This window comes from Polaromonas sp. (assembly GCF_029945925.1).
Classification (GTDB): domain Bacteria; phylum Pseudomonadota; class Gammaproteobacteria; order Burkholderiales; family Burkholderiaceae_C; genus Polaromonas.
Genome location: NZ_JAQSDN010000006.1, coordinates 1 through 57,671 on the forward strand (window position 1 = coordinate 1; position 57,671 = coordinate 57,671).

The 57,671-nt window shown below is 61.7% G+C and carries 39 protein-coding genes and 1 tRNA gene (1 of these 40 running past the window's edge); 3 read left to right on the forward strand and 37 right to left on the reverse strand.

Translation table 11 applies throughout. The features are described 5' to 3' along the window. Window positions 1–299: 299 nt before the first annotated feature. The 19 genes from PSV40_RS01630 to PSV40_RS01720 form a co-directional block, all read right to left on the reverse strand. Window positions 300–11,726 (reverse strand): putative Ig domain-containing protein, encoded by an 11,427-nt coding sequence (locus tag PSV40_RS01630; protein ID WP_300533429.1) that lies wholly within the window; start codon window positions 11,724–11,726, stop codon window positions 300–302. A gap of 12 nt (window positions 11,727–11,738) precedes the next feature. Further along, a complete protein-coding gene (locus PSV40_RS01635) occupies window positions 11,739–12,602 on the reverse strand; it encodes a hypothetical protein (RefSeq protein ID WP_300533431.1) in 864 nt (287 codons plus the stop codon). A 107-nt stretch (window positions 12,603–12,709) separates the two neighbouring features. Then, the gene (locus tag PSV40_RS01640) at window positions 12,710–14,656 is read right to left on the reverse strand and encodes a hypothetical protein (protein WP_300533433.1); all 1,947 of its coding nucleotides are present in this window, start codon (window positions 14,654–14,656) and stop codon (window positions 12,710–12,712) included. Then, a complete protein-coding gene (locus tag PSV40_RS01645; RefSeq protein WP_300533435.1) occupies window positions 14,653–15,279 on the reverse strand; it encodes a hypothetical protein in 627 nt (208 codons plus the stop codon). Before PSV40_RS01645 ends, PSV40_RS01640 begins: the two co-directional genes overlap by 4 nt. Window positions 15,280–15,510: 231 nt before the next feature. Then, window positions 15,511–16,728 (reverse strand): hypothetical protein, encoded by a 1,218-nt coding sequence (locus PSV40_RS01650; protein ID WP_300533437.1) that lies wholly within the window; start codon window positions 16,726–16,728, stop codon window positions 15,511–15,513. Next, entirely contained in the window at window positions 16,725–18,092 is a 1,368-nt protein-coding gene (locus PSV40_RS01655; RefSeq protein WP_300533439.1) for an HlyD family type I secretion periplasmic adaptor subunit, read from the reverse strand. Before PSV40_RS01655 ends, PSV40_RS01650 begins: the two co-directional genes overlap by 4 nt. 55 nt (window positions 18,093–18,147) lie before the next feature. Continuing rightward, entirely contained in the window at window positions 18,148–20,019 is a 1,872-nt protein-coding gene (locus PSV40_RS01660) for a peptidase domain-containing ABC transporter (protein ID WP_366914932.1), read from the reverse strand. 1,252 nt (window positions 20,020–21,271) lie between these two features. After that, complete coding sequence (locus PSV40_RS01665) at window positions 21,272–24,169, reverse strand: DUF927 domain-containing protein (protein ID WP_366914933.1); 2,898 nt, start codon at window positions 24,167–24,169, stop codon at window positions 21,272–21,274. Then, entirely contained in the window at window positions 24,166–24,867 is a 702-nt protein-coding gene (locus PSV40_RS01670; RefSeq protein ID WP_300533442.1) for a hypothetical protein, read from the reverse strand. The genes PSV40_RS01665 and PSV40_RS01670 overlap by 4 nt, the downstream gene beginning before the upstream one ends. Window positions 24,868–24,903: 36 nt before the next feature. Continuing rightward, complete coding sequence (locus PSV40_RS01675; RefSeq protein WP_300533444.1) at window positions 24,904–25,188, reverse strand: hypothetical protein; 285 nt, start codon at window positions 25,186–25,188, stop codon at window positions 24,904–24,906. Beyond that, window positions 25,188–25,406 carry an AlpA family transcriptional regulator gene (locus PSV40_RS01680; protein WP_300533446.1) on the reverse strand — a complete coding sequence of 73 codons (219 nt, stop codon included), beginning with the start codon at window positions 25,404–25,406 and terminating at the stop codon, window positions 25,188–25,190. The genes PSV40_RS01675 and PSV40_RS01680 overlap by 1 nt, the downstream gene beginning before the upstream one ends. Window positions 25,407–25,467: 61 nt before the next feature. Continuing rightward, on the reverse strand, window positions 25,468–26,049 hold the full coding sequence (locus PSV40_RS01685) for a hypothetical protein (protein ID WP_300533448.1): 582 nt from the start codon (window positions 26,047–26,049) through the stop codon (window positions 25,468–25,470). A gap of 253 nt (window positions 26,050–26,302) precedes the next feature. After that, window positions 26,303–26,593, reverse strand: a complete 291-nt coding sequence (locus PSV40_RS01690) for a hypothetical protein (RefSeq protein ID WP_300533449.1) — start codon at window positions 26,591–26,593, stop codon at window positions 26,303–26,305. Window positions 26,594–27,473: 880 nt separating this feature from the next. Continuing rightward, on the reverse strand, window positions 27,474–28,697 hold the full coding sequence (locus PSV40_RS01695) for an integrase arm-type DNA-binding domain-containing protein (RefSeq protein WP_300533451.1): 1,224 nt from the start codon (window positions 28,695–28,697) through the stop codon (window positions 27,474–27,476). A gap of 185 nt (window positions 28,698–28,882) precedes the next feature. Beyond that, window positions 28,883–28,970, reverse strand: a tRNA-Ser gene (locus PSV40_RS01700). A gap of 118 nt (window positions 28,971–29,088) precedes the next feature. Beyond that, entirely contained in the window at window positions 29,089–30,441 is a 1,353-nt protein-coding gene (serS, locus tag PSV40_RS01705) for a serine--tRNA ligase (protein WP_300533453.1), read from the reverse strand. Between the two features lie 48 nt (window positions 30,442–30,489). Continuing rightward, window positions 30,490–31,431 (reverse strand): threonine/serine dehydratase, encoded by a 942-nt coding sequence (locus tag PSV40_RS01710; RefSeq protein WP_300533454.1) that lies wholly within the window; start codon window positions 31,429–31,431, stop codon window positions 30,490–30,492. A 25-nt stretch (window positions 31,432–31,456) separates the two neighbouring features. Further along, window positions 31,457–32,449 (reverse strand): 4-hydroxy-3-methylbut-2-enyl diphosphate reductase, encoded by a 993-nt coding sequence (gene ispH, locus PSV40_RS01715; protein WP_300533456.1) that lies wholly within the window; start codon window positions 32,447–32,449, stop codon window positions 31,457–31,459. Further along, a complete protein-coding gene (locus PSV40_RS01720) occupies window positions 32,446–32,928 on the reverse strand; it encodes an FKBP-type peptidyl-prolyl cis-trans isomerase (protein ID WP_300533458.1) in 483 nt (160 codons plus the stop codon). Before PSV40_RS01720 ends, ispH begins: the two co-directional genes overlap by 4 nt. A 157-nt stretch (window positions 32,929–33,085) precedes the next feature. On the opposite strand from PSV40_RS01720, the gene radC reads away from it, so the two are divergent. Together radC and PSV40_RS01730 are read left to right on the forward strand one after the other, a co-directional pair. Next, a complete protein-coding gene (radC, locus tag PSV40_RS01725) occupies window positions 33,086–33,760 on the forward strand; it encodes a DNA repair protein RadC (RefSeq protein ID WP_300533460.1) in 675 nt (224 codons plus the stop codon). Then, window positions 33,760–34,431 (forward strand): Smr/MutS family protein, encoded by a 672-nt coding sequence (locus PSV40_RS01730; protein ID WP_300533461.1) that lies wholly within the window; start codon window positions 33,760–33,762, stop codon window positions 34,429–34,431. Before radC ends, PSV40_RS01730 begins: the two co-directional genes overlap by 1 nt. Before the next feature lie 165 nt (window positions 34,432–34,596). Here PSV40_RS01730 and PSV40_RS01735 read toward each other — a convergent pair whose 3' ends face one another. The 18 genes from PSV40_RS01735 to apbC all read right to left on the reverse strand — a co-directional run bounded on the left by PSV40_RS01735 (window position 34,597) and on the right by apbC (window position 56,991). Beyond that, window positions 34,597–35,460: a hypothetical protein gene (locus tag PSV40_RS01735; protein ID WP_300533462.1), complete on the reverse strand. Its 864-nt coding sequence runs from the start codon at window positions 35,458–35,460 to the stop codon at window positions 34,597–34,599. Window positions 35,461–35,921: 461 nt separating this feature from the next. Beyond that, on the reverse strand, window positions 35,922–36,338 hold the full coding sequence (locus tag PSV40_RS01740; protein WP_300533464.1) for a group II truncated hemoglobin: 417 nt from the start codon (window positions 36,336–36,338) through the stop codon (window positions 35,922–35,924). Between the two features lie 160 nt (window positions 36,339–36,498). Then, window positions 36,499–39,042 carry an FtsX-like permease family protein gene (locus PSV40_RS01745; RefSeq protein WP_300533466.1) on the reverse strand — a complete coding sequence of 848 codons (2,544 nt, stop codon included), beginning with the start codon at window positions 39,040–39,042 and terminating at the stop codon, window positions 36,499–36,501. 117 nt (window positions 39,043–39,159) lie between these two features. After that, the gene (locus tag PSV40_RS01750; protein ID WP_300533468.1) at window positions 39,160–40,212 is read right to left on the reverse strand and encodes a formate dehydrogenase accessory sulfurtransferase FdhD; all 1,053 of its coding nucleotides are present in this window, start codon (window positions 40,210–40,212) and stop codon (window positions 39,160–39,162) included. A gap of 68 nt (window positions 40,213–40,280) precedes the next feature. Beyond that, window positions 40,281–40,670 (reverse strand): hypothetical protein, encoded by a 390-nt coding sequence (locus tag PSV40_RS01755; protein ID WP_300533470.1) that lies wholly within the window; start codon window positions 40,668–40,670, stop codon window positions 40,281–40,283. A gap of 25 nt (window positions 40,671–40,695) precedes the next feature. Then, window positions 40,696–41,808 carry a formate dehydrogenase subunit gamma gene (locus PSV40_RS01760; protein WP_300533521.1) on the reverse strand — a complete coding sequence of 371 codons (1,113 nt, stop codon included), beginning with the start codon at window positions 41,806–41,808 and terminating at the stop codon, window positions 40,696–40,698. A gap of 72 nt (window positions 41,809–41,880) precedes the next feature. Beyond that, window positions 41,881–42,102, reverse strand: coding sequence for a hypothetical protein (locus tag PSV40_RS01765; RefSeq protein WP_300533471.1), 222 nt, complete (start codon window positions 42,100–42,102; stop codon window positions 41,881–41,883). Beyond that, window positions 42,099–42,722 (reverse strand): formate dehydrogenase FDH3 subunit beta, encoded by a 624-nt coding sequence (fdh3B, locus tag PSV40_RS01770; RefSeq protein WP_300533473.1) that lies wholly within the window; start codon window positions 42,720–42,722, stop codon window positions 42,099–42,101. The genes PSV40_RS01765 and fdh3B overlap by 4 nt, the downstream gene beginning before the upstream one ends. A gap of 9 nt (window positions 42,723–42,731) precedes the next feature. Next, the gene (locus PSV40_RS01775) at window positions 42,732–45,707 is read right to left on the reverse strand and encodes a formate dehydrogenase subunit alpha (RefSeq protein WP_300533474.1); all 2,976 of its coding nucleotides are present in this window, start codon (window positions 45,705–45,707) and stop codon (window positions 42,732–42,734) included. 32 nt (window positions 45,708–45,739) lie between these two features. Next, the gene (locus PSV40_RS01780; RefSeq protein ID WP_300533475.1) at window positions 45,740–45,946 is read right to left on the reverse strand and encodes a formate dehydrogenase; all 207 of its coding nucleotides are present in this window, start codon (window positions 45,944–45,946) and stop codon (window positions 45,740–45,742) included. A 237-nt stretch (window positions 45,947–46,183) separates the two neighbouring features. Continuing rightward, window positions 46,184–46,804, reverse strand: coding sequence for a molecular chaperone TorD family protein (locus PSV40_RS01785; protein WP_300533477.1), 621 nt, complete (start codon window positions 46,802–46,804; stop codon window positions 46,184–46,186). A 5-nt stretch (window positions 46,805–46,809) separates the two neighbouring features. Next, on the reverse strand, window positions 46,810–48,897 hold the full coding sequence (locus PSV40_RS01790; protein ID WP_300533479.1) for a 4Fe-4S binding protein: 2,088 nt from the start codon (window positions 48,895–48,897) through the stop codon (window positions 46,810–46,812). Further along, the gene (locus tag PSV40_RS01795; RefSeq protein WP_300533481.1) at window positions 48,827–49,528 is read right to left on the reverse strand and encodes a DUF3306 domain-containing protein; all 702 of its coding nucleotides are present in this window, start codon (window positions 49,526–49,528) and stop codon (window positions 48,827–48,829) included. The genes PSV40_RS01790 and PSV40_RS01795 overlap by 71 nt, the downstream gene beginning before the upstream one ends. Beyond that, window positions 49,521–50,108, reverse strand: coding sequence for a DUF3305 domain-containing protein (locus PSV40_RS01800; protein WP_300533483.1), 588 nt, complete (start codon window positions 50,106–50,108; stop codon window positions 49,521–49,523). Before PSV40_RS01800 ends, PSV40_RS01795 begins: the two co-directional genes overlap by 8 nt. A gap of 69 nt (window positions 50,109–50,177) precedes the next feature. Continuing rightward, window positions 50,178–53,054: a formate dehydrogenase subunit alpha gene (gene fdhF / locus PSV40_RS01805; RefSeq protein ID WP_300533485.1), complete on the reverse strand. Its 2,877-nt coding sequence runs from the start codon at window positions 53,052–53,054 to the stop codon at window positions 50,178–50,180. A 1-nt stretch (window position 53,055) separates the two neighbouring features. Next, a complete protein-coding gene (locus PSV40_RS01810; RefSeq protein ID WP_300533486.1) occupies window positions 53,056–54,861 on the reverse strand; it encodes an NADH-ubiquinone oxidoreductase-F iron-sulfur binding region domain-containing protein in 1,806 nt (601 codons plus the stop codon). Window positions 54,862–54,902: 41 nt separating this feature from the next. Then, the gene (locus PSV40_RS01815; RefSeq protein WP_300533488.1) at window positions 54,903–55,874 is read right to left on the reverse strand and encodes a LysR substrate-binding domain-containing protein; all 972 of its coding nucleotides are present in this window, start codon (window positions 55,872–55,874) and stop codon (window positions 54,903–54,905) included. Between the two features lie 25 nt (window positions 55,875–55,899). Then, window positions 55,900–56,991, reverse strand: a complete 1,092-nt coding sequence (apbC, locus tag PSV40_RS01820) for an iron-sulfur cluster carrier protein ApbC (protein WP_300533490.1) — start codon at window positions 56,989–56,991, stop codon at window positions 55,900–55,902. 312 nt (window positions 56,992–57,303) lie between these two features. Here apbC and PSV40_RS01825 point away from each other — a divergent pair, with 312 nt between their 5' ends. Further along, a protein-coding gene (locus tag PSV40_RS01825; protein ID WP_300533492.1) for a nitroreductase family protein crosses the window boundary here: on the forward strand, window positions 57,304–57,671 show its 5' portion. It continues 238 nt past the right edge of the window; only the first 368 of its 606 coding nucleotides appear in the window; its start codon is at window positions 57,304–57,306; its stop codon lies off the right edge, out of view.

Here is a 57,671-nt window from a genome sequence, read left to right on the forward strand (position 1 = left end):
ACCGTCAACGCAGCAAGGTGCTCTTTGGCCAGGGCTTATTCAGCGTAGCCCTAAGGCGAATGGCACTTACTTAAGTCGCGAATACCGGCAAACCTGTCGGCCGGGCCTGAACCGGGATGACAGGCGGGGACGTGGATGACGCCTGAAGTTGTCATTGCGGGCTTGACCCGCAATCCATGCCTCGCGGGCCTGCGCAGTGGAACATGCGGCATGGATCCCGGCTCAAGGCCGGGATGACAGCCTTTTTGGCTTATGTAAGTGCCATACGTCCTAAGGCCTTGTTGAGTTTCGCTTGGTACTTACTGCATTTGCGCGAGGTCAAACTGCTGAATCTCCTGAGGCCTGGCCACCTGCCCGAGCTGCCCAGCCGTGCCGTTGACACCGCCCAGCAACGCAATGCCCAACCCAAGATCACGCGTAGCCCGGCTGTCCATCGAGATGTCAGCCGTGAAACGCCCGTCTGGGTTCTTGGCCAGTTGCATGTCCAGAAGCGCATCCTGCAGGTTCCACAGCAGCGGCAAGACCCGGCGCTCGGCAAACTCGCTGCGGCTCAGCCCACCCTGCTCGTCCACGCTGTAGGTGAGGTTCTGCAAGCCCTGCTCGAAGCGCTCTTTGGCCGCGGCAATCGACTCGGCCACGCTTTGCGGCGCAGTGGCGGCATCGCTGGTCTGGGTTTGCACCGGTTCCGGTGCATCAAACAGGGCGGTCGGGTTGCCAGCCAGCACCTCCGGTGGCAGCATCTGGGCGCTGGAGGCGCCTTCCTGAAGGGTGGTGCGGCTGAGCACGGCAGCATGGTTCCAGCTGGTGCCGTCGGCAAAGCGTATCTTCTCCAGGGCGTTGGCGCCTTTGCCGGCGTTCTCGAAGTAATTGGCCACGGTCAGCTGGTCGGTGGTGCCGTTGATGCTCAGGACCAGGTCGTTGCCTTGCCGGGCCACGCCCAGATCGGCTTCAGCAATATCGGCCCCCAGCTGCACGGTGTCGCCCGAGGGTTTGCCGGCGTCGAAGTTGACGATGATGTCCTGGCCGCTGCCGCGGCCCCAGACGTAGGTGTCATTGCCCAGCCCGCCGAACAGGACGTTGTTGCCGGCATTGCCTTCGAGGCGGTTGTTCAGCGCATTGCCGACGGCATTGATGTTGGCGCTGCCTGTCAGGGTCAGGCGTTCGACGTTGTCGGCCAGGACGTAGGAGACGCTGGCGTAGACGGTGTCGGTGCCTTCGCCTGCGTTTTCCACCACCAGGTCATCGGGCGAGTCCACCCAGTATTTGTCGTTGCCCAAGCCACCGAACAGGATGTCGGCGCCAGCGCCGCCATCGAGTTCGTCGTTGCCGGCGCCGCCCCAGAGCTTGTTGGAGGCGGCGTTGCCGGTCAATTTGTTGTTCAGCTCGTTGCCCATGCCGGCTTCGGCCGTTCCGGTCAGCGTGAGGTGCTCGACGTTGTCGCCCAGGCTGTAGCTGATGGAAGACTGCACAGTGTCTGTACCTTCCGCGGCGTTCTCCATCACGGTGTCGGCCTGGCTGTCGACGATGTACAGATCGTTGCCTTTGCCGCCCATCATCACATCAGCACCGGCGCCGCCATCCAGAATATTGGCGGCGTTGTTGCCGGTCAATACGTTGGACAGCTCGTTACCGGTCAGGCTGGTCGCCGAGCCGAGCAGGATGCCGTCCTCCACGTTGGCGGCCAGTGTCACGGACAGGCGGCTGATCAGGGTGTCGCGTCCGCCACCTTCGTCTTCCACAATGATGTCGAGGTCGTCTTCGAACAGGTAGGTGTCGTTGCCGGCACCGCCTATCAGGGTGTCCAGCCCTTGTTTGCCGTTGAGGGTGTCGTTGCCGGCGCCGCCTGTGAGGGTGTTGTCGGCGGCATTTCCCTGGAGAAGGTTGTTCAGGTCGTTGCCGGTGCCGTCTATCGTTGCCGTGCCGGTCAGGATGAGGTTCTCGACGTTGGCGCTCAAGGTGTAGGTCACCGAGGCTTCTACCGTGTCCGTGCCTTCATCCGCCCACTCGGTCACCCTATCATTTTCATTGTCTACTTCGTACAGGTCGTCGCCTTCTCCGCCCAGCATGATGTCTGCGCCCAGGCCACCTGTCAGGTGGTCATCACCCCCCATTCCGAAGAGCAGGTCATCGCCGGCTCCGCCTTTGAGCTTGTTGGCCTGATCGTTGCCACGAATCATGTTGCCCAGGCCGTTGCCCGTGCCATCTATGGCCTCACTGCCTTCCAGCATCAGGTCTTCCACATTGGCGCCCAGCTTGAAACTGACCGAAGCCCGCACGGTGTCATGGCCCTCATTGGCTTTTTCAATCGCCTTGTCCAGAACGTCGTCAACGTAGTAGACATCGTCTCCCTTGCCTCCGCTCATGCGGTCCGCGCCGGCCCCGCCGTCGATCACGTCATTGCCCGTGGTTCCGGCCAGTATGTCGTCCGCGTCGGTTCCGGCAATGATGTCCGCAATGTCCAGATTGAAAACAGCCGACACCGTCGCGCCAGCCGCGTCTACGGCCGCTATCTCAATAGTCAAAGGACCGCCCTCGGTATCGGGTGGAATACCTGAGAAAGTCTGCGTGGCGGCATTGAATGCAAGCCAGCCTGGAAGTTCGGTGCCGCCTGAGAGATGAGCGCTTAAAGTTAATACATCACCTGCATCTGAATCTGTGAACGTGCCTGCCGGCAGCGTGTAAGCAAACGCCTTTGTTTGGACTGCGTGCTGGTTGTTGGGTAAAAGCGAAACCACCGGGGCTTGATTAATGCCGGGGTGCACATCAAGGGAAAAAACTTGTACCGCTCGTGCTCCGGCCAGATCAGTGGCAACAAGCTGCAGTGTCAACAGCCCTGCATTCATGTTCCCTGGGGTGCCTTCAAGCTTGCCAGTCACATAATTAAATTTCAACCACGCGGGCAGCGCGGCCCCTCCCTCGCCCTCTACCCGATAAGACAGCCGGTCACCCACATCCCGATCCTCAAAAACTCCGGACGGCAAGACCCAGCTAAAGTGCTGCCCGGCAGTCGCCTCAAGATCGCCTACCTCGTTCACTACCTCCGGTGCGTCGTTGCTATCCGCTATTGTTAACGTGAAAGTTTGCTGCGCCAGCAGCGTGGAGGTTTGATAGGCTTTGACCTCAACCGTCAGTTCACCCACATCCTCATCGAGCGGGGTTCCACTGAAAGTGCCGGTCAGCATGTCAAACTGAAGCCAGGACGGGAGATCCTCACCGGAACCGGCCAACTTGGCGGCATACCTCGCCGTTTTATTGCCTGTCAGGATAAATGCATCGCTGGGAATGGCGAACGACAGCGCTTGGTCTTGCACGGCCCGGATCTCGGGTATCGCCGTGCCGTTGACAATGGCGTTGGTCACCACGACACGCGGTGGTGCCAGTTCAAGCATTTGCTGCATCGACATCGTCGAGCCATCGGCAAACTCAAAAACTTCAATGCCTTGTCCGGCGTCTGCGCCTACATCCGGCATGACTACCTTGATACCGCCGGGTCCACCCCAAGACAGCAGCAAGACATCTTTCGTACCTTCCTCAAGCTCCACCGAACTCCAGCTAAGCTGGAGATCGGCCACCGCAATGCCGTTCCCAAAGCGCACTGTGTCCGCCACGGACTGAAGATAATCAGGGAGGTGATACGCGCCTGGCGCATTCAATGTAGACCGACCCATCGGCAAATTCCAACCTTGGGCCTGCCAACTGTCACTGCGTTCATCTGCGGACGGCCGGGCAAGGTCAATGCGCATCAACTCATTTACGTTTTCAGTTGTTGCCTCTACTTCTCCCGTCAAGCTGTCATGCCCTCCCCGCACCCTAAGCGGATTGATCATGATGCTGGTCAAATCTTGGACGAGTTGCGCGTCGAGCTTCCCGTACCAGCTCGACTGAAATGACACTTGAATCAAGGCACGAGCGGAATCGTAAATCGTATCCCATCCATCGTCCTCGACCGCTACCACATAGGTATCTGCGCCGGCGCCACCGTCCAGGTAGTCGCTTCCTTGGCCGCCGCTGAGCTCGTCATCACCACGCCCGAGCTGAATGATGTCGTCACCTGCACCACCATCGACCCAGTTGGACGAACTGGTGCTGCCGAAGTAATCGTTCCGGACGTGGTCCGCTTTCAGCACGGCATCATTTCCACCCCCCGCTGTTACCAATTTAGAGGCTGTCCCCTCCAGCGTAATCGTATTCGCCTGATCCCCGCCTCTGACATCTTCAATCGTGCTCGAACCTGTCATCACGTATCGGTAGAGTCTCTGTTCATACGTGCCAGTTATCGTGGTAGTCGTGGTGTGGGGTATCTGCGTAACTCTTGTAGTAAATGGCTCCACAAATATCAACTGTCCGTTCGACCCAACATGTATTGACCAACCTGCAGGCGCCCCGAAACTCACCCCGGAAGCAATAGGCACCGCAATGGTTCTGCCACCCGTCGTAACGGACGACGTAGTGAACGTGGTTTGGCTCACTTGATAGCTATAGTCGTGCTGAACTGAACGCAAATAACTTGACTCCCTCGAAATTTCAGAACTGTCCTCAAACGCAGTTATCTCCGCCTCGTCTGATTGCGTCAGCTTGCGCACACGATTAAACGAATAGACGTACTCGTTTCCAGAGCTGTCCGTCATTTGCTGGGTTCCGGTATCCGAGAAGATCCGTCCTTCCAGGGAAAATGGCGAAACCAGCCCGGCATAAAAATTCTCGCGCCGCTGCTCGGGCGTATGGTCCAGCAGCCCTGCAACCGCCAATGCACGCAAATCCATTTCCAGGCCAGACGCGGTTTTCAGAATCCAGCTCCCCGTGCCGACATAAAAATCAGGTATGTAAAAACTGGTATTCAAAGCCGAATTGGTCAACAGCAAGTTTCTTCCAACCCGTGCGTAGGAGAGGCTGTTGTTGTCGCCTTGAACCAGGCGGATGACACTGTCTTCTCCAGCAACCTCCATCACGGTATCGCGGCCTCCGTTCAGGCCCATGACATAGGTGTCGCGCCCTTCGCCACCGTTCAGAATGTCACTGCCTTCGTCGCCATCCAGCACGTCGTCACCGGCACCGCCCATCAGTTCATCATCGCCCTCACCACCATCGAGTCCGTCGTCACCCTTGCCACCAAACAGCCGATCGTTGCCGCCCCCGCCCAGCAGAAAATCGTTGCCGGCGTACCCGTATATCTCGTCATCTTCTGAGGTGTGAGGGTTCTCCGTCAGAGAATGTGCTAGGGCCTCCGAATAGACTTCGGCTTGGCTCAGCGTTGTTCCGTCGGAAAACTTGAATGCGGCTCCGGAAAGGATGACCCCCTCTTTGATCAGCACGGCATCGGCGGCGCCATAGGCCAGCCGGACATAATTGTCCCCGTCCACCACCACGCGGCTGGCGCTCAGGTCTGCAAGTGTGATGCCCTGTCCAAACCGGAGAGTGCTGTTGCCCTCGGTGTCGATCAGCCTGTCCACACCATCGCCCAAGGCGAAATGAAATGTGTCCGCGCCGGCACCACCATTCAACACATCATCTCCGGCACCACCTGCCAATTCATCGTCGCCATCGCCGCCTATCAGCTCGTCATTGCCATCATGACCACGCAGCACATCATTGCCGCGGTTGCCCAGCAGCAAGTCGGCGCCGGAACTGCCATCGACCACATTGTCAAGATCATCGCCAGCAATAGCCTGCCCGTCAGCCGACGCAACACGATTGATCAAGTCCGCATAAGACCATTGGGTGCCATCGGCAAATGAATAACTGGCCACCGACCCTTCCAGCGCCCGCCGCACCAGCACCGAGTTATTGGCATCAATACGAATCAGCAGATCGGTGCTCTCGTCCAGGCGTTCGACCGCCAGTTGACCCGGTGTTATATTCGCCAAAAACCGCACCGAGTTGACACCGGTGTAGTCAAATATCTGGTCATTGCCCCCGTTGGCTTCAATGACATAGCTGTCGTCCCCGTCCCCCCCGAACAGGATATCGTCGCCCAGCCCTCCGGCCAGCACGTCCCGCCCGTCTCCGCCGAAAAGCAAGTCATCACCTGCTCCGCCAGACAACTGATCGTCGCCGGCGTCCCCATCCAACACGTCGCCCTGATCGCTGCCAACAATCATGTCCGCGTTGTAGCTGCCCGCGACGCCAAGCGCATCGAGCCCCGCGATCAACGAATCCAGGCTGCGTGTCTCGCCGCTGGCAAGCTGGATGCTGAATTTTCCGGCACGCAGCAACGCATCAGTTATCGTGAAAAAGGCACCATCATTCAAAGACAACGTAAGGTCATTGGAGCCTTCCACAGGCTGCAGCAAGGCCACGCTTTGCCAGTCGGAAACATCGGTCAGCCGTATCAAACTGACACCTTCGTTGTCATCGATCTGGCTGTTGCTGCCGGCATTGGCACCGCCGATGACATAAGTGTCCCTGCCCTCGCCGCCTCTTAGTTGCTTGGTGCCCGTACCTGCATAAATGGTGTCGTCACCGGCCCCCGCATCAACCGTGTCATCCCCTGCCAACGCATAGATCTGGTCGCTCGCATCCGTGCCGAAGATCTGGTCATTCTGGTCGGTGCCCGTAACCAGCACCCCACGTGTCACCAGATCCTTGAAGCTCAAGGTCTGGCTATTGGCGAGGGCAAAGTGGTCAATAAAGTTGGAGTTGTTCAGCCAGTTGCCAATACCCAGGTTCATCCGCTCGTCGATACCCGCACGCAACCGCACACTCGTCTTTTGCTCTGTCCACTGCTCCCCATATTCGTTGGACATCTGGACGAAGTTGACCTCCAGCTTGAGATCGTCCAGGTTGAAAGCGCCCTCCAGGGCAATCACCGCCTGCTGCCCATAACCAGAGACCGTATCCACGCCATCGCCCTGGAAGTATTCCAGCGTCTGGTTGACGCCGTCCAACCTGATGGTGTCGTCGCCCAGCCCACCGCTAACGATACTGCCGGAGCCATACGCAACAAGTGTGTCTGCCAGCTTGCCTCCGTATACGGCCGCGCCGTCCTGTCCGGAATAACTTTCAACCACGGCATTGAGCGTCGTTGCCGCCAACCGGCGCACCGTGGTTTGGGTGCCATCTGCCAACTCGACGATGAAGGAGCCTGCGGCAGACACGTTCTGCAGGTAAACCCCCGCTTCACCCCAGCGAAGCCCCAAGCCCTGACCACCCGCCTCCACCGTCAGATCGGCCAGCGCAGCGCCAATCTGAAGCACGTTCTGGCCTTCGCCATCGTCAATGCCGGTATCCATCGTCGTCACACCCGTCTCCACATCTGTCCGGGTGGTCGCATCGGCAGTCCTGAGAATGTAACGGTCGTTGCCGGCGCCACCAAGGAGCAGGTTGTTTCCCGAGCCACCGTCGAGAACATCATCGCCCTCACCACCATCCAGATAGTCGTCACCGGCACCGCCGATCAGGGTGTCGTTGCCCCCATCGCCATAAAGCGTATCGTCACCTTCCCCGCCATCCAGGTAGTCGTCGCCATGAAACGCCAGAGCCAGGCCCGCCCCGTCGCCCCTCAGCCAATCGTTGCCATCGCCCCCAAATAACTCGTCGTCACCGCCACCTCCCGTCAATTCGTCGTCACCTGAGCCGCCGTCCAGATAGTCCCGGCCATGCACTGCCGAATCGATCACATAGCCGCTCAATTCGACGGTGACATCGTCGCCAAAAAGCGCGTCGTGCCCATCGCCGCCGAGCAAGATGTCGTCTCCACCACCGCCTATCAGGATATCGTTGCCTTCTTCCCCATCGAGGTAGTCATCGCCATGAAACTCGGCATGCAGGCTATCCTGCATGCGGTCCCCTTCCAGCACATCGTCTCCGGCCCCGCCGTACAAGGTATCGGCTCCACCCTCTCCCGCCAGTTCGTCGTCGCCGTCCTCTCCATCCAGGTAGTCATCGCCATGATGAATTCCGGGTAGCCAACCGATTGCAGTTGCCCGTACGCCGGAAGTGTCACCGCGCATCACGTCGTTGCCCGAGCCGCCAAACATCGCGTCATTGCCACCCCCGCCGACCATCTGGTCATTTCCGGCCCCGCCATCCATGAAGTCAGAACCATGCAGGGCAGGATCGACGCTTTGATAAGCATCGATAGTGCCGACACCGTCGCCGTAGAGCATGTCGTCACCCTCTTCGCCCTCGATGATGTCGTCACCCCCATGACCCCACAGTCGGTCGGCGCCCGCTCCTCCGCGGATACGATCATTGCCGAGCCCTGCAATCACCAGGTCGTCGCCGTCCCCGGCGTCAATCACGTCAGGTGCGTCATCCATCACCAGGCTGCCGCCACCGCCAATAAAGTGTGTGTTCGCGTCCTGGTAATAGGTGGCCCACGTGGGCCCGGCTGCGCGAAGCGTGGTGTAGGGTGGCAGCGTGTACTGCTCGTCGGGTTTGTTGCGCTGCAATGCACTGAGCCCGGTGGCGCTCAGAATCGTGTCATTGCCCGCACCGCCTTTGATGTTGTCTGAGCCGGCGCCGCCTCCAATCAGATCATCGCCAATGCCGCCGTCGATCTCGTCGTTGCCGTCGCCGCCATCAAGCGCGTCGTTGCCGCCAAGGCCAAATATTCTGTCGTTGCCGGTGCTGCCTGTGATCACGTCGTGAAAATTGGCCTGCGCCACCCCGCCGATGAGCGTGCCGTCAATGGCCCAGCTGGTGGCGCTCCATTTGTAGGTGTTGAAGGCGCTGTCGTCTGCCGTGATCTGAGGATCGATCTCCAGCCCCCGAAGCAGGGCGCGCTGGTCACCGTTATAGGTTTTGCCCGCTTGACCGGCATCTGCCAGGTTGATGCCCCAGGTATTGGAGGTGATGCTCTCGCTTTCCTGGCCGCTCCGGTAAGTCACGCCGAGCTGCGTGCTGGCGTTTTCTGCAAGCTCGCCTTCTTGCACCAGGGAGAAGCTGACCTGGGTCTGGCCTTCGGCCAGGGTGATCACTGCGCCGTGGGCATCGACCTTGCTGTCGCCCAAGACGGCCTTGAATTTGTCGGCCAACCCGGACAGCGCCAGGGTGAAGGTGTCGCCGGCTTTGGCCTCGGTGCTCAGAAAGATGGTGTAGAGGCCGCCGCCGCCTTCATTGATCGCGCTGGTACCGTTGACCGCGGCAGGGTCGAAGCTGGCGTCGGTGAAAGGGTTGACGCCGGTGCCCTGCCTGATGATGACCTTGGCGGTGTTGTCCAGCTTGATGCCGAGGTAACCGGTCTCGGTTTGCGCTGCCGCCAGATTGAAGTTGTTGATGGTGATGGTGTTGCCGGCACTCCTGATCACCAGCTCTTTTCCGGTGGTGGAGCTGGTGCTGTCGTACACGCTTATCTCGACCTTGCCGCCTGTGTCTAGCTCGGCCACCCACAGATTGCGTTTACCGCCGGCTTTGGCTTTGCCAAGGGTGGCGCCATCGATCTGGATGGAGCCGCTGTTGTCTCCGTCGAGAAGGGTGTCTTTGCCCCAGGCGCTGGTAAATACGTAGGTGTCGTTACCAGTGCCGCCCACAAGAATGTCATTGCCTTCGCCGCCATCCAGGGTGTCGTCGCCACTGCCGCCTTCAAGGTAGTCGTTGCCACCCAAGCCGTTCAGGGTGTCGTTGCCTGCCATGCCGTACAGGCGATCATCGCGCTGGCCTCCTTGAATGTCTATCTCGTTTTGATCGCTGCCAAACACAACATACTGCGTGCTGTCAGTCGCACCACCGCGCTGAATCTTGATATTGGCAGCTCGATCTGTCCAAACAATGTCAGGCGATGTCAGATCGTAAAGTGTTGCATCGCTGTCACCTTCCACAACCCCGCAGATACTGGTGTCGTAGCGGGCATTCTTGCTGTTGTAATAAGTGACACGCGTGAGAAATTCAGCGCGTGACTTGAGGTATGCATCGCTGATATGGGCCTTGCCCAGAGCACGCAGTTCGGGCGACATACTCTTGTCTTCGACCCAATGGCCGTACAACTCTTGCTGTGCGTTTTGTAATTCGCCTGGCACTTCTCCATTAAATTTCAGGGCAAATGGTGCTAGATAGACAAGGCTTAGCAAAGCCCCAAAATCCTCTCTTGCCGATGACCAACTCGCTGGTGCGGCAACCAGTCGCGCGGTTCCTGCAGCTGCCACGAAGCCGGAATCTTTCTGGATTTTGTCCAAGGCCTCATAAAACTGCGTCCGGCCCGCGTATTCACCGCTGCCATTTACATCGGCCCAGGTGCCGCCCTCGGGGCCCCCCTTGATGGGCACGTACCCTGGAATTTTGAGCATGGCACCCAACGCATTGAGAACGTTCTCAAGGACATTGCCTTCAGCCTTGCCCTGCCCGGAGCCCGTCGATAGATCTCCGTCTTCCTTCCGGAGATTCGATGCATTCTGAAAAATGCCCTTTAACGCTGATGCCGATATTTCGCGCTGGTCTGGGGCCACCAGCTGCAACAGCGTATTCTGTACATTCAGGGAATCAACCAGCAGGACCAGGCTATGGGTATCTCCAAAATCCTTGGTGGCATAGCCGTTGACTAGAAGCGCGATGTTTCCGTAGTCAAGCGATGCTTCCACTGCCGCACCACCAATTCCACCTCTGTATAGCGGCTGGTCCTCAATGAAGATCCGGACATCCTTGCCGATGTGCCATTGGCTGTTAGACACCGCCGAAGGGCTGGTGTCACCCATCACATCGAATTGGTTGCCTATCGGTGAAGTGCCGTAGCTACCCAGGTAAGCTTTGCTGCCATAGGCTTGCGTCACGCCGTTGAGAAGCCAGGCCGTCTGTGATTTCTGCGCGAGCAATTTGACTGCCATGCGGTAGTCAAGGTTTTGCGCCTCGATATTTTCATCGAGGACGCGAACGGGACGATTGGTGGCATCTGCGCCGCTTCCGCCGGCAACTAAAGTTCCCACGCGTTCGGCTTCAACTACAAGCGTTCGAATTTCGCGCAATACACTGGAGATAAAGCCCTTTTCCTGCACCAGCGTAGGCAGCATCGGTTCATCTGGATTGTTGGGCAAGGTGTAGCTGTTGAGCAGGACTTCAGCTTGATCCAGGAGCTCATATTTTCCGGTCACGGTGGCTAGATTCCATGCATCCCGCGACAAGGTGTCTCTCAAGTTTTGATAAATGGTCTTCAGCTGCGGATCGGTGAAGCGGGCATCGATCTGAGCGGGATCAGCGCGCAGGTCTTTGAATTCCTGAAGCAAGCCGCTCAAACTGTCGGTTCCGAACTTGACCTTGCCAATCCCGGCGCCGTTAAAGGTGATGACTTGCTGCGCCGCCCCCGGGTGCAGGAGGTTGAACACGGTGGCCAAATGCCCGCCCAGGCTGTAGCCGGTGACGCTGAAGGCTTGGTTGTCTGGCAATTTTCCACTGGATCGAAGCTCGGCATACCAGGTTTCCATGTCACTGAGCTGGCCCCACGCAAAGCCGGTGTCTTTGATCTCAAAGCTGTTGGTGGCCTGGTTGTCTCGCGCTGCGTCGTCTATGAACTCTGTGGAGCGGAAGGACATGACGAGTTCATTGGTGTCCTTGTTCTTGAATAACGTACCGCTGAAGCCTGTCGTAGTGTTGGCTCTTTGGTCTAGCACTTCCCAATGTGTTCCAAATTCGGTGGCCTGGAGGGCTGTGAACTTGCTGGAGTGAAAATTGCCGTCGGTCAGCGCCTTGTTTAACTCAGTTCCGGTTTTCGGAGTGCCATTTTCATTTACGAGAAAGGCTTCCGCTGCCATTTGCAAGTCGGCATATTTCAATAGTTCGGCAGTGGTAGGTGCAGTCATTTTTTGCTCCCTCTATTTGGATGGTTTTAGTACTTTTTCCACGAAATCGAGTGTTTGCCACGATTGATTTGAAGCCCCTTTGGTTTGAACAACGGGATTTTTAAAGCGATGAAAATCGGGACACGCGTTGTCCGCCGCAAATAGCCAGGGAGAACGCCCCCCAACCTGACTACCTTGTGCCCAATCCATCATGTAGCCGATGCGCTCTGCAATGACCTCGTTGGTTTGCAGATCAATCACTTTAAGTGAGCTGCCTGCAATCCAGTACTCGCGCTCTTCGTGGGTGGAAATGTCGTCGTAAGTCACTCCATAACGAGGCGCAGCTCCAGGGGCCGGGATTCTGTCGAGAACAAATTCGTAGATATTCAAGTCGTAGTTGGGATTCCGTCGGAGCTCCATTTGGACATTCAGTGCAGTAGCATCCTTTTTACGCACGGCTTTTACAGCTCCCGTATATCGATACCGCTGACCATTCCTGGAGTCTTGAACCTCCACGTAGGAGTAGCCAATTCGAAGAGGCCATTCTGGCCTCGGATTCGGTGACCGCATCTTGGCGAAGCTATCCCGAACAAAGGTTTTGACATAGCCTTCACCGTCCAGGTCGCGGCCATATGGATCGTCAAGCTTGAACTGGTCGCCGTAATTAGTCCCTTTGGGCCGAAGTTTGAGGAGGTAGACTCCCTCCACGTTCTCCACCGTCCTGTGAATCTTTTCGCCTGCCGTCTTGCAACGCTCTGCAAACATGGCTTGCGCTTTGGCCTGCCGTTCGCTGGTTTGCGCGACACCGGGGCCACTGGTACTCGCGCAGGCGCTGAGTATCAGAACTATGCTGAGCAGCGGCGCAAGCAGTTGGTGAAGTTTGGTATGCGTTTTCATACGGATTGACTCCTTAGGGTTATTTTGGGAAGCCCTGCACTCAGAATGCTTACGAAATACTTTTCTTCATCTGCGGATCGGTGAAGCGGGCATTGATTTGAGCGGGATCAGCGCGCAGGTTTTTGAATTCCTGAAGCAAGCCGCTCAAACTGTCGGTGCCGAACTTGACCTTTGCCAATCCCGGCGCCGTTAAAGGTGATGACTTGCTGCGCCGCACCCGGGTGCAGGAGGTTGAACACGGTGGCCAAATGCCCGCTCAGGCTGTAGCCGGTCTCGGTTTGCGCTGCCGCCAGATTGAAGTTGTTGATGGTGATGGTGTTGCCGGCACTCCTGATCACCAGCTCTTTTCCGGTGGTGGAGCTGGTGCTGTCGTACACGCTTATCTCGACCTTGCCGCCTGTGTCTAGCTCGGCCACCCACAGATTGCGTTTACCGCCGGCTTTGGCTTTGCCAAGGGTGGCGCCATCGATCTGGATGGAGCCGCTGTTGTCTCCGTCGAGAAGGGTGTCTTTGCCCCAGGCGCTGGTAAATACGTAGGTGTCGTTGCCAGTGCCTCCGTAGAGCTTGTCGTTGCCAGCGCCTCCATTGAGTGTGTCACCTCCCCCGCCAGCAAAGATGACATCGTTTTTGTCGCCGCCCGTGAAATTGTCTGCCCCGTCCTGGCCCAGGAAAATCTGGGTCTTGGTGGCATCTCGTGCCGTGGTAGCAACGCCCGCGCTACTCGCAGCCACATTCCACTGGTATGCGGTACCAAAGCTTGGGTAGTAAACCTCGCCATGCGCGTCGACTATGGAAGGGCGCCATTGGTTGACATAGGCTAGCGCCTTGTTTTGCGCACCTGTGAGGTGATCGCCGTTGGTCTTTGTATAGCCTTGGGCTGTGGTGTACTGCAACAGCCCAGGCTGGGCCGCATTGTTGACAAAAAACTCCTGGCCTGCGTAGTCGTTGCCCTGCCAGTAGTACCACTCGATGCCTTGGGCAATGATGGCGTCTTGCGCGGCTTTGTTCAGGCCTGCGATGTTTGTGCCTAGCTTTTGCAGGTCGTTGGCAAAGTGAGTGAGCATGCCATTAGCAGCAAGCAGCACTTGGCTTCCTGAATCATCTCGCACACCCACTTCATTGCGGACGAGTTTTGTCAAGATGACTTGCTTGTTACCCAACACGTCACCACCATACAAATTTTTATCCATCAGGCGCTCGAGCGCTGTGGGTAGCTTGCCAGCCTCGGTTTTAAATTTGTCGCTCAAAAGTGCAGCTGCATGCAAGTCGATACTGTGTTTGTCTCCCGGGGAAAGCTTGGTAGTGCTGTCTTTAAAGAGAGATACCCGCCCTGGAGATTCGATCCAGTCCACGATACCCGGAGCGAAGCGAGTTAAGCCATCTTCAAGCACCTCGCCTTTAATAGCCCACGCTTTCACGTTGGCCTCACGTGTGCTGAATTCAGTAAGCGGGTTATACCCAGAAAATGCCGCGTCGATACCGGAGTTCAACAAAAGCCTTGCCTTGACGAGCGTCATTACACCGGTGAGAATTTTGGTACCCAGGATCTGAGTGCTATCCACCGAACGCTGGAACGGGGCTGGCGCAAATACATAGGCGGGGCGGTCATACCATACCGCCATCATGGAGGCCAGGCCTCCCCCCAGGCTGTGACCGGTGAAGCTGATGCTGTCACTCAGCGTGGCATCAGCCTTGACACGCTGATACAGGTCAGCGGCAAGATACGCTTGCCGGCCATACCAACCCAGCGCCGACGGAATGTTGCCGCTGATGAAGTCGTTATAGAAGCCGGGGCGGTCGAACCCGAATTCTGTTCCGGCGTAAGAGATGACAACCTCACCGGTGGAGATATTTTGGTAGACACGAGCACTGAAGCCATCGGTGAGAGTGCTGCTGTTTGAACCGGAGCCCGCCATGTCGTACTGAGTCAGGACTTTCCAGCCGGGGGGGACGGGAGCGCGGTTAGATTCGTCGCGAGTTGGTGTAAATCGATCTTGTCTTACATCCCAGTATGACCCTGCAGCCATAAGGACCATGTTGGCTTCGATTGTCATTTTGCCTCTCCCTGCTGTGTCAATGGTTTGACAGGACGCCGCAAAACCTCGTCATCTCCCGCGCCAGCTGGATTTGCCTTCCAATGCGCGCGTTTCACAGCAAGCGTCAAAGTGCTGTTATTGAACTTCGCGATTCCTTCAGAGTCGGGGCTCGGCGGCATTATGTTGCGCGTCAGAAAATCTGCTGGGAGCTGATCCCAACCTTTAGCTCTTTCTATGTCACCGTTTGGTTTCAGGATGAGAAAGGCTGCGCTCCAATCAACCAATTTGACTGGTGGGGATCCCGTTGTATTGAGTAGATAGATGTACCATTGCCCGTCTTTTTCATGAAGAAAGTCAATGTCATATCGCTGAAATTTCTTAGTGAATCGCCCAATAGTCCCCCCTGCATCGAAGCTGATTTCGGTATCGCGCTGAACACCACGCCAGCGTTCAAATTTGCTAAACCGCTCATATGTCCGCTTGACATGCACCACAATCACCCGCCCATCGTGCAACTGCACTTCTTCATCCCAGGAGATATCAAAGAAACGCGGATAAAGACCAAAGTTCAACATGTATGTCGCCACAATTGCTATGACCGCTAAAACCCCCAAGAGGGTGTATTTAATTCCACGCTTCATACGCTGCTCCAAAAATAACAAGAAGAATCTATCCGGGGAGATCTTGGTTGCCGGCCATACCAACCCAGCGCCGACGGAATGTTGCCGCTGATGAAGTCGTTATAGAAGCCGGGGCGGTCGAACCCGAATTCTGTTCCGACGTAAGAGATGACAACCTCAGCCTATCGCAGTTGTTGGCGTTCCGCACCCTCCGTTTGGATGAACTGCCATGGGTCCACCCCATCGCCTTGTTCATACGATCTCCCTGACAAGCCCAAACAGAGTGTCTTCTGCACTGATCGGATTAGGCGCGAGAGGTGTGTGCCTGGGCCGTGTTGCAAACACGGTTTGCACATGCTGGTCTATGGTCCCATGCGTGTCCGGCAGGTACAGCCCACCCCATTGCAGCGCCACCAGATTTCTGGCCATGGCCACCTGCTCTGCCTGCATGGGCAGCACCACCGGCCAGCAGCCAGCCTGCAGAGCCTGGCCCACACCGTGCAAACCGCCGTTGCTCAAATAAATGTCAGCCTGCTGCAAAGCCTGGGGCAAGTCGATGAGCTGGTTGACGACGGTGACGCTGCCTAGCTGCTCAATCTGCGGGCTACTGCTTTGGGGCACCACCAGGTACGCGGTGATGTTGGCCGCGCGTAGCTGGGCAATCAGCGTTTGAAGGCCGGGTGTCTCCGGCTTGAGGTAGCCAAGCACGCGCGCTGACTGCTCTTCATTTATCTGTGGTGGCTCTTTGGCGAGCCACGGCGGCTGAAGCGCTGCCGATGCGGCCGTTTCTTCGTCTGCCTTGTGCGCCCCCAGAAACCCTGCGTAGACCACACCAGGCCGCTGGCCATAGTGGTCAAGCTGCGCAGGACTGAGGACCACCCGCTGGACGGGCCAACCGGCCATGCTGCTCAAGGAGGCCATGCGCTCGTCTCGGCCACAAGACTGAAACGCCTGATTGAATGCACTGGTTAGCGCGCTTGCTGCCTGGTCCATAACGCTGCGGTCTCCCCCCTTGACGCCCGGAAAATGCTGGAGACCCGGCAACAAAGGTGCCACGCAGAACCCGCTGCCCACCTCCAGGCTGGGAATACCGGCCACCCGGGCGGCAGCCAGCAGTGCGGGCGCGTAATCGGCCAGCACGATGTCTGGCTTCAAACATTTCAAGACGCTAAGCCACGCCTTGACTGCACCTGTCAATTGTGCGGCGTCACCATAACCCAATGACAGCAACAACTCGGGCCAGCTTTTGGGTGAGGCCTGGTTTGTAGAAGAAGCGCTGCGAAAAACGGGGGCTTGCCAGATGCCTATTTCTGGGCGCTTGCCCATCCATTGTTCAAGTTGCTCAACATTGGGCGCAGCCATGTGCACGCCAAACCCCTGCTGCAAGGCCTGTCCCACAAAGCCAGTCCACGGCGCAATATGGCCCGAACCTTCATCAGCCTCGGTGGCCAGGAGCAGGGTTGCCTTCACCGCTCCCTCCCCGCCTCAGCCGACACCTTTTGCACCGGACTCAGCAAATACTCCATGATGGTTCTACGCCCTTGGTGAATTTCTGCGGCCACCTGCATGCCAGCCTCCAGGCCCTTGCGCTGGCTGGCGTCGCCGTTGAGGGACTCCAGATATTGCGTGTCGAGCTTGACCAGCGCTTTGTAGCCCTGCGGCGCTGATTGGCCGGCGTTGTTGTTATTGCTGGCTTGCGAATCAGGCGCCAGGGTCTGGATGCTGCCTTCGAGCAGGCCATACTTCTGAAACGGATAAGCGGCGACCTTGACGCGCACGTGCTGGCCTGTCTGCACAAACCCTACGTCTTCATTTTTCACCTGCACCTCGGCCAGCAGTTGCTCGCCCCGTGGCACCAGGGTGAGCAGCACCATGCCGGGCTGCACCACGGCGCCCTTGCTGGTGGTGGCCACGTCTTTGACGATGCCGGCTTGCGGTGCCTTCAGTTCGAGCAGGCCGGTTTTGTAGCCCATCTTCTGGGTGTCTTGCTCCAGCTTGGCCAGCTGGCCCATGGCTTCGGTGCGCTCTATCAACAGCTGGCTGCGAAAGGTACTTGAAAGGCCGGCGATTTTTTTGTCCTGCGCGGTGATGGTGGAGAGCAGACCCTGCACCGTGGCTGCCTGGGCTTTGAGGTCTTGTGACTTTTCAATGGCTTCGCGCTCTTTGTCGTTGCCGGCGATGGGGCTCAAAAAGCCTTCTGCCACCAGCTTGCTATGCGCTTTGGCACTTTGTTCATAGCTGGGCAAAGTGTTCTTGAGTTTTGTGAGCGTTTCTTGAGCAGAGCGCAATTCGTTTTGCGCACGCTCGCGGGTTGCCACCTCTTGCGCCAGTGAATCGGTAAAGGCTTGCCGGTGGGCGTTGGCCTGGGCCTGCACCTGGGCAATCATCACGGGGTCGTCACCGTCCTTGATGGCGAGCGGAATGCCGGCCAGCTCTGCATCTACCCTGCGCAACGTCAGACGTTTAAGGCTTAGCTCGCTGGCCAGGCTGCGGCTGTCGGCGCCGGTCATGGTGGGGTCCAGCCGGATCAACACCTGGCCGGCTTGCACCTGGTCGCCCTCGCGCACCAGAATTTCTGCCACCACACCGGCTTCGGCCGGTTGCACAATTTTTGTGTAGCTGACAGGTACCAGCTTGCCGTCGGCCACGGCCACCACATCTACCTTGGCGAAAATGGCCCAGGCCAGCAAGATGGTGAAAAGCCCGCCGACGAGATACAAGATCAGCCGCGGCAGCTTGGGCATGGGGCTTTCCTGAATGGCCAGCAGCCCAGGGGAAAACTCGGCGGCGTCAGGCAACAGACGCTTGGCCAGGGTTTGGGCCAGGCTGCTCATTCGGAAACCTCCGCACTACGCGCTGCGGTATTCGCCTTGGGAACGGCCCGGCGGCTCATGCGACCGCCTTTTGTTGAACAACTTTTTTGAGATGTCCGCCGCCAATCACAAAAATCTCGTCCACCTGAAGGGTCTTGGGCAGTGCGTGCGTCACAAACAACATGCTGACCTTGCCGCGCAAGGCGTTGACGGTGGTGGCAAAAGCATTGGCGGTTTGCGCATCCAGCGCGCTGGTGGCTTCATCAAAGATCAGCACCTTGGGCTTTTTGAGCAGTGCGCGGGCAATGGCCAGGCGCTGCTTTTGCCCGCCTGACAGGCCGGCACCACGCTCGCCGATTTCGGTTTGATAGCCCTGGGGCAGGGTCTGGATGGCGTCATGGATTTCAGCCATCTGGCAGGCCTGCACCACTTGCTCAAAACTGGCATGGGGGTTGGCCATGAGCAGGTTGTCGTACACGGTGCCGCTGAACAGCACAGTTTCCTGCGGCACCACGCCAAAGTTGGCGCGCAGCTCGTTGGCGCTCAGGTGCAGGATGTCGATGCCGTTCACCTTGATCTGCCCTTCGGTGGGCCGGTAAAAGCCCTGCAGCAGTTTGGTGAGCGTTGATTTGCCCGTGCCGCTGGGCCCCATGATGGCCACCGTCTGCCCGGGCTCAATGGTGAGGTTGACGTTTTTGTACAGCAGCGGCAAATCAGGCGCGTAGCGAAAGCCGATATCTATGAGTTCAATCTCACCCCTGGCATCGCCCTTTCTGCTGGGCGCCAGGCGGTAGGGCTCAGTCGGCACGTTCATCAGGTCGCCCAGCCTGTCCACCGCCAGGCTGGCTTGCTGAAACTGCTGCCACAAGCCGACCATGCGCAGCATGGGCTGGCTGAGCTTGCCGGCAAACATCTGAAACGCCACCAGCATGCCGACGGTGAACACCGTGCCGGTGCCCGCGGCCAGCGCAATGGTGTCGGGGTGCATCACAATCCACGCGCCTATGACCAGAATCAGCAGCGTCATCATCTGCTCCAGCGTGTTGGCGATGACGTTGTAGGTGTTGGCAATCTGTTTGGTCTGAAAGCCTGACTGCAGGTAGGTGGCCAGGTAGCCGTCATAGCGGGTTTGCAGTTGCGGCTCAAACTGCAGGCTTTTGACGGTCTCCAGCCCGGCAATGTATTCGGTCAGAAAGGCCTGATTGCGCGCACCCAGCATGAACTGCTGGTTCAGGCGCGTCTGGAAGATGGGCGCCACCAGAAATGACAGCAGTGCAATCACGGCCAGAATGCCCAACACGATGAGCGTGAGGGTGACCGAGTAATAGAACATCACACCCATGCAGATCAGCAAGAACGGAACATCCAGAATGATGGTTACCGCAGCCGAAGCAATGAACTCGCGTATGGTCTCTACCCCATGCAGCCGGGCAGCAATCACGCCGGTGGGACGGTTCTGAAAATACTTGGGCGGCAAGCGAAACAGGTGCTGAAACACCGCCGCGCCCAGCACAGCGTCAACCCTGTTGCCGGTGTGCAAAATGGCGTACTGGCGCACCCAGGTCAGCAGCGCGGTGAACAGCATGAACACCGCCATGCCGATGCCAAGCGCAACCAGTGTGCTTTCAGTGCGATGCACCACCACCTTGTCGATGATGGCCTGCGTGAACAGTGGCAAACCCAGCGCAAGAAGCTGCAGCACCAGGCTGGCGCCCAGCACTTCATGCCAAACCTTTCGGTGCTTGAGCAGCTCAGGCACAAACCAGCGAAACCCGAAGGACGACCCCACACCGGCGCCAGAATCCGGGTCGCGCACGGCCTCGTCTTCCGGGTAAAGGAGCACGGCCTGCCCGTTCAGGGTTGATTCGAATTCGGCCCTTGAGCTGGTAACGGGAGAGTTGCTGTTGGCGGGCAACCAGACAACCTGCTCGTCACTCACTGCGATCACAATACCCAATGTCGGAGCAACGGGGGTTATGTCATCGACACCAAGATTCGCCGGCGTATTTGCTTCCAGGGTGCCAGTGCTGCTTAGCCCTACCAGCAAGGGCAAAGGAAGTTGAGGCAGTTCCGCGGACCTGATGCAACGAAGCTGGGTTTTGAACCCCAAACCCCTCGCTGCGCGAACCAGACCTGATTCGTCATACGGCGGTGGGAACTGCTGCAACAGCAATTGCGCGTCAAATGGTCGGCGATGCACCGCGCACATCGTTTGCAGCGCCCACACGAAGACAGCTTGTGCGTACTCTTTTTGCATGGCTCCCTCACCTGCAAGCTGGTTGCAGGCCCTCCCCTCTGCTCGTATGCGGCAGAGCATACGGTTGAAACATCTCGAAACACCGTCGATGATCAACGAATGGGGAAGCGATGCAACACCTACCCCTGTCAATGTTGACAGGGTTGAGGTCAAAGCAAGGGTAAATACTTGAAGGCCATGACTGCGGCGCCAGATTGATGGCATGCCAACAAGATTCAGGGTACAGCAAGACCTGCGCGAGATGTCAAAGCACAAACCGCCCCGAAGACGGCAACAAAAAAGCCCCAAAAACACTAGGCTTGCGGGGCTTTTGGGGGTCTGTGTTGGACTACATCAAACCGGTTCTTGGCGGGAGGGTGTCGTTCACATAAAGCCCGCTAGCCCGCGTGGATGCTGGAAACCGATTTTCTACGCTTCAATTGTGCCCCCAAATGTGCCCCCACTTCGTTGCAGCTGCAGCATTTTCCCAAGGGGAGGGCACCCCCCTCCCCCAATACTCCCGCACGAGAAGATTTGGCGAACAAGACGGTTTCCGGGATAACCGAGAAAGGTTTTCACACCCCCCTACCCCGTGAGAGAACGAAAGGATCGCGCTTACCGGATGCAGCCGGCCACTCCAGGCGCTCAGATCGGCGGCAGCGAAACCGAGATGATGCTCAGGGCATCAACATTTGAACTGCGACAACTGAGGGCAGTGCGACAGCCGCATGGATAAAGGCTTCCCGTGTTCTCAGCCTGCCCTCAGTCGCGGCGATGACTGAGGGCAATTATTTCCGCTGGCGTCCGATAACGTGCGACACCTGCCCAACCTTGGAGATTGTCCGGTCAAATGTCGAAATATGCAGCGCGGTTGTAGCTCCATCCGCCACCGCCCAACGGCGGCCCGACAAGTGCAGGCAACTGCACAAACAGGCCATCAACCGGCCTGCGCTGCTGCAAGAACTCACAGGTCAAGACTGAAGATCGACGGTGCAATGCGGTAGCACGTTGCAGCCCCCACGCCCGGCAGGCGTGGTCTACAGTCGAATGGACGGCCTTTGTCGGGCACGAGGCATTCGTGCTCCACCAACACGCGGCACACGGCCTGGTAGTCGAAGCCCTGACACACCTCTCCCCTGAAGGTCTCGGCCAGGATGAAGTACTCGAAGCTCACGCCGTCACCCAGCGCAGCCGGCATCCGATCACCGAACTCTTGTCCATGTTGGTTGTTGGTCTTGATTGGTTCGCCAGCAGCGTTCAACATACGCCGCACCCCCGCCCTCTGCAAAGTCTTGGGCGCGTGGTCATCAGCGCTGCGATGCCACATCGAGAAACGACCTTCTCCATGCGTTTCAAGGAAGCGCCGCACGGCCCGCAACATGGCAACAACCTCACCATTGCCGATGCCGCCGCGTGCTGCAAGCCAGGCATTGAAGCAAGCACGAGCGGCCCGCTCACTCTCACCGGCCGGCCAGCCTGTCAGGCCCGCCGCAGTGGCCAGCTCGCCTGCCGCACCTACAAGCGCAAAGCGTGCGCCCACGCGCTCTACCTGTCCGCTTGCTGCCTCGGGGATTAGTTGCGCAGCCAGCGCGTCCGATGCTTCGCGGATGCTGGCCTTGAGGGTGTCGGCATTGGCCGATAACCATTCCAGCCAGGCATGCCCCGTTGCGCCGTAGACTGCTTGCGCCTGGTGCGTGATGTGTTTGGCAAAGGCAGCGCCGCCCTCGTGCCCGTGCAATTGCTCAAAGGCCCCCAGACCTGCGCCGGCATCGGCGGGTATGTCAGCCATGCGCACCTCTTGCCCGGTGCGGGTGCGCTTCATACCCTCTGCCATGTGGTCGGCTAAGCCCAACTCGCCAGCACTCAAGAACAGCAGCCGCCAGGCTTGCCGAGCGCGTGGCGTGCCGGTGCGAGTTGCGCGGGCCTTGCCCTGTTCGTTGGCCAGCATGTAAGCGCATTCGCCCGCCGTCTTGGGGTCGATCTGTGCCAGCTCATCCAGGATCAGCAGGCAGTCGCTGTGCTGGGCCGCCGTTGCTTCCAGTGCGTTATCCGTACTGCGCCAGCGCTGCAGATAACTCGCGCCGCCGTACACACTCGCAGCCAGCTTCAAGGCCGTGGTTTTGCCGCTGGAGCTGTCGCCGCGATAGTGAAAGCCCCCGCTCTCCATGCCTGCAGGGCGCAACAACGGCCCGGCAAAGGCGCACGCGACAGCGAACACTAAACGCGAATTGCCGGCGCACAGTGCCCCTACGCGGTCGCGCCATGCTTCAAGCGTTCCCTTGCTTCGGAAGGTGTTCTCAACGGCGTTATCAGTTTGGAAAACGATGCGCTCTGCATCGTCGCCGATGGTTTCGCGCGGCAACACAAAGGCGCGGCCATGCCATCCGATGCGATCGGTACAACTTGCGAATTCCTCGGGAGTGCGGGTCTGGATGTACTGCGTCAACAGGTTGCGAGCGCGTGGTGTCGTTGCGATGCGAAGCCCCATGTTCAACAACGTGGCGCGATACTCGCCGCCATCACCCGACAACATGCGGGCCGGCATCGCCCATTGCTTTGCACTGCCCAGCGGATCGGCAAAGGTCAGCAGGTAACCCCAGCCGCCGCCATCCTGGTCGCGTGTCAGCGCTTCCACATTCAAGCGGCTGCAGATCCACTCGGGCGGCTTGCGCTTACCCTCTTGGTCTATGCCCTCATGCCAAACGCCATCATCATTCACGGCGAACACGTCAAAGGCGCGGCCCTTGTCGGCATCGGCCATGCGGGCGCTCCGGCTGGCCTTGCCTGTCTTGTCGGCTTGCGCGGCCGTATGGCTCGCATGGTGCGCATCAATCGCGGTTTTGACAATGGCCCGCACCGCAACAAGCCCCGCCGCTTGGTGCAGGTCGTTAAAGTCGCTGCCGCCATCGGGTAGCGACTCAGGGAACACCGCAAGCCCCCGCACCGCGCGCGCCGCCGCCGCGGCCTTGTCACCACCGGGATTGTTGCCGGTGCGTGCAAACGTCTGCACGTCATCATCACCACACAGCACTAGCAAGGCGGTCGGATACAACTGGCGCAGCGCTTTGGCGACATGTGCCAAGTTACCCGCGTCAAAGGCCACTGCCACCGGGTGGCCCGTGGCTTCGTGAAGGCTTGCCGCCGTGGCGTAGCCCTCTGCCACCAGCAAGACAGCGGGCGCGGGCGCGTGATTGCTCACATCGCCCAACATATGCCACAAGCCCGACTTGCGCCCGCCTTTCAAAAACAGTTTGTCGGGGCCGTCCGAGGGCATTGCGGGTGCGATGCGTTGCACGTTGCAGAGCTGGTCCGCAGCATCGCGCAAAGGCACCAACAACCAACCATCGGCGGCGAAGCGCACACCGTGCGGCTGTACGCCCTTGCGAACCAAGTAGGGGCTTGTACCTGTCTCGCTGGCCGCCTGCCACAGCCCCTCTGCTTCGACAGCTGCACTCGCGTGGCCGGCCCGCTGCTTTGCCTGTTCGGCTTGCTGACGTGCGTCCCGTTCACTCGCCAGGCGAGCCACCACATCCGCACTGGGTTTGCCGGTTGCCCGACTGGCATGGGGCAGCTCGAATCCGCGCTCTTTTGCCAGATGCAACAGGGTGCCGATGCTGACACCGCCGCCTGCCTTAATACTGCGCCAGGTACTGAGGGCGGCTTTGGCGTCATAGCCATCAGCGGTGGCGCTCCAGTCCGTAAAAAGATCACGACCCGCGCTGTCTGGAAACTCGCTTTTGATCGCCATGCCGACTCTCGCCCACTCATCGCGGGCCAAGTTCGCCGGGATGTACGAAAGAGCCGCCCGAGTTGTCTCAAGCGAAATTGGCGCCGCAGGAGGGGTCAACTGACGCACCTTCACTCAGAGGGTGTGAGCTCTGCAGGCGTGATCTCAGACAGGTCAGGTGCATTCTCTTCGATCAGTTGCATGCTGCCGACATTCAGCACACCTGCCACCGCGTGGAGAGCTGCAGCCCGAATTTTCCCAAGCGTGATCAACAGCTCCGCAGCATCATAGTCAGCGACCATCAGGTCAGCCAGCTCACTCGACAACCCATCCAGCGCCTGCATGGCTTTGGTAAGTGCCGGCGCGTTTGTGGACATATCGAGCCGGCTCGCCCCGTCCCTCATCCTAGTAACCGTTGGCCACTCTACATCGTTGGCACGAACACGCTGATTGAGCCCGAATACCCAGCGCGCCAATATATGAATGCGCGGGTCTGCAAGCTCTTGCAGTTTCCGACGAAACCGCCCCTCCACCTGCTGAACCGTGGTGTCCATCCCCACCGCTCGCTGATACGCAGAACCATGCGCTTGCTTGGCCTGCCGGTACTCGAGCGTGAGCTTGTCGAGCGCGGCTGCTCGTTTCTTAAGGTTGGCCGAAGCGGCCAACTGCTCCTCGAGCGCTGCAGGGACTTCGGACGCCTGCTGCACAAGCAGGCGTTTGCGCTCATGGTAGCGCCCGGTCAGCGCGTCAGCAATAACGCCTTGAACGGTTTTAGTTGTAACGAGAAAGCCGAGCCATTCGCGTGCTTTGTTCTCGCTTATTTTCTTGATCATGAGAATCTCCTTGGTGATAGAAAAGGTTGTCGCTCGTTAGCGATGGACACTGTTGCTGGGAAGTTGGGAAAAGCGTGCAGATGCTCGGTCGGGCTGGCCGGGCAGCGACTCCGCGAGCATCTCGCCGGTGGCGATTTCAAATACTCTCAGTACGCCAGGCCAGTCGAGGCGTACCAAGACGGCCGGACCACTGCCCACTCGCATGGTTTTTTTGAACAGTGGCTTGTCGATGTGTGACGCGGCAAATGTTGCCGCGCGTTTTAGGCGTTGCGCTGCCGCTTCAGTTGCCAGCGCCTGCACCTCTTGTGAGGCCGTGACCACTATCGCCCCGCAGCTGTGATGCGCTCAGTAATCCAGGCGTCAATCGCCGATGCCGGCCAGCACACGGCACGGCGCGACAATTTCACGGGCGCTGGGAATTCACCCCGTTTAACCGCGTCGTAGATGGACGATTTGCGAAGCCCCACGAGGGCCTCCACATCTGGGAGGCGCAAAAGGCGCTCGGGTTGCGCTGTCTTGCTCGGACTTGCTTGGGTCATGTTGCATCCTTGGTGGTTGACATGACCCGTATTGAATCTATTGGCTGCGCCGTCGCCTAGGTTAAGTTGCGCGTTTCCTTTTTCTCGTCAATTTAACCTTGTCGCTAGCTTGCAGCTCTCCCACAACCTCATCCACCCAGGGCGGCACGTAATACGGGTCGAACGCGTTCAGCCCTGCTGCCAATGCCCCCCGCAAAGCCTCATCGGACTTTATGAGCCCGGCAGCCTTACAAACTCGCGCCAACTCTTTCACGTCAGCGCTGGTGTTGCTCAGAACAGGCCGCTTATACCCATGAGCATGGCGCAAGTGAACAAGGCCCAGCGCGGCAGCCGGCATCGCGAAGCGTTTGCGCGCATCAGGCAAGCTGGCGGCCGCACGTTGCGCAGACTCTGCCAGCTCGCGCATGTGCCTCAGGGTAGCCGCGTAGCTGCAGAACACATCGGGGGCCTGGTCGTGCTCTTCCTCAATCGCACCCTGCGCCATGCCATGCGTTTCAAGGTCTCTCGCCAACGCGTTTAAGCGCGTGGCAAAGGCGACAAGTGCGTTCTTGCGCTGAGTTGGATTGAGCACATTGGTTTGTTTTCGAACGTATTCGATTAACCTATTGATACCCTGCTCGTAGGCGCTGGTCTCTTCACTCACTGGTGGCTCCCGGTCTGCGGTGGCCACTGTTCACAGGCGGCAGCAAATCGGACACAGGCCGAGCCCTTCCCCATTCAATCAGCTCCTCAACTAACCAGGCAGACCGGCCAGGGCTGATTTTTCGCGGCTTGGGAGCATCGCCCATTGCTACCAGCTTGTCGAGCATGCTCGCCGAAATTGAAAGGAACCCCGCTGCGTCTGCTCTGCCGAGAAAGAGCGGCGAGATTTGCACAATGGGCGGTTTAGCCATTTTTCAACGCTCTGGCATCAATACCAACACCCCGCCAGCCAAAGTCGTGAGCTCATCACATTGCTTGTCCTGTAGCGCGAGTGCACCCGCAAGCATGGCACGGGGCAGATCGGAATCCGTGTTGTTGGGGAGTGCCCGGACCACTGCGCGCAACAATTCTGCTACGCAGTCCTGACCAGCGGCCAAATTGATGAGTCGCCGAACCGTCAGTTGTTCATGATGAGGTGCGCGCCTCAATTGCTCATCTGTAAACACGAATTTTTCACAGCACTCGTTAACATAGTCGGCAGCCATTACGAAGTTCCTTTTCGAGGTGGTCAGGCGGGCCTAGTGTTGCAACCACCAGGCCCGCCGCTTTTTCGCCCAGCTCATACCGCTGCTGGGCATAGCGGTGTCATGCGCCAGGTTCGATATACACCTGATGGAGACGCTTGATTTCTTGCATAGCGCCTAGGTAGGCAGGCACCCAAGCGGGCACCGGCGTCCTGCCGTTCACCCATCGGCTGGGTGTGTTCTTGTCAACGCCAGCTTTGCGGCAAAAGTCGGACTGTTTCCAACTCAGCACCTCGAGGGCTTGTGTGAATTGCTCAGGGGTCATTGCGTGGGCCTTTACGCTTAAAGGGAAGTTGCTGTACAGCTTAGCATAATTCCCCTAAACTATACGTTTTTTCGTTTTTTATACTCATTGTTAACATAACGCCCGTTGTCGAACATACGATTTGTGGATAAATATTCCTCTTTAAGGGAATTCTTCAACTGCGACACGCACTTACAACCGCTCCCGCCATTGCTCAAATAATAGGCATCCGACGGAGAGCGATGACCGGCAAAGTTATCCACAATGCCACCGCGCGGGCAATTGGTTCCAGAGGAAGGCCCTCTCGCGCTCAATTCCGACAAGATGCAAGAAAGGCCGAGAGGAACGACACGGGCCTGTTGGACTGGCCGGCGTGGTGCTGTGCAGACGTCTGCACAGCAGCTCCGGTCGTTTTGACCATGAAAGATAGAAGAGTTCGTGAACTAAAAGTGTTCTCACTTTGTTCTCAGTCTGTCCTCACATTGCCTTCAGCAGCCTATCTTCTGAAAACCCGCATGGATGCTGGGTCCACCCGGTTTGCCTTCACTGTCGCAGTGGATTGGGAAAAGTATCCAGCATGCAGGCGCCTGCACGCTGTCACGCTGCCCGCTGGGCGAGCTGGATCACGTCAGCGCCCTTGCGCAGCTTGTCCAGGTGATTCGCCCACTGGGTCATCATGGCCCGGCGCTCTGCCAGGTAAGTGGCATGGTTGTAGGCGGCGGATACGGCGTCACGCTCCTGATGCGCAAGCTGCAGCTCTATGACGTGGTGCGGATAGCCCTGCTCATGCAGGACCGTGGAAGCCACACCCCGGAAACCGTGCCCGGTCATACGGCCCGCGTAGCCCATGCGCTTCAAAGCGGCCAGTATGGTGTTATTGCTCATTGGTTTGTCGTGGTCGCGCTCACCAGGGAACAGCAGCGCACGGCTGCCGCTGGCCGTGTGCAGCGCCTGCAGCACCTCCACTGCTTGCGGGGCCAGCGGCACGATGTGCGGGGTGCGCATCTTCATGCGTTCTGCGGGTATGCGCCATTCGGCCGCGTCAAGGTCAAACTCTTCCCACCGCGCCCCGATCAGCTCGCCAGTGCGCACAAAGGTCAAAGCAATCAGCTTCATGGCCAGGCGGGTAAAGGCGCTGCCCTGGTAGGCCTCGATTTTGCGCAGCAGCTCGGGCATTTCGCGGGCGTCAAGCCTGGCGTAGTTCTCTTTCTTGTGGGCCTTGAGGGCGTCGGCCGGCTTCACGTCAGCGGCCGGGTTGCGCTCGATCAGGCCATGCGCCACGGCATACCGCATGATCTGCCCGCATGTCTGCAATGACCGCTTGGCAATGTCCACCGCCCCGCGTACCTCAATTGCCTTTGCCATCGCCAGGAGCTGCGGGGCCGTGACGCTGGCCACCGGCCGCGCCCCCAAGGCAGGGAACACATCAGCCTCAAGCCGGCGCATCACGTAGTCGGCATGGCGTGGACTCTTGGGGCCGCGCCAGTGCGCCCACCACTGCCTGGCCACTGATTCAAAGGTATTGGCATCCCCCGCCGCCTTGGTCAATTTGGCATCGCGCTTGAGCTGCGCCGGGTCATTGCCAGCCGCCAGCGCTTCGCGTGCCTGGTCGCGGTCTTTGCGGGCCTGTGCCAAGGAAACAGCCGGGTACACCCCGAGCGCCAGGCGCTTTTCCTTGCCGCCGTGCCGGTACTTCAAGCGCCAGTATTTGCCGCCCGCTGCCGTCACTTCCAGGTACATGCCCTTGCCGTCAGCCAGGCGCACAGATGGCCGGTCTGCCGGGCAGGCGGCGCGGTCGCATTCGATCTTGGTTAGGGGCATTTGGGGGCACTTTTCGTGGGGGCATCGGAAAATTCCGATTTATGCCCCCGAATATGCCCCCGGTTAATGCTGGCTGTCAACGCACCCTGCCGGACGTTAAAAAACAAAAAAGCCCCGCGAACCATTGATCTGCGGGGCTTTTTGCTGATTTTCTGGACTTATTTGGAGTTCCTCAAACTCATTCTTGGCGGAGAGGGTGGGATTCGAACCCACGGTACCTTGCGGTACGCCTGATTTCGAGTCAGGTACATTCGGCCACTCTGCCACCTCTCCTAAATCGAGCCGCTATTCTAACAGCCCCACGGTCACTCCCAACGCGCAAGCTCCCTGCCCACTAGGGGCCGCTGCGCCTGCGGACTGGCAAAGCCAGTTCCGCGGCCCCGGCTGAAAATTAGGAACTAGAGCTCTTTCCTGCGGGAGTCAACACCGTGATGCCGCCCATGTAGGGCTGCAAGGCAGCCGGCACCGCAACGCTGCCGTCTTCGCACTGATAATTTTCCAGCACCGCGACCAGCGTGCGGCCCACGGCCAGGCCGGAGCCGTTGAGCGTGTGCACGAATTCGTTTTTGCCTTGCGCGTTCTTGAAGCGGGCCTGCAGGCGGCGGGCCTGGAAGGCTTCGCAGTTGGAGACGGAGCTGATTTCGCGGTAGGCGTTCTGGCCGGGCAGCCAGACCTCGAGGTCATAGGTCTTGCTGGCGCCGAAACCCATGTCGCCGGTGCACAGCAGCATCACGCGGTAAGGCAGGCCCAGCTTTTGCAAGATGGCCTCGGCGTGGCCGGTCATGGCCTCGAGCGCATCGTAGCTGTGGTCCGGGTGGACGATCTGCACCATCTCGACCTTGTCAAACTGGTGCTGGCGGATCATGCCGCGCGTGTCGCGGCCGTAGCTGCCGGCCTCTGACCGGAAGCACGGTGTGTGCGCGGTGAACTTGAGCGGCAGCTGCGCTTCGGGCAGCACCTCGTCGCGCACAAAGTTGGTCAGCGGCACTTCGGAGGTGGGAATCAGGTACAGCGCCGTGCTTTCGGCCTCTGCCGCACCTTCCTGCCCGCCCTTTTTGGCGGCAAACAGGTCTTCTTCAAACTTGGGCAACTGGCCGGTGCCGCGCAGGGAATCACCATTGACGATGTAGGGCACATAACACTCGGTGTAGCCGTGTTCGGCCGTCTGGACATCGAGCATGAATTGCGACAGCGCCCGGTGCATGCGCGCGAGCTGGCCCTGCATGACCGTGAAACGCGAGCCTGTGAGTTTGGTGCCCAATTCAAAGTCCAGCCCCAGGGGCTGGCCCAAGTCCACATGGTCCTTGACCTCGAAGGCATACGCGGGTGGCTCACCGCCCAGGCCTTCAACCGGCGTCCATTTGCGCACTTCAACGTTGCCGGCCTCGCCCGCACCGTGCGGCACACTTTCATGCGGCAGGTTGGGCACAGCCAGCAACAGAGCCTGCATCTCGCCCTGGATCTGCTCGAGCCGGACGCTCGAAGCCTCCAGCTCGGTCTTGGAGCTTGTCACCTGCGCCATCACGGCGCTGGCGTCTTCGCCCTTGGACTTGAGCTGGCCGATCTGCTTGGACAGGGTGTTGCGCTGGTTCTGCAACTCTTCTGTCCTGATCTGCAGCGCCTTGCGCTCGGCCTCCAGCGCCTGGAAGGCTTCCACGTTGAGAAAGGCTTGCGGGCTTTTGCGGGTTTCCAGCCGGCGAATAGCCGACGGCAGGTCTTTACGGAGCAGGTTGATGTCTAGCATGGGCTCATTGTATTTTGTGCCGCGGCGGGCCGGCCACCAGGGCGGGGTTCAGTTCAGGCTGGCCGGGTCGAGGTTGGCGCCGCAGATGATCAGGCAGACTTTTTCGTCCGGCCGCGGCACATAGGCGCCGCTGTGCAGCGCCGCCAGCGGCAAGGCCGCGGCCGGCTCCACGGCCAGCCTGAGCTCCGTCCACAACCACAGCTGGGCGGCCCGGATGGCGTCGTCGCCAAGCAGCAGCGCATCACGCACATGGGCCTGGGTGGCCGCCCAGCCCAGATCACCAATGCGTTTGGCGCCCAGTGAATCGGCGGCAATGCCGCCCACGCTCACATCGACCGGCTGCCCGGCCTCGCGCGCCCGGAACAGGGTAGGCGCGAGTTCGGGCTCCAGCGCAACAACGCGGGAGCGCTGCTCAAACCAGCTGGCAATGCCGGCGATCAGGCCGCCGCCGCCGACGCTGACCAGCACGGCGTCAGGCAGGCCGGCCTGCTGCTCAATCTCCAGCGCCAGCGTGCCGGCGCCGACCACCACTTCGGGCTGGTCGTAGGCATGGGTCAGCAGGGCACCGGTTTGCTGCTGGCGCGCCAGACAGGCCTGCAGCGCTTCCGAATACGCCGCACCGGTGACCACCACCTCGGCGCCCAAGGCGGCCAGCCTGGCGCGTTTGGCCGGGCTGGACACTTCGGGCACAAACACCTCGCAGCGCACGCCGAGTTCACGCGCGGCGGCCGCGGTGGCAATGCCGGCGTTGCCGCCCGACGCCACAATCACGCCGCTGGACGGAATGGGGTTGGACAGCAGGCGGTTGAGCATGCCGCGCGCCTTGAAGCTGCCGCTGGTCTGCAGCTGCTCGAGCTTGAGCCAGACTTCAGCGCAGTCCACACCGAGGGCCTTGCCGGGCAGCTTCCACACCGGGGTTTGACGAATAAAGTGGCTATAGCCCTCGTGGAACCTGCGCTGGCAGCTCTCGATTTGATAGCGGTCTGGCATATCTGGCATATCTGGCATAGCCGGCCTAGGACTCTGCATGCAGGTCGCTGCCGATGGCGTCCAGCGCGGGGCCGTCCAGCTTGAGCCCCTTGGGCAGCGGGAACTTGAGGGTCTCCTCGATGCCGGCCATCTTGCGCACCGACACCGCGCCCAGCGCCTTGATACGGTCTATCACCTGCTTGACCAGAATTTCGGGCGCCGACGCCCCGGCGGTCAGGCCGACGCGGCTTTTGCCTTCAAACCATTCGGGTTTGAGCTCGGTCGCGTCGTCCACCATGTAGGCCTCGGTGCCCAGCTTGGCGGCCAGCTCGCGCAGGCGGTTGCTGTTGGAGCTGGTCGGGCTGCCGACCACGATCAGGATGTCGACCTGCGGGCTCATGATCTTGACGGCGTCCTGCCGGTTCTGCGTGGCGTAACAGATGTCCTGCTGCTTGGGCGCGCGCACGTTCGGAAAACGCGCTTTCACGGCGGCACTGATTTCGGCCGCGTCGTCCACACTGAGCGTGGTCTGCGTGACCACGGCGAGTTTTTCTGTCTGCGCCGGCTGGATGCGCGCCACGTCGGCCACGTCTTCCACCAGGTGGATGCCGCTGTCGAGCTGGCCCATGGTGCCTTCGACCTCGGGGTGACCCTTGTGGCCGATCATGATGAACTCGTAACCTTCCTTGTTGAGCTTGGCCACTTCGACATGCACCTTGGTCACCAGCGGACAGGTGGCGTCGAAGATCCGGAAGCCGCGTGCTTCGGCCTCGCGCTCGGTGGCCTTGCTGACGCCGTGGGCGCTGAACACCAGCGTGGCGCCGGGCGGCACATCGTCAAGGTCTTCGATGAAGATGGCGCCTTTTTCCTTGAGCTCGTTGACGACGTAGGTGTTGTGCACGATTTCGTGGCGCACATAAATCGGTGCGCCGAACTTGCCAAGCGCGCGCTCGACGATTTCAATCGCGCGGTCAACACCGGCGCAGAAACCGCGCGGCTCGGCGAGGATGATTTCCTGCGGGGAGGCCTTGCCAGTCATAGGATGCCAATCACCTGGACTTCAAACACCACCGGCTGGCCGGCCAGCGGGTGGTTGAAGTCGAACTGCACGGCGTCGCCATCTGCCTTGACCTGCTGCACGCTACCGGCGTACTGGCCCATGCCGTCGGGTGTGGGGAACTGCACGACATCGCCGACCTTGTACTGCTCGTGGGGGTCGCCCAGTTCGTTAAGCAGCTTGCGCGCCACCCACTGCACCAGCTCGGGGTTGCGCTCGCCAAAAGCCTCGCCGGCCGCCAGTTGGAAGCTGGTACGCGTTCCTTCGCGCAGGCCCAGCAGGCGCTGCTCGATCGCAGGCGACAGCTCGCCGGTGCCCAGGCTCAGGGTGGCCGGCTTGCCGGCGAAGGTGTTGATGATGTCGGTGCCCGGTTGACCGTCCATGGACGGCCCGGCCATGCGGTAGTGCAGGGTCAGGAAGGAACCAGGCTGAACGAGGGCGGGGGTTTCAACGGTGGACATAGGACTTTCGGGTGCCGGCCGGGGGGGCCGCCAACTGTTTGTAAACTGCCCCTATTGTAGAAAGTGCCAACCGTCCGGGAAACGACCGCCTGTTTAGCCCTGATACTGGCCCTGTGAAGGCGTTTTTTTCAATGCTTGCCCACCCGACTGGACGCCCATGCTCCTGAAAGACCTGCCCGAGGACGCCCGTCCCCGCGAAAAGCTGCTGGCCCGCGGCCCCGGCGCGCTCAGCGACGCCGAGCTGCTGGCGCTGTTGCTGCGCAGCGGCATTCCCGGCAAAAACGCGCTGCAGATGGGCCAGGAGTTGGTGGACACTTTCGGCGGCGTGGCCGGCCTGCTGCACACCGGGCACCAAGCCCTGAACAGCATCAAGGGCCTGGGACCGGCCAAACGCGCCGAACTGGTGGCCGTGCTGGAGCTCGCGCGCCGCGCGCTGGCGCAGGAGCTGCAGGACAAGCCGCTGTTCACCACACCGCAGGCGGTGCGGGACTACCTGCAGCTGCAGCTCGGCAGCCGGCCACACGAAATTTTTGCAGTGCTGTTTCTCGACAGCCAGCACCGGCTGATTGCGCTGGAAGAACTGTTTCGCGGCACGCTGACACAAACCAGCGTCTACCCGCGCGAAGTGGTGGTGCGGGCGCTGGCCCTGCACGCCGGCAGCGTGGTGCTGGCGCACAACCACCCGAGCGGCGAAGCGCAACCGTCGCGTGCCGACGAGGCGTTGACGCAGACGCTCAAAGCCGCGCTGGCCCTGGTGGACGTGCGGGTGCTGGACCATTTTGTCGTGACCAGCACGCAGGCGATCTCGATGGCTGAACGGGGACTGCTCTGATGGCAGCCAGACCACCGCCCATCAAGGACCTGAAGGGCCTGAAAGCCGTCAAGCTCGAGATAGAAACCCGGGCCCGGCAGGAAGCTGAACGCAAGGCGGCGCGCGCCGCTGCCGCTGCGACAGCGAAGGCCGAAAAAGAGCTTTTCTCGCGCGCCATTGGCCTGGTCAAGGCGCTGCCGGCCAGGCACCGGCCCGGCCATCCGGGTCACCGGGCGCACTTGCCGCCAGCCCAGCCCGCGCCAATCCCCGTGCAGCAGCAACGCGACGAACTGGCCGTGATGCGCGAGGCCATCTCCGACGAATTTGATGTTGAAACCCTGCTCGACACCGACGAGGCGCTGAGTTTTCGCCGTCCGGGCATGGGGCCGGACGTGGTGCGCAAGCTGCGCCGCGGCGGCTGGAGCATCCAGCGCCAGCTCGACCTGCACGGCCTGCGCCGCGAGGACGCGCGCGATACGCTCTCGGCTTTCATTCGCGAAGCCCACAAGGCCGGCATGCGCTGCGTGCGTGTGGTGCACGGCAAGGGCCTGGGTTCACCCGGCAAAACGCCGGTGCTCAAGGGCCGGGTGCAAAGCTGGCTGATCCAGAAGCAGGAAGTGATCGCCTTTGTGCAGGCGCGGCCGGCCGAGGGCGGCGCCGGTGCGCTGGTGGTGCTACTGGCGCAGAGCTGAATTTTCCCGTTTCGCTATGAATTCAGGAGCTGCTTGCGCCCGCGCGATAAGGGCGGAAGGCATTTTTCTTCTGAGTTTTCGGCCCGCACGCTACGGTCAATGCCGGCCCTTCCAACTTTTTTAAGCGAAAAGTGCTCTCAGCCCATACCAGTCAGGCGGGAGCCGCTATTTAATCTGTAGCATTTGTGCAGCCACATCCTCAAGCGCATTGCGCAAGATCAGACGCCGCAATCCCAGGGCCGACGCCTCGGCATGCAGCACCGCAGCAAAGGTCGGGCTCACTGCCTCAATGCCTGTCAGGTCCAGCACCAGCTCCCCCGGTATCCAGCGCGGTGCCCGGCCTGAGGCCAGGCTGCGGCGCTCGTCCACAGGCAGCCGGCTCATGAGGATTTCAGCTTGGTGGCGCGCCTCCAACCGCTCGGACCCGAGCAGACGCAGCACCGGCATGGTCACCACCTCTTGCCCGGCCTGGGCCTGCATCAGCGCGTAGGTCTCGCGCCAGGCCTGCCCTTGTGCGCGCTTGCCACGATCCAGGTTGTCCGGGTCTCCGCCCAGCAAACGCAGCACGTCGGAAGCAGGCAGGCCGGTCTTCGGCTTGATGATGATGCGTTCGGCCAGGCGCTGATTGACCGACGTTAGGGACAAACCATCGTTGGCCGCCCACAGCACATCCCCCGCGCACTGGTTCAGGTGCGTCAGCACGCCGCGGTTGTGGCCCAGTGCCCATTGCACCGGCGCATGCGCGTCCACCTCCGCGCGCGCACGGTCAGGCGGAACGTCGAGTGCCAGCAGGTTTTGCAGCAGGGCCGGGCCAAAACGTTGTTGCAGTGTTGCCAACGGCGCCGCATGCAGCGCCATGGCCCAGCGCGTGCTCGCGCTCACCGCCACCACCAGCTTGGCCGGCCGGCAATGCACCAGTCCCAGAGACCAGGGGCCCAGCGTGCTGCCAGACGCACAGGCATCCACAGCCAGCTGGGCCGGCAACTTGAGAGCGCGGGCCAGTTCCCGGGTGACGTGCAGTGTGACCATGGCGTCAGGAACTCATCACAGCTTGTAAGTGCCGCGCATGGAGGGCGCTTTGGACATTGAAGATGATTTTGGGCATCGGGTTGTGGCTCCGGGGCTCGGGGTGAGCAACAGGACCAGAAAGGACAGCGTTGTTGATTATCCCGTCAATGGTGAAGTCCTCATCCGGCCGGGTGGCGGGCCCGTCACAGTGTCGCCAACGCCACCCCGGGTCTGTGCATGCCGCATGAATGCTATCTATTACATAGCTGCGTGCGTCCGAGGAATAAGGGCCAGAGGCATGTTTGATGCATAGAATCAGTCCAGATCCGGCTTGCTGCCCCCGCGTCAGTCGAGTTTACAAGGGGAAAGTGCCCGGAACCCTTAAAAAACGGGCGTAAGCAGCTACCGAATCAATAGCATGACACGGAAAGATCTTCGAAGCTCAGCCCGAACGGGGGCAGGTTTGCCATGACCGCACAACGTCAGGCCGGCGAATTGCGCATCCAGTCGGCGGTCTGGAAAAAAGAGGCCCGCAGCCTGGCGCGCAGTTCTTCATCGACGCCGGTTTCGCCCATCGCCTGGTCCATGCAGGCCAGCCACTGGTCGCGCTCGAGGATGCCGATGACAAAAGGCATGTGGCGCAGGCGCAGCTTGGGGTGGCCAAAACGCTCGGTGTAGTGTTGCGGCCCGCCCAGCCAGCCGCACAGGAACCAGAACAGGTGCTGGCGCGCCTTGACCAGGTCGCTGCCGTGCGCCGCGCGCAATTCGGCGTAGCCGGGCTCGAGGTCCATCAGGTCGTAAAAACGGTCTACCAACGCCTTCACCCGTTCTTCGCCGCCTATCCAGTCGAAGGGGGTGTCGAAGGGCGGTGTGCCCGGTGGTTTTTCTTCGATGTTCATGATTATTCTAAAAAGGGAGTCTCTAGGTTAGCTTGTCATTGCGGACTTGATCCGCAATCCATGCGGCGCGAGCCAGGGCTGTGATTCATGCGGCATGGATCCCCCCGGATCGGAGTCCGGGGCAAGCTCCTCGAGTCCGGGATGACGAGCCGGAGGGAAATTATTGGGCCTTGCGCAAGGTTTCAACCACCGGCGTATTAAGCACGGAACGCAGCCCCCACCAACCCGCCGCCATCGCCAGCACGGCGCCGGCGAGGCTGCCCAGTAGCGGCACGGTCCAGGAGCCGGTCCAGCTGAAATCGAACACAAAACGCGCCAGGCCCCAGCCCACGGCCAGCGCCACGATGGAGGCCAGAAAACCGGCCAGCAGGCCGACGCCGGCGAGTTCGGCGCGCTGCACCTGGCGCAGCAGCGAGGCGCGCGCACCAACGGCACGCATGATGGCGAACTCGTGCGCACGCTCTTCGCGTGTCGCGGTGATGGCCGCGAACAGCACCACCAGGCCGGCGGCCAGCGTGAAACCGAACAGGTACTCCACGGCGCGTATCACCTGGTCGAGCACGCGCTGCACCTGGGCGATGGTGCTGCTCATGTCGACGTTGGTGATGTTGGGAAAGGCCTTGACCAGTTCGTTGTCAAAGCTGCGCGGTTTCACCCCGTCCTGAGCGGGCACACGTTCGGGCGCGCGGAAGGCGCTGATGTAGGAGACCGGCACGTCGGTCATCTTTGCAACCGGGTACATCACGAAAAAGTTGACCCGCATGGAACCCCAGTCCACCTTGCGCAGGCTGGTGATTTTTGCCTCGCTGAGCTGGCCGCCGATGTCGAAACGTAGGCTGTCGCCCAGCTTGAGACCCAGGGTGCTGGCCAGGCCATCCTCGACGCTGATGGCGCCCGCCTCATCGGGCGTCCAGCGGCCGGCCACCACCTGGTTGTGCGAGGGCTGCTGCGCGGCATGGGACAGGTTGAACTCGCGGTCCACCAGGCGCTTGGCGCGGTCGTCCTCGAAGTCCTCCGGCGCGACCACCTTGTCGTTGATCGCGACGAGGCGACCCCGAATCATGGGATACCAGTCAAACTTCGTGACGCCGCCGTCGCGCAAGGCCTGCTGGAAGGCGGCGCCCTGCTCGGGCTGCACATTGATGACAAAGCGGTTCGGCGCATCGGGCGGTGTGGCCTGGCGCCAGCTGCTGATCAAATCGGTGCGCAGCAGCACCAGCAGCATCAGCGCGAGCAGACCGACCGCCAGCGCGCTGACCTGCACCACGGCATAGACCGGGCGCGCCGACAGCTGGCGCGTGGCCAGCACCAGCCAGCGCGGCGCGGTGGCTTCATTGACGCTGGCACGCAGCAGCTTGACCGCCGCGAAACTGGCCACGGCAAACACCGCCACGGCCCCGGCGAAACCGCCGACGGCAATCAAGCCAAGCTTGAGGTCGCTGCTGGCGGCCACCAGCAAGGCCGCAAAACCGAGCACCCCGACCAGCAGCACCGCGAGCGAAGCCGGCCGCAGGTTGCCGACATCGCGGCGGATCACGCGCAGCGGCGGAACCTGGGCCAGCTGCAGCACCGGCGGCAGGCCGAAAGCGAGCAGCAGGGTCAACCCCATGCCCATGCCGAAAGCCACGGGCCAGAGGGTAGGCGCCGGCAGCGCTGTGTCGACCAGGCCGGCCAGCAGCAGCACAAAGCCATAATGCACGGCAAAACCGATCAGCACACCGAGGGCGCTGGCGGCCATGCCGGCCAGCACAAATTCGAAGGTGTAGGCCAGCGCGATGGTGCGTTGCGGCTGGCCCAGCACACGCAGCATGGCGCAGTCGTCCAGGTGTTTGGATGCGAAGCCGCGTGCCACGATGGCGACCGCCACGGCGCTCAGCAAGGCCGCCAGCAAGGCGACCAGGTTGAGGAATTTTTCGGCACGGTCCAGCGTCTGGCGCATCTCGGGGCTGCCGCTTTCCAGCGACTCGATGCGCACGCCGCGCCACTCGGCCTTCTTGATCTCCTGCGTGGCCCACTGGACATAGGTTTTCACCGCGGCGTCGCTGCCGGCCACGGCAAAGCGGTAGTTGGTCCGGCTGGCCGGCTGGATCAGGCCGGTGGCCGCCAGGTCGGCGCTGTTGATCATCACGCGCGGTGAAAAATTGGCAAAACCGCCGCCGCGGTCCGGCTCCTGGACGATCACACGCGCCAAAGTGAAGCGGGCGTCGCCCATCAGCAGGGTCTGGCCGATGCGCAGCCCCAGCGCATCGAGCAGCGACGCGTCGGCCCAGGCCGTGCCGGGGGCGGGAATCTCGCGCGTGGCCGCACCGGCAGCCTCGGGGCTGGGTGCGACCTGCATCGTGCCGCGCAGCGGATAACCCTCGGGCACCGCCTTGAAGGCCACGAGTTTGCTGGCGCCGCCGTCTTCCTCGCGCGCCCGGCCCATGGTCGGAAAGGTCACGGTCGAGGTGACCTGCAGGCCCAAGCTGCGCGCCCTGGCAATGAACACCTCGGGAGTCATGCCGTCGCTGCGAAGAACGGCGTCACCGCCAAGCAGCTGGCGGGCATCACGCTGCAGGCCCCCCTTGAGGCGATCCGCAAAAAAACCGACGGCCGTCAGGGCCGCCACCGCCAGCGTCACCGCAACGATCAGCAGCCGCAGTTCTCCGGCGCGCAGGTCGCGCAGCAGCGTGCGCCAGCCGAGTTTGAGGAAAAGGGTGTTCATGGCCTGACCTTAACGCAAAGTCCACAGCCCCGGCGCCTGTCGGTTTCTGCCGGTGAACAGCCCGGGCACTTCAGCGGGCCGCCACCTCTGTGGGAATGCCGCACCGCCGTCAAGCCATCAAGCCGTCTCTGGCGCCCGAAGCCGGGGGCCGGCGAGGTCAGGTTGCAGCTTGAGCCGCAGCGGCTGGGCGTAACAGACAAAACGCCGGTTGGTCGCGCGGCCGATGGCGCACAGCCCGACGGCCTGCGCCACCTGGTGGCCCATCTGCGTGATGCCGCTGCGCGAGACCACAATCGGCACCCCCATTTGTGCCGACTTGATGACCATTTCGCTGGTGAGCCGTCCTGTCGTGTAAAACACCAGCCCGGCGCCCTCTTTACCAGCCGGGGCCGCGGAACCGGCTTCGCCGGGCCGCAGGCGCAGCGCCCCTGTTTCCCGTGCAGGGGGCAGCGAAGTGCCGGAGGCTCGCGAAGTGGGGAGCGTGGGGGCCGGTTCCGCCGACAGGCCGCCCTTAGGCGGAACAGCCCCCTCGGGGGGCAGCGCAGTACGCGAAGCGACAAGCGTGGGGGTCATATTCATAGCCATCCAGCCGGCAATGGTGTCAATGGCGTTGTGCCGCCCCACATCCTCGACAAACAGCAGCATCTCCGGCTCGGCGGATGCCAGGGAAAACAGCGCGCAGGCATGAACGGATCCCGCCGACTTGTAAGTGGTTTCCTTGAGGCGGATGGTGTTGACCAGGCCGTACAGCTGGGCTTGGGTGATGCAGGCATCGGCGGGCAGTTCAATCTGGTCCACCTCGTCCATCAGGCCGCCGAACACACTGCCCTGCCCGCAACCGGTGGTCACCACCTTGCGCGCGGTTTTTGCCTCGATATCCGCGATGCCGTGGCGCGTTTTGACCGCCGCGGCGCCCACATCCCAGTCCACCGTGATGGATTCGATGTCTGCGGCGTCCTTGACCAGCCGCTGGTTGCGCAGGTAACCCAGCACCAGCAACTCGGGGTGGGCACCCAGCGTCATCAAGGTCACCAACTCGCGCTTGTCGACATACACCGTCAGGGCGCGTTCGGCGGGAATGGCAATCTGGAGCGGATCACCGTATTCGTTGACGGCGTCGATGTCACAGGTGAGCGGCGCCCGGGCCTGGGTCAGGTATGGCAGAGGCATGGTTGGAGACTACAACAAAAAGGCCGACACCTTGCGGGGCCGGCCTTTTTGCAATGGATGGTCGATGGTCAGGATTTTTTTTCAGGGGCAATGGCTGCCGCGGGGGTCTTGCTGCTGGGCGGGCTGGTGGCGGTAGCCGCCGGAGAATGCGCACCCGATGCCTCCAGGGGCTTGGCCACCTCGGCAGGCTTGTAGCTGAAAGCCCCAGGGTCTGCGCACGCTGGCGTGGCCACCGGCGGCTTGGTTTCCTTGCCGGCCGCCTTGGCGGTCTTGTAATAACTGGCTACCACCTTGTCCATGGATTTGCACAACAGGTAGCCATCGACCTTGCCGGCCCAGGCGGCCTTCGCGGCGGCCTCGGCAGCCTTGGCCTTGGCCTCGTCGCTGACCGGGGGAAGCTTGGCCAGTACCACGGCGGACACGCTGGCAAACAAGGCGGCAATAAGAATTTTTTTCATGGAATCCTCGCTGTTCGGATCTGATCTAGGCCTGGACGGTCTGGCTCGGTGGCGCAGGTTCGCTGCGTTGCGCCGGAATCTTGCCGGCCTTCACGTCGTCATACCAGTACTCGTGGTGCTCCCTGGCCCAGGTCTCGTCGACATAACCGGTTTTCATGCCGTCGTAGGCACCCTGCATGCCGATGGTACCGATGTAGATATGGCCGATGAACAGCGCCATCATCAGCACCGTTGCCACGGCATGCACCATGTGCGCCACCTGCATGGTGTCGCGAACATAGATCAGCCCGGGAATCAGCTTGTCGAGCACCAGCCCCGAGGCCACCACGATGGCGCCGAGGAAAAACACGCCACCCCAGAACAGCAGCTTTTCGCCCGCATTGAAGCGGTGCGAGGGGATTTCCTTGCCCGACAGCAGGCCACCGCCCTTGAGAAGCCAGCCCATGTCGCCACGCCGTGGCATGTTGTCGCGGACAAAGGTGAAGAACACAATCACCAGCGACACGGCAAACAGCGGACCGGCAAAGTTGTGCATGTTCTTGAGCAGATAGCTCAGCCAGCCGAACAGGGTGGCGCCCATGATGGGCAGCAGGAAAAACTTTCCGAACGCCATGACGATGCCGGAGATGGCAAGAATAGAGAAAGCAATGGCGTTGGCCCAGTGTGCGGAACGCTCGAACGGCGTGAAACGCTCGATCTTGCGACCCGTTTCGGCACCGTGCAGATTGATCCTGCCCTTGCCAAGGTAAAACAGCGCGATCGCCCCCACCACGATCAGCAGCAGTGCGCCACCGTAGGGAATCAGCCAGTTGTTGCGCACCTGCCGCCAAGCCTCACCGGCATTGGTCAAGCGCGAGCCCGGGTACTGCACAAATGGCTGGATCAAGTTGCCGGCCTCGGGCGCCTCGCTTTTGGGCAGGCTGCTGTAGCCGGTGACGCCGGAGCCGACCTGCCGCCACATCGGCGCATTGTTGCCGGGCTGGACCCTGGCGCGCTCGCCATTGGTCTGCTCGGCGTATTTGGGATCAGCGCTCGCCTCAGGTTTGACCTCGAAGATGTTGGCGCTCTGGATGCCGCCTGTGGGTGCTGCCGCTGCCGGAGCCGGGGCCGGGGTGGCCGCGGGTTGCGCCGACACCATGGCCGAGAAGCCAAACGCTGCAAAAAAGAGTGCTGCCAGGAATCGCGATGGGCGTTGCATGTGAACTCCCTGTTATTTCACGCGGTTGTATTCGTTCTGGCCGGCCTGCGCACGGGTCTTGAGCTGCTGCTCCCAGGCGGCTTTGTCGCCGGCTTTCCAGCCTGGGGCATTGAAGGCATTGCTGGTGCCCTGGTATGCGGCCGTGTCGCTTTTGACGCCGGCAGCGGTCTGGGGCTTTTCGCCGCAAGCGGCAAGCGCCAGGATGGCAGCGGTGAGCAGTGCAAGACGCATCATGATTTAACTCCATTCACGGGAGGCTGACCAGCTTGTCTGGAACCGTAGGCCGTTCCCCAGCCCCACACTTCGGCGCCCTTGCCGCGCTGCACGACACGGGTGCGGAAGATGTCGGCAACCACATCGCCATCGCCGGCGAGCAGCGCCTTGGTCGAGCACTGCTCGGCGCAGGCCGGCAGCTTGCCTTCGGCCAGCCGGTTGCGACCGTATTTTTCAAATTCGGCCTGGCTGCCGCTGGCCTCGGGACCGCCGGCGCAGAAGGTGCACTTGTCCATCTTGCCGCGCACGCCGAACGTACCCTGGGACGGGAACTGGGGCGCGCCGAACGGACAGGCGTAAGAGCAATAGCCGCAACCGATGCAGACATCCTTGTCGTGCAGCACCACACCCTCGTCGGTGCGGTAGAAACAGTTGACGGGACACACAGCCATGCAGGGCGCATCGCTGCAATGCATGCAGGCCACCGAAATGGACTTCTCGCCGGGAACACCGTCGTTGAGCGTCACCACACGGCGCCGGTTGACGCCCCATGGGACTTCGTTTTCGTTCTTGCAGGCAGTAACGCAACCGTTGCACTCAATGCAGCGCTCGGCGTCACAGACAAATTTCATGCGTGCCATGGTATTTCCTTATGCCTTCTCGACGTTGCAGACCGTCGTCTTGGTTTCCTGCATCATCGTCACGCTGTCGTAACCGTAGGTGGTCGCCGTATTGACCGCCTCGCCGCGCACCACAGGGGCGGCGCCCTTGGGGTAGTAGGCCAGCATGTCGGCGCCCTGCCAGCGTCCCGAAAAGTGGAAAGGCAGGAACACCGTGTCGGGTCCCACACGCTCCGTCACCAGCGCCTGGACATTCAGGCGGGCACCCGTCGGTGTGCTGACCCAGGCGCGTTCGCCGTTGCGTATGCCCTTCTCGGCAGCCACCTTGGGATTGATCTCGATGAACATTTCCTGCTGCAACTCGGCCAGCCAGGGGTTGGAGCGGGTTTCCTCGCCGCCACCTTCGTACTCGACCAGACGGCCCGAGGTCATGATCAGCGGGTATTTTTCATGCACCTTGTCGGCGATGTTTTTCTGCTGGATGGTTTTGTAAAGCGTCGGCAGGCGCCAGAAGGCCTTCTTGTCATCATGCGTCGGGTACTTGGCCATGAGGTCGGGCCGGTTGCCGTACAGCGGTTCGCGGTGTTGCGGAATCGCATCGGGGAAATTCCAGACCACCGCGCGTGCCTTGGCATTGCCGAAAGGGTGGCAGCCGTGGCCCTGCATGAACACCCGGATCAGTCCACCCGAAGAGTCGGTCTTCCAGTTCTTGCCTTCAGCCGCGGCCTTCTCCGGTTCGGTCAGTTCATCCCACCAGCCGAGCTTCTTGAGCAGCAGATGGTCGAGTTCCGGGTAGCCGGTCTGGATGTCGGCGCCCTTGGAGTGCGAACCGTCTTCGGCGAGCAGGTTCTTCCCTTCGCGCTCGACACCAAAATTGGCGCGGAAGTTGCCGCCGCCGTCCATCACGTGTTTGGAGGTGTCGTAGAGGTTGGGGGAACCGGGGTGTTTCATTTCCGGGGTTCCGAAACAGGGCCATGGCAGACCGAAATAATCCCCTGTCGTGTCGTAGCCCGTTTCCTTGTCCTTGCCGCCTTTGGACTTCAGTGTTTTGACGTCGAACAGGTGCATGTTGCGCATGTGGGCCTTCAGGCGCTCCGGGCTTTGCCCGGTGTAGCCGATGGTCCAGACACATTTGTTGATCTCGCGCAGGATGTCTTCCGGCACGGGCTCGTCCATGCCCTTGACCTTCTGCATCTTGTAGTTCTTCGACAGCTCCTTGGCGAAGCCCAGTTTTTCGGCCAGCTGGTGCATGATCATGTGGTCGCTGCGGCTTTCCCACAGCGGCTCAATGACTTTTTCGCGCCACTGCAGCGAGCGGTTGGATGCCGTCACGGAACCGCTGGTCTCGAACTGGGTCGCAGCCGGCAGCAAATAGACGGCGCGATTGGGATTGAGGTCTTCGGCCTGGCCCGGCATGGCCGCCATGGCGGCTGTGGCCGATGGATAGGGATCGATGACCACCAGCAGATCGAGCTTGTCCATGGCGCGTTTCATCTCCAGGCCGCGGGTCTGGGAGTTGGGCGCATGGCCCCAGAACACCACGCCACGAAGGTTGGAGTCCTGGTCGATGAATTCGTTTTTCTCCATCACGCCGTCGATCCAGCGCGACACCGTGATGCCGGGCTTGCCCATCATGGCGGGCGAGGCATAACGCCCCTTGATCCAGTCGAAGTCCACGCCCCAGGTCTTGGCGAAGTGTTTCCAGGAACCTTCGGCCAGACCGTAATAACCCGGCAGCGAATCCGGATTGGGGCCGACGTCGGTCGCACCCTGCACGTTGTCATGGCCGCGGAAAATATTGGTGCCACCGCCGGAGACGCCGACGTTGCCGAGGGCCAGCTGCAGGATGCAGGAGGCGCGAACCATGGCATTGCCGATGGTATGCTGGGTCTGCCCCATGCACCAGACGATGGTGGACGGCCGGTTCTTGGCCATCATCTCTGCGGCCATGTAGACGCGCGCCTCGGGCACGCCGCAGGCTTCCTCGACCTTGTCCGGCGTCCACTTCGCGAGCACGTCTTCCTTGACCTTGTCCATGCCGTAGACACGGTCGTTGATGTACTTGGTGTCTTCCCAGCCGTTCTTGAAGATGTGATACAGCATGCCGAACAGAAACGGAATGTCCGAGCCAGAGCGGATGCGGATGTACTCGTCGGCCTTGGCGGCCGTGCGCGTGAAACGCGGGTCCACCACAACCATCTTGCAGCCGGTTTCCTTGGAGTGCAGCATGTGCAGCAAGCTGACCGGGTGGGCTTCGGCGGCGTTGGAGCCGATGTACAACGCGCACTTGCTGTTTTGCATGTCGTTGTACGAATTGGTCATGGCGCCGTAGCCCCATGTGTTGGCCACGCCGGCCACCGTGGTGGAATGGCAGATGCGCGCCTGGTGGTCGCAGTTGTTGCTGCCCCAGAAACTCACGAACTTGCGCATCAGGTAGGCCTGCTCGTTGTTGTGCTTGGACGATCCGACCCAATACACCGAATCAGGGCCGCTGGCCTTGCGCAACTCCAGCATTCTTGCGCTGATCTCGTTGAGTGCGGTGTCCCAGCCGATGCGCTCGTACTTGCCGTTGACCAGCTTCATTGGGTAGCGCAGGCGGTATTCGCCATGGCCGTGTTCACGCAGCGCAGCACCTTTGGCGCAATGGGCGCCGAGGTTGATCGGAGAATCGAACACCGGTTCCTGCCGGACCCAGACGCCGTTTTGAACGACAGCATCGACGGCACAACCCACCGAGCAATGGGTGCAGACCGTGCGCTTGACCTCGATCTTCCCGCTGCCGTCCCCGGCGCCGGGCGTCGCAGCCCCGGCTTTTTTGACCAGCGTCAGCTGGGTCGCCGCCAGACCGACGCCGACCCCCAGGCCCGAGCGGCGCAGGAAAGCGCGGCGGTCCATGGTGGGCAGAGCTTTCGACAGTCCGCGCGACAGGCTTTGTACAAAACGTGCAGATCCGGCGCGCTGCGCCGTATCGCCGTGAACACTGTGAATTTTTTTCGTGAGCAGCATGGAGCTCTCCGTAAGAGGGGAAACGGGAAAAACTAGATACGCGCGGTCTGGTAGTAGCGCTTGACGTGATCCGACAGGCTGTAGCCGCCGCCTTTTTCCGGCGCAGGCTTGGGTTCCTGGAGGGCGGCCTCGGGCGCTTGCATCCCGGGCAGGGCGACCGCCACGGCGGCAACAGCACCGGTGGCAGCGGCGCCGAAGAAGAAGCCCCGGCGCGAGGGTTTTGGCTGGCTGTCCTGCATAGTAGTCTCCAAGGAAGCTTGCTGTTATGAACTGGTTTGCATACTTACTGACCCGCCTACTTTACGTCAGACCTGCGCATGCGACAACGGTCAGGCCAAGCCAAATGCAATACCTAGGGGAAAACGATAGGGTAACTTGGTTTTTACCCCGACGACTCTAATCAAAAGAAATGTCGCATTTTGAGAAAAGCTGCTGTGCGGGGAAGGTGCACCGCGCCTGGCATCGACCCTGCCTGCTCAGGCCAGCATGTCAAAGCCCTGGGTTTCAACGCTGAGAAAGGTGTGTGTGAATCCAGCCAGGCTGCGGTAGAAATCGGCCTTCGGGTGCGCACTGACCGCATCGCACAGGGTCCTTGCCCAGGGCTGCAGATGACATGCGAAAAACTCGCGCTGGCGCGTCAGGTTGGCGACCGCCACATCGTCCCCCGCAATCAGGTACCGCATGACCTCGCACAGGTAGGCGATATGGTCTTCGGTCTCGGGCATGGTTTCGTCGCGCGCCAGGCCTAGCGCTTGCAGATCGGTGCGCAGCGCCGCCAACGGCTTCTCGTTGAGGAAACCGCTGAGGTAATGGGATCCGAACAGGTAGACCTCGGGCTTGCCGACGCCGCCAAACAGCGCCTCGTACTCCCGGGCAATCTCCCCGTCCGACAACCTGCGGGCGGCGCCAACCAGTTCAGCCCACGAGGCCTCCAGCAAGGCACCGGCCGCAGGTGCTTCGGTCACGGCCACCCGCAGGTTGCCCAGCAGGGCGGCCGGTGGTGGCGCGTAATACAGCGCGGCCAGCAGTCCATAAATTTCAGCGCGGGCGGTTTCTTCGTCCAGCGTGGACGCTACGAGTTGGGCGGGTTGGGTCATGGGATTTAGCGAATGTCCGTGATCTTGATTTCGTTGTCGGCAGAATAGATGTCAATCACGCGGCAGTCGCTGCACATTTTCAGGCGTTCGGCAGCCGCCCCCTGGAACATTGCATGGCCGGCCAGCTTGCCCAGCATGGACTCGATCGCCTTGAGGGTGCCGAACGGTTTGCTGCAGCGTATGCACTGGTAGGGCTGGCTCTCGTTGAGCACACGCGCCTCCTTGCGCTGGGGCGTGAGCAGCAGGCGCGGCTGCAGGGTGATGGCGTTTTCCGGACAGGTCGTCGCGCACAGGCCGCACTGCACGCAGTTTTTCTCGATGAATTTGAGCTGTGGCAGCTCCGGGTTGTCCTGCAGTGCGCTGGCCGGACAGGCGCTGACGCAGCTCAGACACAAGGTGCAGGCATCCTTGTTGATGGACAGCGTGCCCAGCGGCGAGCCGGCGGCCGGCAACGCAATCGCCTCGGGCCTGGCCGTGGCCTGCGTCATCAGGTGATCCAGCGCCAGCTCCAGGGTGGCACGCTTGTCGGCCTGCACGGCAAAGCCGGCCGCCTGGGCCACGCCCTGCGCTGGCGCCGCCTGCAACTGGGCGTCGAGTGCCGCCAGATCGCGTGCGTCCCTGGCTTCGAGGATGCGGAAGTGTTCCCCCTGGTAACCGAGGCCGCCCAGGATGGCCTGCGCCACGTCCATCTGCGCGCGCACGGCCTCACGGTACTGCGGCGCTTCCTCGTCCGTCATCAGCACCCACACCTGGGAAGCGCCGTGGGCGATGGCCGAGAGCCACAACTCCAGGCCCACCGACACGGTGTGCCACAAGGCCAGCGGCAAGACGCGCGCCGGCACGCCATGCGTGGCCGGATCGAGCCGCGCCAGGCGGCCCAGGTCAGCCAATAGCCGCGTGCCCGCTTCCTGGCTGTGCAGCAACAGGGCCGCCTGCTTGCCGCCGGTACGCGCATAGGTGCCCAGCAGGGTCTTGATCTTCGCCCCCTGCTCCCCGGGACGCGGGTAGGCAAAGGTCAAAGCGCCGCTCGGGCAAACCGTGGTGCAGGCACCGCAACCCACACACAGATTGGGATTCACAACAATTTGCTGCCGATCCCGCTGGCTGCTGATCGCCGAGGCCGAGCACACGTCGATACAGGCCGTGCAGCCGGTCTTTTCGTTGCGGCTGTGGGCGCAGAGTTTTTGTTTGTAGTTGAAGAACCTGGGCTTTTCGAACTCGCCGACGAGTGAACGCAACTTCAACAGGGTGCGGCTGTCCTGGCCATCCCAGCGAAAATACCCCTGGGGCAAGGCGTGTTGCGTGAAGGCCGGGGTGGCACGCAGGTCCAGCACCAGATCGAATTTTTCACTCAAGGCCTCGGGGGCGCGGCCGAAATCAATCGCCCCGGCCACACCGCAAGCCTTGACGCAGGCCCGGTGCGACTTGCACAGGGCGTCGTCGATCTGGTAGTCGAAACCAATGGCGCCTTCGGGGCAAACCGCCAGACAGGCGTTGCAGCGCGTGCACAGGTCGAGGTCAATCGCGTTGTTGCGCTGCCAATGGAGCTCGAAAGCCCCCAGCCAGCCGGTCAGGCGCTGGATCTTCCCGGCCAGCACCGGGTAGCGCCGCTCCTGCAGACCACCGTCGCGGCCCGTCCCCAGACTGAACAGCGTGACGTCCAGCGCGTCCGACAGCAAGCCGGCGGCGCGTTCAGCCGCATCGAGCTCACCGATGATGAGCACGCGACCCGCACTTTTGTAGGTCACGGTCGCCACGGGTTCGGCATCCGGCAGGTGGGCGACCGCGAGCAGGGCCGCAATTTTCGGGCTGGCCTGGGCGGCGTCCCGGCTCCAGCCGCCGGTCTCGCGGATGTTGACGAACTTGATAACCGAGGTGGCGCCTTCGGTCTGCTGCGCCAGTTCCGCAAAAAGCCGGGTCTCCTGGGTGCAGGCGACCACCACATCGTCGCCGGACTGGACCGCTTTCTGGAAGGCGCCCGCTTCGCGGCGGCACAGCGCCGAATGCAGGGTCAGTTTTTCATCAAGTGCCGTGCCCAGCGTCTGGGGCTGGAGCGGCATGGTCTGGTTGCAGTCGCAAATCAGTGTGGGCATGGTTTTCTTGGCTGGCGCCGGAGCCAGGCTGCGGCTCGGGTTGGCTGGAATGTTCTGGAAAAATGGCCGGACCGGGTAGGTCCGGACCTTCATGGGACTGTGCCACGGTTTCATCCGTGGGGTTATTCGCAGTTTCCCGTGGTGCAGTGGCCGGTGCCGCCTTCCCGCCCTCTTTCTCGTCCTTTTCTTCATCCTCAAACAGATTGAGAAACTTGGCGCTCGCCATCTGCCGGAGCATGGACTCGGGAATGGGATCGGACTTGGAATAATCGTCGATGTAAATGTCCAGGCCGTCCATCACATTGAAGTGCGGGTCGGCAAACAGCTTTTTCATCGCGGCATTGCGCACCTCGGGCCCGACATCACCGGCCATGAAAGGCTTGAAATCGGAATCCCTGGTCAGCAGCTTTGCGTCCTCCAGCGTCAGCAGTTTTTTTTCGGGTGACGCGGCGGCATCGGCCGGGGCCGACACCGGTGCCGCAGGCGCTGGCGCAGGCACTCCCGTCCGGGCGACGTCTTGAGCCGCAGGCGGCGTTGCGGCAGGCGCCGGTTCGTCCAGGGGCTTGCCCTGCAGGGCGTCCGTCTTGCGCCGCGCCCACCGGCCCAGGAATCCAGGGGTTTCGTCAGCCATGGCCACCCCCGCCGAACTTCTTGTCCGTGCTCACGCGCGCGGGGTTGCCAAATCGGTCCTGCAGCGGCTTGAAGCTTTGCGGGCGCTGGCGGCGCTTGGCCTCCAGCACGTAATGGGCATCGACAAACGCCTGCATCCACTCGACCACATCGCGCGGCGCTGCCACCTGTTCCACGGTTTCCTGCGCATCCAGCCAGCGCCCGGCGTCGTGGTAACTCAGGGTCACGGTCTGCGGCACGGCCACCGGCTCGTCGGCCAGCGCCGCCTCTTCCTCCATGCGCCAGACCACCCAGAAGCAGGGCTGGGGCGTGGTGACGTTGAGGTAATAACCTTCGGCGTCGTCGGTGAACAGCTCCACCTTGAAACCGGGATGCAGCCAGCGCTCTTCCTGCTCGTCCTTGAGCAGCAGGCGCGGCTGCGTGCCAAAACTTTCCTCGTGCGGCACGATGTCGGCCAGCGACCAGCGCCAGGGCTGCCAGCGGTTGTCGATGTGCTCGCGGCGCATGACCACGGCCACCGCCACACAGGGTCGGCGAATGGCCGCATCGGCACCGGGAAGTTGCAGGACAAATTCAGACATACCCGCAGTGTACGGCTGTCTTCATGCGCATTTGCGGCACAACTCTTTTGCCACCCACGGTCTGGAAGGTTAAAGGCCTGCGGCAGCACCGGGCCCGTAACCCGCCGCCCCTGCGAGCTGCCCGCCACGGTGAATCGCGACAGCGCAGTACTTGAATTCCGGAATTTTTGCGTACGGGTCCAGCGCAGCGTTGGTCATCAGGTTGGCCGCGGCTTCGTGATAGGCAAACGGGATGAACACCGCGCCCGGCGGCGTGCCGTCATCGCGCCGCACATGAAGGGCCACCGCCCCGCGCCGCGACTGCACGGTCACCACATCGCCCGGCGCCAGCCCCAGCGCCAGCAGGTCGGCGCCGCACAGCGAGGCCATGGCCATGGGTTCGATGGCATCGAGCACGACGGTGCGTCGCGTCATGCTGCCGGTGTGCCAGTGCTCGAGCTGCCGCCCCGTGATGAGCACAAACGGGTAGTCGGCATCGGGCCGTTCATTGGCGGGAATGATGTCGGCCGGTACCAGGTGCACGCGCCCGTCTTCGGTGGCAAAGTGGTCGATGAACACGGTGGGTGCGCCGGGGTCGTCTGCGCTCAGGCAGGGATAGGTCACGCTGGACTCGCGCTGCAGCCGCTCCCAGCTGATGCCCGCAATCGCGGTGTGCATGGCCTGGCGCATCTCCTCATAGACTGCGGCCACGCCATCATGCGCACCTGCGTAATTCCAGTTCAGCCCCATGCGGCTGGCGAGTTGCTGGATGATCCACAGATCGGGTCGTGCATCACCGGGCGCCTCGACCGCCTGCTTGCCCATCTGCACCATGCGGTCGGTGTTGGTGACGGTGCCGGTCTTTTCAGGCCAGGCGGTGGCCGGCAACACCACATCGGCCAGCCAGGCGGTCTCGGTCATGAAGATGTCCTGCACCACCAGGTGCGACAGGCTGGCCAGCGCATGGCGCGCGTGGTTCAGGTCGGGGTCGCTCATGGCCGGGTTTTCGCCCATGATGTACATGCCGCGCACCTTGTGCGGGTCGCTCTCGGGCGCCAGCGCCTTGTGCATGATTTCAACGACGGTGTAACCGGGTGTCTCGTCGAGTTTCGTGTTCCAGAAATTCTCGAACCACTGATGCGCGGCCGCGTTGTCCACACGCTGGTAGTTGGGGAACATCATGGGGATCAGGCCGGCATCGCTGGCACCCTGCACATTGTTCTGGCCGCGCAGCGGGTGCAGGCCGGAGCCGGGCTTGCCGATCTGCCCGGTCACGGTGGCCAGAGCGATCAGGCAACGCGCGTTGTCGGTGCCGTGGACGTGCTGGCTGATGCCCATGCCCCACAGAATCATGGCGGCTTTGGCCTTCGCAAATGCACGGGCGACCTCACGCAGGGTCGCAGCCGGAATCCCGCAAACCGGTGCCATGGCCTCGGGGCTGTAGTCCTTGACGTTTTCCCGGAGCGCTTCGTAATTGCTGGCGCGCCTGTCGATGAAGTCCTGGTCTACCAGGCCCTCCTCAATCACCGTGTGGATCAGTGCATTGAGCATGGCCACGTCGGTGTCGGCCTTGAACTGCAGCGTGCGCCAGGCGTACCTGCCGATATCGGTGACACGCGGATCGGCCAGCACGATTCTGGCGCCCTTCTGCGCGGCATTTTTCATCCAGGTGGCGGCCACGGGATGGTTGGCCGAGGGGTTGGAGCCGATCACAAATATCAGGTCCGAATGTGCAACATCATTGACCTGGTTGCTTACCGCCCCCGAGCCGACGCCTTCAAGCAGCGCCGCCACGCTGGACGCGTGGCACAGGCGCGTGCAGTGGTCCACGTTGTTGGAGCCGAAGCCGGTGCGCACCAGTTTCTGGAACAGGTAAGCCTCTTCATTGCTGCCTTTGGCGGAACCAAAGCCCGCCAGCGATTTTTTGCCGTAGGTGTCACGCAGGTGCCTGAGCGGGCCGGCTGCCAGCGCCAGGGCCTCTTCCCAGCTCGCTTCGCGAAAAACGTCCGACCAGTCCGCCGTGTGGCGGTTCAGATGCTGCAAGGCGGCCGGATCCTTGGGGACACCGGCCTTGCGGATCAGGGGTTTGGTCAGGCGCTGGGGGCTGTGCGCGTAGTCGAAACCAAAGCGCCCCTTGACGCACAGCCGCGACTGGTTGGCCGGACCGTCGCGACCATCAACGCTGACAATTTTGTTGTCTTTCACCTTGTAGGTCACCAGGCAGCCGACGCCGCAGAAGGGACACACCGAGTCGACTTTTTTATCGATAACCTGGGAGCCCACCAGGGTCTTGGGCATCAGGGCGCCGGTCGGGCAGGCCTGCACACATTCGCCGCAGGCCACGCAGCTGCTGTCGCCCATGGGGTCGGCCAGGTCGAAGGCGATTTCGCTGTGCGCGCCGCGCAGGGCATAAGCAATCACGTCGTTGACCTGCTCCTCGCGGCAGGCGGTCACGCAACGCTTGCACTGGATGCAGGCGTCAAGGTTCACGGCCATGGCCGGGTGCGACACATCGGCGGCGGGCTGGGCGCGGCGCAGCGCCTTCAGTTCGGGACGCACGGAAACACCCATGCGCGCGGCCCACTCGCTGAGTTCGCCGTGCTGCAGTGATTCATCGGTCTCATCCCATTTGTAGCCGGCGTCGGGCATGTCGGAGAGCAACATCTCCAGCACCATCTTCTGGCTCTTGACTGCGCGTTCGCTGTTGGCCTGCACCTCCATGCCGGCCGTGACGTTTCGGCAGCAACTGGGGGCCAACGTGCGCTCGCCCTTGATCTCGACCACGCAGGCACGGCAGTTGCCGTCGGCGCGGTAGCCGTCCTTGTAGCAAAGATGGGGAATGCAGACGCCGCTGCGCGCGGCAGCTTGCAAAATGGATTCGCCCTCGCAAGCTTCGACGGACTTGCCGTCAAGCAGAAAGGGGATGACCCGGGGCGAGATCTCAACGGTCTTGGCTGGCGCATTCATGTCAGGCGACTTCGTGTGCAAAGTATTTCTGGACACAGCGCACCGGATTGGGCGCCGCCTGACCAAGTCCGCAAATGGACGCATCGGTCATCACCACGTTCAGGTCTTCCAGCGTGGCGTTGTCCCACACGGGAGCCTCCATCAACTTCGCCGCCTTGACCGTGCCGACGCGGCAAGGCGTGCACTGGCCACAGCTTTCGTGGGCGAAGAAACGCATCATGTTGAGTGCTGCATCACGGGCCTTGTCCTGGTGGCCCAGCACGATGACTGCCGCCGAGCCGATGAAGCCGCCGTGCGGCTGCAAGGTGTCGAAGTCGAGCGGCAGGTTGGCATGACTGGCCGGGAAAATGCCGCCTGAGGCGCCACCCGGAAGGTAGGCATAAAGTGTGTGGCCATCCTGCATGCCGCCGCAGTACTCGTCGATCAGCTCCTGCACCGTGATGCCGGCCGGCGCCAGCTTGACGCCCGGGTTTTTCACGCGCCCGCTGACGCTGAAAGAGCGCAGTCCCTTGCGGCCGCGGCGGCCGAAGCCGCTGAACCACTGCGGGCCTTTTTCCACGATGTCGCTCACCCAGTACAGGGTTTCGAAGTTGTGCTCCAGCGTGGGCCGGCCGAACAGCCCGACCTCGGCGATGTAGGGCGGGCGCAGGCGCGGCTCGCCGCGTTTGCCTTCGATGCTTTCGATCATGGCCGACTCTTCGCCGCAGATATAGGCGCCCGCACCGCGCCGCAACTCGATCAGGGGAAGCGGACACGGCGGATCGGCCAGCAGTTTGGCCAGCTCGGCGTGCAGCATGGTGCGGCAGTCGTGGTACTCGTCGCGCAGATAGATGTAGCAGGCCTCGATGCCCACCACCTGCGCCGCGATCAGCACGCCTTCCAGGAAACGGTGCGGATCACGTTCCAGCCAAGTGCGGTCCTTGAACGTGCCGGGCTCGCCCTCGTCGATGTTGACCGCCATCATGCGCGGGCCGGGCTGGCCCTGCACGATGCGCCACTTGCGACCCGCCGGAAAACCCGCGCCGCCCAGGCCGCGCAGGCCGGAGTTTTCCATCGCGGCAAGCACCGCCCCGGCGTCTTCTTCCCCGTTGACCAGCGCCGCCGCAAGCGCGTAACCACCGTGGGAACGGTAGGTGTCGTAGTCCGTGAAGGCCGGCAGTACCTCGTCGGCCGAACCCGGGACACTTTTTTCCGCGTGCTCAGACGCTACAAAATTAATAGCTGCTCGCGCTTTCCCCTTCTGGGCTGGGGGCCAATTTGCCATCAAAACCACGGCCTCGGCCGTGGCCAGCGGCAGCGCCTGCTGGTGCACCAGAACGGCCGGCGCCTGCTCGCAACGGCCCAGGCAGGGCGCGGCGATCACACGCACCTCCTGCCCCAGCAGCGCGGGCAGGCGCGCCAGCAGGTCCTGCGCACCGGCCAGCGCGCAGGACAGCCCGTCACACACACGAACCGTGAGCCCGGGCGCCTGGGCGTCGCCCTTGACGATCTCGAAGTGGTGATAAAAACTCGCGACCTCGTACACCTCGGCCATGGGGATGTTCATCTCCCGGGCCAGCGCCACCATGTGCCGATCGTGCAGGCAGCGCCAGGCGTCGTTGAGTTTGTGCAGGTTTTCGATCAGAAGGTCGCGCCGGTGACCGCCTTCGGGCCGCCCGCCAATCAGCGCGCGAACCTCGGCCAGAGAAACCTCGTCGGCCTGGCGGCCCTTGAGTTTGCTTTTGCGGCGGATGCGCTCGCGCATGTCGTCCAGCGTGGCCAGGGCCACGGCGGGAACAGGAACAGGAAGGACCGGGAAAGCGTTCATGACGCACTGTCGCTCCTGGGCCCGCCCGCGTCAAATTGAATTCATGTATGCGCTGATTCAGGATCTGAATGCAGCGTCCCGCTGTGCTGCGCCGCATGACGCAGCCACGCCCCATCCTGGGCCAGCACCAGCGCGGCCTGCAGCGCCCGCGAGGGGCTGGCCTTGGCCAGCGTGAAGAAACCGACGGGTGTCGTCAGCTCGGGCTGGACCAGCGGCAGGGCTTCGAGTTCGGCATAACTGCGGACCGCGCCCACCAGCGCGCCCGGCAACACGCTGCAGACCTCGCCGGCGACCACGCTGAGGGCCAGCGCCAGGATCGAGTTGGTCTCCATGACCGGCTTGACCGCCAGCCCCAGGCCGGCAAAGGCGCCGTCCACGATGCTGCGGTTGTGCATCTCGGGCGTCAGCAGACACAGCGGCAGCTGCGCCGCTTCACGCCAGCCCATGGCCGGGCCCACACGCAGCCCGCTGCCCGGCCGACCAGGCGCCACCGCGCGGCGCACCAGGAAGTAGTGTTCGGTGTACTGCGGCAACAGCTCGAAACGGCTGGCGCGCTGGTTCAGGCGTTCGACAAACCCAAAACCCAGGTCCAGCGACAGGTTCTCCAGGCCGAGTTCAATTTCCTGCGAGCTCAGCGACCGCACCACGGGTGCGATGCCCGGGTAACGCTGCCGGAGCCGGGCCGCAAAACGCGTTGCCACCGGCACGGCCGTCGGCACCACGCCCAGCTGCAACGCACCCTGCGGCTGGCTGGCACTGCTGCGCAGCTCCTGCTGCAGCAGTTCGTGTTCGTGCAGCATGCGTTGCGCCGTGGCCAACACGCGTTCGCCTTCCGGGGTGAGGCCGGCGTAGGTGCGGCCGCGCTTGACGATGGCGATGCCGAACTCTTTTTCCAGCGCCCGCAGGGCGTTGGACAGGGCCGGCTGGGTGATGCCGCAGGACTGGGCGGCACGCGCGTAATGCCGGTGCTCGCTGAGGGCCACCAGATAACGCAGCGAAGCAAGCATGTTCATGGTTGGCCCCCGGCGCCCGGGAAGATCAGGTGTTTTTCGAGATCGTGATCGTCGGGAACTTGGCCGAAAAGTCTTTCGCCTTCGCGGCAATCGTGATGGCCACCTGGCGCGCCACCGCCTTGTAGATGCCGGCGACTTCGCCGTCCGGGTCGGCCACCACGGTCGGCCGCCCGTTGTCGGCCTGCAGGCGGATCTGCATGTCCAGCGGCAACGCGCCGAGGTAACTCATGCCATAGTCGGCCGCCATCTTCTTGCCGCCGTCCTGGCCAAAGATGTGCTCGACGTGGCCGCACTTGCTGCAGATATGCACCGCCATGTTTTCGACGATCCCCAGGATGGGCACGCCGACCTTCTCGAACATCTTGATGCCCTTTTTGGCGTCGAGCAGCGCGATGTCCTGCGGCGTGGTGACAATCACCGCACCGGTCATGGGCACGCGCTGCGAGAGAGTGAGCTGGATGTCGCCGGTGCCGGGCGGCATGTCGACGATGAGGTAGTCCAGGTCCTTCCAGTTGGTCTGGCGCAGCAACTGCTCCAGCGCCTGCGTCGCCATCGGGCCGCGCCAGATCATGGCTTCGTCCTGCGCGACCAGGAACCCAATCGACATCACCTGGATGCCGTAGTTTTCCATCGGCTCCATGTTCTTGCCGTCCACGCTTTCGGGCCGGCCCTCGATGCCCATCATCATGGGCTGGCTGGGGCCGTAGATGTCGGCGTCGAGCAGGCCGACGCTGGCGCCTTCCGCGGCCAGGGCCAGCGCGAGGTTGACGGCGGTGGTGCTTTTGCCCACGCCGCCCTTGCCGGAGGCAACGGCCACGATGTTTTTCACATTGGGCAGCAGCTGCACGCCGCGCTGCACACTGTGGCTGGCGATCTTGAAACCGACATTGACCGACACGTTGGTGACGCCCGCCACGCCCTTGGCGGCGGTAATCAGCAGCTTGCGGATGCCGGCGAGCTGGCTTTTGGCCGGGTAACCCAGTTCCACATCAAAGGACACGTCGCCGCCGGCGATCTGCAAGTTTTTAAGCGCCTTGGTGCTGACAAAATCCTTGCCGGTGTTGGGGTCAAGCACGCCTTGCAGGGCGTTCAAAATTGCCTGTTGTTCTACAGCCATCTGGGGAATCTCCGATTGAATCTGGGGTGACAAGCCGGCCGCACCGGGGCGCGCCGCGCGGCAGCGGGTTGGGCTGAAGTCTAAGCCAATGCCGGGGCAGGTGCAGGCAGGCCGGCGATGACCTGACAACCCGGCCATGCGTGCGGGTTTCGCCAGAGCGCAGTATTGATCTGCCTCAATGCGTGCCCTGGACACAGGCGGAGAATGATTTGCCTTGAGGATGCAGGGATGGCATGCCCCGTCCCGGCATCCGGCATCCGGCCAGCGGCCCCTTGTGCGGTCCGCGCGTTTTGACACCTTGTGGAGGATTTCATGTCCACGATCCCGCTCAATCTGGAAACCGACACGGTGGTCCTGCCGCCGCCGGCCCTGCCGCCTGCTGCCACGCTGGCGCAGGCACTGGAGAAACGCCACAGTTCGCGCGCCTTCCTGCCGGACACCCTGCCCCTGGAAACGCTGTCGGCGTTGCTGTGGGCCGGCTTTGGCATCAACCGGCAGGGCAGCGCCCACCGCACTGCACCGTCGGCCCGCAACTGGCAGGAGATCGACGTCTACGCGGTGCTGCCCGAAGGTGCTTACCGATACGACGCCGTGTCCCATCAGTTGCTGCTGGTCAAGGCCGAGGACCTGCGCGGCGCCACCGGCACGCAGGACTTCGTGGCCACCGCGCCGCTGAATCT

Coding starts and splice junctions, on each gene's coding strand:
- PSV40_RS01630 (WP_300533429.1), bottom strand. CDS start 11,726: ATGACTGCACCTACCACTGCCGAACTATTGAAATATGCCGACTTGCAA.
- PSV40_RS01635 (WP_300533431.1), bottom strand. CDS start 12,602: ATGAAAACGCATACCAAACTTCACCAACTGCTTGCGCCGCTGCTCAGC.
- PSV40_RS01640 (WP_300533433.1), bottom strand. CDS start 14,656: ATGACAATCGAAGCCAACATGGTCCTTATGGCTGCAGGGTCATACTGG.
- PSV40_RS01645 (WP_300533435.1), bottom strand. CDS start 15,279: ATGAAGCGTGGAATTAAATACACCCTCTTGGGGGTTTTAGCGGTCATA.
- PSV40_RS01655 (WP_300533439.1), bottom strand. CDS start 18,092: ATGAGCAGCCTGGCCCAAACCCTGGCCAAGCGTCTGTTGCCTGACGCC.
- PSV40_RS01670 (WP_300533442.1), bottom strand. CDS start 24,867: ATGATCAAGAAAATAAGCGAGAACAAAGCACGCGAATGGCTCGGCTTT.
- PSV40_RS01680 (WP_300533446.1), bottom strand. CDS start 25,406: ATGACCCAAGCAAGTCCGAGCAAGACAGCGCAACCCGAGCGCCTTTTG.
- PSV40_RS01690 (WP_300533449.1), bottom strand. CDS start 26,593: ATGGCTGCCGACTATGTTAACGAGTGCTGTGAAAAATTCGTGTTTACA.
- PSV40_RS01695 (WP_300533451.1), bottom strand. CDS start 28,697: ATGCCCCTAACCAAGATCGAATGCGACCGCGCCGCCTGCCCGGCAGAC.
- serS (WP_300533453.1), bottom strand. CDS start 30,441: ATGCTAGACATCAACCTGCTCCGTAAAGACCTGCCGTCGGCTATTCGC.
- PSV40_RS01710 (WP_300533454.1), bottom strand. CDS start 31,431: ATGCCAGACCGCTATCAAATCGAGAGCTGCCAGCGCAGGTTCCACGAG.
- ispH (WP_300533456.1), bottom strand. CDS start 32,449: ATGACTGGCAAGGCCTCCCCGCAGGAAATCATCCTCGCCGAGCCGCGC.
- PSV40_RS01720 (WP_300533458.1), bottom strand. CDS start 32,928: ATGTCCACCGTTGAAACCCCCGCCCTCGTTCAGCCTGGTTCCTTCCTG.
- radC (WP_300533460.1), top strand. CDS start 33,086: ATGCTCCTGAAAGACCTGCCCGAGGACGCCCGTCCCCGCGAAAAGCTG.
- PSV40_RS01730 (WP_300533461.1), top strand. CDS start 33,760: ATGGCAGCCAGACCACCGCCCATCAAGGACCTGAAGGGCCTGAAAGCC.
- PSV40_RS01735 (WP_300533462.1), bottom strand. CDS start 35,460: ATGGTCACACTGCACGTCACCCGGGAACTGGCCCGCGCTCTCAAGTTG.
- PSV40_RS01740 (WP_300533464.1), bottom strand. CDS start 36,338: ATGAACATCGAAGAAAAACCACCGGGCACACCGCCCTTCGACACCCCC.
- PSV40_RS01745 (WP_300533466.1), bottom strand. CDS start 39,042: ATGAACACCCTTTTCCTCAAACTCGGCTGGCGCACGCTGCTGCGCGAC.
- PSV40_RS01750 (WP_300533468.1), bottom strand. CDS start 40,212: ATGCCTCTGCCATACCTGACCCAGGCCCGGGCGCCGCTCACCTGTGAC.
- PSV40_RS01755 (WP_300533470.1), bottom strand. CDS start 40,670: ATGAAAAAAATTCTTATTGCCGCCTTGTTTGCCAGCGTGTCCGCCGTG.
- PSV40_RS01760 (WP_300533521.1), bottom strand. CDS start 41,808: ATGGTGTCGGCGCAACCCGCGGCCACCCCGGCCCCGGCTCCGGCAGCG.
- PSV40_RS01765 (WP_300533471.1), bottom strand. CDS start 42,102: ATGATGCGTCTTGCACTGCTCACCGCTGCCATCCTGGCGCTTGCCGCT.
- fdh3B (WP_300533473.1), bottom strand. CDS start 42,722: ATGGCACGCATGAAATTTGTCTGTGACGCCGAGCGCTGCATTGAGTGC.
- PSV40_RS01775 (WP_300533474.1), bottom strand. CDS start 45,707: ATGCTGCTCACGAAAAAAATTCACAGTGTTCACGGCGATACGGCGCAG.
- PSV40_RS01780 (WP_300533475.1), bottom strand. CDS start 45,946: ATGCAGGACAGCCAGCCAAAACCCTCGCGCCGGGGCTTCTTCTTCGGC.
- PSV40_RS01785 (WP_300533477.1), bottom strand. CDS start 46,804: ATGACCCAACCCGCCCAACTCGTAGCGTCCACGCTGGACGAAGAAACC.
- PSV40_RS01790 (WP_300533479.1), bottom strand. CDS start 48,897: ATGCCCACACTGATTTGCGACTGCAACCAGACCATGCCGCTCCAGCCC.
- PSV40_RS01795 (WP_300533481.1), bottom strand. CDS start 49,528: ATGGCTGACGAAACCCCTGGATTCCTGGGCCGGTGGGCGCGGCGCAAG.
- PSV40_RS01800 (WP_300533483.1), bottom strand. CDS start 50,108: ATGTCTGAATTTGTCCTGCAACTTCCCGGTGCCGATGCGGCCATTCGC.
- fdhF (WP_300533485.1), bottom strand. CDS start 53,054: ATGAATGCGCCAGCCAAGACCGTTGAGATCTCGCCCCGGGTCATCCCC.
- PSV40_RS01810 (WP_300533486.1), bottom strand. CDS start 54,861: ATGAACGCTTTCCCGGTCCTTCCTGTTCCTGTTCCCGCCGTGGCCCTG.
- PSV40_RS01815 (WP_300533488.1), bottom strand. CDS start 55,874: ATGAACATGCTTGCTTCGCTGCGTTATCTGGTGGCCCTCAGCGAGCAC.
- apbC (WP_300533490.1), bottom strand. CDS start 56,991: ATGGCTGTAGAACAACAGGCAATTTTGAACGCCCTGCAAGGCGTGCTT.